This window comes from Bacteroides luti (assembly GCF_900128905.1).
In the GTDB taxonomy this organism is placed as follows: domain Bacteria; phylum Bacteroidota; class Bacteroidia; order Bacteroidales; family Bacteroidaceae; genus Bacteroides; species Bacteroides luti.
In genome coordinates this window covers 1-57,671 of the sequence record NZ_FQTV01000007.1, presented here as the reverse complement: position 1 = coordinate 57,671, position 57,671 = coordinate 1, and the positions used below count along the sequence as shown (strand labels likewise).

The 57,671-nt window shown below is 37.5% G+C and carries 28 protein-coding genes (1 of these 28 running past the window's edge); 10 read left to right on the top strand and 18 right to left on the bottom strand.

The window, feature by feature from the left end; translation table 11 throughout:
* The 6 genes from BUC21_RS07895 to BUC21_RS07870 form a co-directional block, all read left to right on the top strand.
* On the top strand, window positions 1-346 hold the end of the coding sequence (locus BUC21_RS07895) for a type III pantothenate kinase (protein WP_073401003.1). It extends 386 nt beyond the left edge of the window; 346 of the gene's 732 nt are visible here — the last part of the coding sequence; its start codon lies off the left edge, out of view; it ends in the stop codon at window positions 344-346.
* Window positions 347-428: 82 nt separating this feature from the next.
* A complete protein-coding gene (gene lptC, locus BUC21_RS07890) occupies window positions 429-1,052 on the top strand; it encodes an LPS export ABC transporter periplasmic protein LptC (protein ID WP_394332752.1) in 624 nt (207 codons plus the stop codon).
* Between the two features lie 4 nt (window positions 1,053-1,056).
* Complete coding sequence (locus tag BUC21_RS07885) at window positions 1,057-2,316, top strand: hemolysin family protein (protein ID WP_073400999.1); 1,260 nt, start codon at window positions 1,057-1,059, stop codon at window positions 2,314-2,316.
* A 115-nt stretch (window positions 2,317-2,431) separates the two neighbouring features.
* Window positions 2,432-4,570, top strand: coding sequence for a peptidylprolyl isomerase (locus tag BUC21_RS07880; protein WP_073400997.1), 2,139 nt, complete (start codon window positions 2,432-2,434; stop codon window positions 4,568-4,570).
* A gap of 186 nt (window positions 4,571-4,756) precedes the next feature.
* Window positions 4,757-5,851 (top strand): DUF6340 family protein, encoded by a 1,095-nt coding sequence (locus BUC21_RS07875; RefSeq protein WP_073400995.1) that lies wholly within the window; start codon window positions 4,757-4,759, stop codon window positions 5,849-5,851.
* 72 nt (window positions 5,852-5,923) lie between these two features.
* Complete coding sequence (locus BUC21_RS07870; RefSeq protein WP_073400993.1) at window positions 5,924-6,370, top strand: hypothetical protein; 447 nt, start codon at window positions 5,924-5,926, stop codon at window positions 6,368-6,370.
* 631 nt (window positions 6,371-7,001) lie between these two features.
* Here the strand turns inward: BUC21_RS07870 and BUC21_RS07865 are convergent.
* Window positions 7,002-9,632: a valine--tRNA ligase gene (locus tag BUC21_RS07865; protein WP_073400992.1), complete on the bottom strand. Its 2,631-nt coding sequence runs from the start codon at window positions 9,630-9,632 to the stop codon at window positions 7,002-7,004.
* Between the two features lie 115 nt (window positions 9,633-9,747).
* On the opposite strand from BUC21_RS07865, the gene mazG reads away from it, so the two are divergent.
* Entirely contained in the window at window positions 9,748-10,533 is a 786-nt protein-coding gene (mazG, locus tag BUC21_RS07860; RefSeq protein WP_073400990.1) for a nucleoside triphosphate pyrophosphohydrolase, read from the top strand.
* A 77-nt stretch (window positions 10,534-10,610) separates the two neighbouring features.
* Here mazG and BUC21_RS07855 read toward each other — a convergent pair whose 3' ends face one another.
* The 10 genes from BUC21_RS07855 to BUC21_RS07810 form a co-directional block, all read right to left on the bottom strand.
* Window positions 10,611-10,871 carry a hypothetical protein gene (locus BUC21_RS07855; protein WP_073400988.1) on the bottom strand — a complete coding sequence of 87 codons (261 nt, stop codon included), beginning with the start codon at window positions 10,869-10,871 and terminating at the stop codon, window positions 10,611-10,613.
* A gap of 78 nt (window positions 10,872-10,949) precedes the next feature.
* Window positions 10,950-11,528 (bottom strand): RNA polymerase sigma factor, encoded by a 579-nt coding sequence (locus BUC21_RS07850; protein ID WP_073401199.1) that lies wholly within the window; start codon window positions 11,526-11,528, stop codon window positions 10,950-10,952.
* Window positions 11,529-11,685: 157 nt separating this feature from the next.
* Window positions 11,686-14,790, bottom strand: a complete 3,105-nt coding sequence (locus tag BUC21_RS07845) for a DUF6298 domain-containing protein (protein ID WP_073400986.1) — start codon at window positions 14,788-14,790, stop codon at window positions 11,686-11,688.
* Between the two features lie 72 nt (window positions 14,791-14,862).
* Window positions 14,863-19,266 carry a hybrid sensor histidine kinase/response regulator transcription factor gene (locus BUC21_RS07840; RefSeq protein ID WP_073400984.1) on the bottom strand — a complete coding sequence of 1,468 codons (4,404 nt, stop codon included), beginning with the start codon at window positions 19,264-19,266 and terminating at the stop codon, window positions 14,863-14,865.
* 95 nt (window positions 19,267-19,361) lie between these two features.
* Window positions 19,362-21,968 carry a glycoside hydrolase family 2 protein gene (locus tag BUC21_RS07835; RefSeq protein WP_073400982.1) on the bottom strand — a complete coding sequence of 869 codons (2,607 nt, stop codon included), beginning with the start codon at window positions 21,966-21,968 and terminating at the stop codon, window positions 19,362-19,364.
* Between the two features lie 20 nt (window positions 21,969-21,988).
* Window positions 21,989-24,283: a DUF5703 domain-containing protein gene (locus tag BUC21_RS07830; RefSeq protein WP_073400980.1), complete on the bottom strand. Its 2,295-nt coding sequence runs from the start codon at window positions 24,281-24,283 to the stop codon at window positions 21,989-21,991.
* Window positions 24,284-24,287: 4 nt separating this feature from the next.
* Window positions 24,288-25,718 carry a sialate O-acetylesterase gene (locus BUC21_RS07825; RefSeq protein ID WP_073400978.1) on the bottom strand — a complete coding sequence of 477 codons (1,431 nt, stop codon included), beginning with the start codon at window positions 25,716-25,718 and terminating at the stop codon, window positions 24,288-24,290.
* Between the two features lie 197 nt (window positions 25,719-25,915).
* Window positions 25,916-29,275: a glycosyl hydrolase gene (locus BUC21_RS07820; RefSeq protein ID WP_073400976.1), complete on the bottom strand. Its 3,360-nt coding sequence runs from the start codon at window positions 29,273-29,275 to the stop codon at window positions 25,916-25,918.
* 27 nt (window positions 29,276-29,302) lie between these two features.
* Complete coding sequence (locus BUC21_RS07815) at window positions 29,303-32,149, bottom strand: glycoside hydrolase family 2 TIM barrel-domain containing protein (RefSeq protein ID WP_073401197.1); 2,847 nt, start codon at window positions 32,147-32,149, stop codon at window positions 29,303-29,305.
* A 184-nt stretch (window positions 32,150-32,333) separates the two neighbouring features.
* Window positions 32,334-32,759, bottom strand: a complete 426-nt coding sequence (locus BUC21_RS07810) for a hypothetical protein (RefSeq protein ID WP_073400973.1) — start codon at window positions 32,757-32,759, stop codon at window positions 32,334-32,336.
* A gap of 644 nt (window positions 32,760-33,403) precedes the next feature.
* Between BUC21_RS07810 and BUC21_RS07805 the strand changes: the two genes are divergently transcribed.
* From BUC21_RS07805 to BUC21_RS07795, 3 genes are all read left to right on the top strand, one after another.
* A complete protein-coding gene (locus BUC21_RS07805; protein ID WP_073400971.1) occupies window positions 33,404-34,018 on the top strand; it encodes an HD domain-containing protein in 615 nt (204 codons plus the stop codon).
* Between the two features lie 50 nt (window positions 34,019-34,068).
* Window positions 34,069-34,251, top strand: a complete 183-nt coding sequence (locus BUC21_RS07800; RefSeq protein ID WP_073400968.1) for a hypothetical protein — start codon at window positions 34,069-34,071, stop codon at window positions 34,249-34,251.
* A 1,095-nt stretch (window positions 34,252-35,346) separates the two neighbouring features.
* Window positions 35,347-38,907, top strand: a complete 3,561-nt coding sequence (locus BUC21_RS07795; RefSeq protein WP_073400966.1) for a family 43 glycosylhydrolase — start codon at window positions 35,347-35,349, stop codon at window positions 38,905-38,907.
* A 46-nt stretch (window positions 38,908-38,953) separates the two neighbouring features.
* Here BUC21_RS07795 and BUC21_RS07790 read toward each other — a convergent pair whose 3' ends face one another.
* The 7 genes from BUC21_RS07790 to BUC21_RS07760 all read right to left on the bottom strand — a co-directional run bounded on the left by BUC21_RS07790 (window position 38,954) and on the right by BUC21_RS07760 (window position 57,580).
* Window positions 38,954-42,235: a glycoside hydrolase family 2 TIM barrel-domain containing protein gene (locus tag BUC21_RS07790; RefSeq protein ID WP_073400964.1), complete on the bottom strand. Its 3,282-nt coding sequence runs from the start codon at window positions 42,233-42,235 to the stop codon at window positions 38,954-38,956.
* A gap of 16 nt (window positions 42,236-42,251) precedes the next feature.
* On the bottom strand, window positions 42,252-46,451 hold the full coding sequence (locus BUC21_RS07785; RefSeq protein WP_073401195.1) for a beta-d-glucuronidase/beta-L-arabinofuranosidase: 4,200 nt from the start codon (window positions 46,449-46,451) through the stop codon (window positions 42,252-42,254).
* Window positions 46,452-46,479: 28 nt separating this feature from the next.
* Window positions 46,480-49,218 carry an alpha-d-galacturonidase gene (locus BUC21_RS07780; RefSeq protein WP_073400962.1) on the bottom strand — a complete coding sequence of 913 codons (2,739 nt, stop codon included), beginning with the start codon at window positions 49,216-49,218 and terminating at the stop codon, window positions 46,480-46,482.
* Between the two features lie 276 nt (window positions 49,219-49,494).
* Window positions 49,495-51,660 (bottom strand): alpha-L-rhamnosidase-related protein, encoded by a 2,166-nt coding sequence (locus tag BUC21_RS07775; protein WP_073400960.1) that lies wholly within the window; start codon window positions 51,658-51,660, stop codon window positions 49,495-49,497.
* 16 nt (window positions 51,661-51,676) lie between these two features.
* Window positions 51,677-53,548, bottom strand: a complete 1,872-nt coding sequence (locus BUC21_RS07770) for a right-handed parallel beta-helix repeat-containing protein (protein WP_073400958.1) — start codon at window positions 53,546-53,548, stop codon at window positions 51,677-51,679.
* 32 nt (window positions 53,549-53,580) lie between these two features.
* Complete coding sequence (locus tag BUC21_RS07765; protein ID WP_073400956.1) at window positions 53,581-55,665, bottom strand: aceric acid hydrolase; 2,085 nt, start codon at window positions 55,663-55,665, stop codon at window positions 53,581-53,583.
* A 292-nt stretch (window positions 55,666-55,957) separates the two neighbouring features.
* Entirely contained in the window at window positions 55,958-57,580 is a 1,623-nt protein-coding gene (locus BUC21_RS07760; RefSeq protein WP_073400954.1) for an HNH endonuclease family protein, read from the bottom strand.
* Window positions 57,581-57,671: the final 91 nt, after the last annotated feature.

Sequence of the window (57,671 nt, the reverse complement as noted above, 5' to 3'; positions counted from 1 at the left end):
GGAAAGATACTTAGGAGGAAACATTTCTCCGGGTAAAAAGATGAGATTTAAAGCTCTTCACGAATTCACAGGAAAATTACCTCTTATAGATGAAGAAGGAATAAGAACGCCTCTGGGCGTGAATACTGAATCGGCTATCAGAGAAGGTGTTATAAAAGGTATAGAGTTTGAAATGGAAGGATATATTAATTCCTTAAAGATAAGCTATCCCGAACTTTTGGTCTTTTTAACAGGTGGAGATGCGAATCTTTTTGAAACCAACTTAAATAAAAGCATCTTTGTAGATACTTTTTTAGTATTAAAAGGTTTGAATAGAATTTTAAATTACAATAACAGTAATATCTAGAGCAAACAATATACTAGATATAAAAAGCAAAGAATATATTGCTTAGATAAGAAAGATAGAAACAATGAACCTACAGGATTTTATGTTAAAAATATATAGAAAGAATTATTTTATTATTAGAACAAGCATAACAATAGTTTGCTGTACTATTGCCACAATCCTTTTATTTTCTTCTTGTACAGAGAAGAAGCGTCCTTTAGCAGCTGCAATTACAAATAGAGATTCCTTACCTCTTATGAAAAGTCTAGATGTAACTACTTTAATTTCCGACTCAGGAATTACACGTTATCGTATCAAGACTAAAGAGTGGTTGATATATGACAAAAAGAATCCGCCATACTGGTCGTTTGAGAAAGGATTACTTCTTGAAAAATTTGATTCAACATACCATGTTGATGCCAGTATAAAGGCAGACACTGCATATTATTATTCTGATAAGAAGCTTTGGGAACTAAAGGGACATGTAGTTATTAAGAATGTACAAGGTGATAAGTTTAACACAGAGCAATTGTTCTGGGACCAAAACCTGGAAAAAGTTTATTCAAGTAAATTTATCCGAATTCAGAAATCAGACCGGATTATTACTGGTCATGGATTTGAATCTAATCAGCAGATGACAATTTACACCATTCATAAGACTAGCGGTTCAATACCGATTGAAGATAAGAAAGTAACCCGACCTGATACCATTATTGTGAAACACTAAAACTATGAACCTTATAATCTATATACTGATTGCAATATTCTTTTCTGTTTTTTTTTCAGGAATGGAAATTGCTTATACTTCAGCAGACAGGTTACGTTTAAAAACAGATAAGAGTGATAAAAATATAAATTTTAAAATTCTCTCTTTCTTTTTTACGAATTCAAAGAACCTTATTTCCATTATATTAGCTGGGAATTACATATCATTAGTAGTTTTCGGCATTTTGGTGGCTCTGTTAGTCAAAACGCATCTACTTATTAAACTTACCAATAGCGGCTTTTTACTCATTTTACTGCAAACTGTTATTGCTGTAATACTAATCCTGATAGCTAGTGAAATAATACCTAAGAGATTATTTAAAAGGTATGCAAACTCTGTTCTTTCATTTTTTGCAATTCCTTTGTTTATCTTCTATATCATACTTTATCCTGTATCAAAAATTTGTTCCGGATTTTCATACGTATTATTAAAGCTATTTGGAATAACAACAGGCAAAGAACCTGATAATAAGATTTTCGGAAAAACAGATCTTGATAACTTTATACAATCAAGCATTGATAAATCAGAAAACAGGAAAGAAATAGAAACTGAGGTGAAGATTTTTCAGAATGCACTAGACTTCTCTTCCATTAAAATACGAGATTGCATAGTGCCCAGACCGGAAGTTATCGCAATTGATCTGGATACAGATTTAGACACTTTGAAATCGAAATTCATCGAGTCTGGAATTTCTAAAATCATTGTTTATAAGGACAATATAGACAACATAATAGGATATATACATTCTTCCGAAATGTTTAGAAATGCAGAAAACTGGAAAAACTGCATTCAGCAGATACCTATTGTTCCGGAAACAATGGGAGCAAACAAGCTGATGAAACTTTTTATGCAACAAAAAAAAACATTAGCTGTTGTGGTAGATGAATTTGGAGGAACAACAGGAATTGTTTCGCTGGAAGACCTGGTTGAAGAAATATTCGGTGAAATTGAAGATGAACATGATACAACATCTTACATTGCCAAGCAAACAGACGACAACGAATATATACTTTCAGCCAGATTGGAAATAGAGAAAGCTAACGAAATGTTTAACCTCGGATTGCCTGAATCAGATGATTATATTACTATCGGCGGATTGATACTTAACCACTATCAAAACTTTCCAAAACTTCACGAAATAGTCAAAATCGGACGCTTTCAATTCAAGATTATAAAGCTTACTACTACTAAAATAGAGCTAGTTAAGTTGAAAGTGATAGAATAATTTATTTTTTTTCAAGAATAAATGAATGCGTATTAGCATTTTTTGTATCTTCGTGCACTTAACGTCTCAAATTAAGAATAAATAAATAAATAACAAATAAAAAGTATTAATTAAAATGGCAACGTTACAAAAAATCAGATCTAAGGGACCACTTTTGGTTATAGTGATTGGTCTCGCTCTGTTTGCATTTATTGCAGGTGATGCCTGGAAGATATTTCAGCCTCATCAAACAAAAGATGTAGGCGAAATAGACGGAGAGACTCTTTCAGCTCAGGATTACCAAAAATTAGTAGAAGAATACACAGAAGTCGTTAAGTTTTCAAGTGGCATGACTTCTTTAAATGATGAGCAAACAACACAAATCAAAGACGAAGTCTGGAGATCTTACGTTAACAATAAACTTATTGAAAATGAAGCTAAGAAATTAGGCTTAACAGTTTCTAAAGCTGAAATTCAGGCAATGATTGATGAAGGCTCAAACCCAATACTTCAACAAACTCCATTCAAAAACCAGAAAACAGGTCAATTTGACAAAGATATGCTGAAAAAGTTCCTGGTAGACTACTCAAAGATGGATAAATCTAAAATGCCAGCACAATATGCAGAATATTACGAATCAATGTTCAAATTCTGGACATTTGTTGAAAAGAACCTGGCTCAAAGTCGTTTAGCAGAAAAATATCAGAACTTAATTTCTCGTTCCTTAATCTCTAACCCAGTTGAAGCTAAAGCTGCATTCGAAGCAAGAGTTAATACTGCGGACTATTTAGTAGCAGCAGTTCCTTACACTTCTATTCAAGACGCATCTATTAAAGTTTCAGATTCTGAACTTAAGGATCTTTATAACAAGAAAAAAGAGCAGTTCAAACAATATGTTGAATCACGCAACATTAAATACATTGATGTTCAAGTTCTTCCAAGCAAAACAGATAAGGCTGCAATTGAAAAAGAAGTAAAAGATTACACAACACAACTTGCAAGTGTAGCAGGAGATTATACAACCTTTATCCGTACTACAGAATCTCAAGTTCCTTTTGCTGATTTATTTTATTCAAAAACAGCATTCCCAACAGACATTGCAGCTCGCGTTGATTCTTCTGCAATAGGACAGATTTACGGACCATATTACAATCAGGCAGATAACACATTCAATTCTTTTAAAGTGTTAGCTAAACAGTCTGCTGCCGATTCAATTCAGTTCCGTCAAATTCAGATTGCTGCAGCAACTCCTGAAAAAACAAAAGCTTTGGCAGATAGTGTATACAATGCTATTAAGTCAGGTAGCGATTTTGCAACTATCGCAAAGAAATACAATGGTACCCCAGAAGCACAATGGATTACTTCACAAGCTTACGAAGGTGCTTCATTAACAGCTGACAATGTTAAATTGTTCTCTACATTATTCAACTTAGGAGTTAACGAAACTGCTAATGTTGCTCTTCCACAAGCAAACATTATTATGCAGGTTGTTGATAAGAAAGCTGTAAAAGACAAATATAAAGTTGCTGTAATCAAAAAGACAGTAAACTTCAGCAAAGAAACATATAACAAGGTTTACAACGACTTTAGTCAGTTTATTGCTGCCAACCCAACTTTAGAAAAAATCAATGCAAATGCTGAAGCTAAAGGATACAAATTATTGGAAAGAAATGACCTTTACAGTGCAGAGCATACAATTGGCGGCATTAAAGGTACTCGTGACGCAATGAAATGGGTATTTGAAGCCAGCAAAGGTGATGTTTCTCAAATGTATGAATGCGGTGAAAGTGATCACTTGTTAGTTGTTGCTGTAACAGGCATCGTTGAAGAAGGTTACCGCCCTCTTGATGTTGTTAAAGATCAGTTGAAAGCTGAAATTATCAGAGATAAGAAAGCTGAAAAGATTATGGCTGATATCAAAGCTAAGAATCTGACAAGCTTTGAACAATGCAAGACTATTCCTAACGTAGTTACTGACTCAGTTAAACACGTTTCATTTGCAGCACCTGCATACGTTTCTGCTGTAAGAAGCAGCGAACCTGTATTAAGTGCTTACGCTTCAATTGCTCAACTTAACAAATTAAGCGGACCAGTTAAAGGTAATGCTGCAGTATTTGTATTCCAACCTTTCAACAAAGAAAGACTGAAAGAAGTATACAATGAAAAAGATGAAGAACAAAAAGTTAAGAATATGGCAGCAAGAACTGTCAGCAGATTTGTGAACGATCTTTATATCAAAGCAAATGTAAAAGACAAACGTTACTTGTTCTTCTAAGAACTGACAAGAAATTATTATAATATAATTTAAGGAGGGGGTGTCCAAGTATTTAGGACACCCCCTTTTTTCATAGATAATCAATCAGACAATTCTACCATAAGAGAACAAAATAAAATATAACATTTAACTTTAATTTATAGATAAATATTGTACTTTTGTTGAATAACTTAAGTAGAAAAGGCTATGAGAAAATTCCTTTATATAACACCTATTCTTCTTTCATTATTAGTTTGCTCATGTGTATCAATCAGTCAGATATCTATTGATAATCTTGAGCCGGCAAAAGTCAGTTTTCCGAAGGATATAAAAACTGTTGCAATCGTTAATAACACAATTACTGATAAGGAAACTAAAGTAACTGAAGAAAGAGGAGAATTAAACCAGCTTATAAGTACAAAATCCACTTTTCAAGGAAATGCTAAATTAACAACCGAAGCATTTGCAGAAAATGTAGCAAAAGCTAACTTTTTCGACGAAGTGATAATCTGTGATTCAGTCTTAAGAGAGAGAGATCTATTGCCACGAGAGTCTGAATTATCACAAAATGAAGTTAAGAAACTAACAACAGATCTTGGAGTAGACATGCTTTTTTCTGTAGAAAACGTTACTATAAAAACAGACCAGAGAACCTACTTTCTTGATAATATATTCCGAAGCACCATTGATGCCACAGTTGCACCAATGATAAAGGTATATCTTCCATCTCGTACAAAACCACTTTTTACTGTTTATCCTGAAGATAAGATATATTGGGATGGATACGGTCTATCTCCAACTATAGCAGAAAGAAATCTAATAACGAAAGACTCACTGATAAAAGAAGCTTCTGCATTTGCCGGAGAACTACCAACAAAAGTTATTTTACCAAGATGGGAAAAAGTTAACAGATTTTACTACACTTCCGGATGTCTTGAGTTAAGAGATGGCGGTGCACTTGTTCGTGAAGGTTCATGGGACGAAGCACTAAAATTATGGCAAACTGCACACGAAAAGAAAAGCAAAAAAATAAAGATGCGAACAGCTTTTAATATTGCTTTATATTACGAATTACAGGATAAAATTGAGCAAGCAATAGAATGGGCAAAAAAAGCCGATCAGCTAATTCGGGAGAAAGAAAACAAAAAAGAAAATATTGGTGAAGAGAAATCAACCCGACTCAACAGTAACGATTCACTAGATTACATTATTATTACAAGGTATTTACTGACACTGAAAGAAAGAATGAATGCTATACAAACATTAAACCTGCAAATGGAACGTTTTAATGGCAATTTTTAATAGATTTTATAGCATGATTAATTTTTTTTTGTACTTTTGGGTAAAATACTGAAAAGATAAATTTATCTATATATGAAATTAAGTGCACAATCGCAATCCCTTATAGAGTCGGCAATAAAAGAGGCTATCTGCCAATTTGCCGGAAATGATGAACAAACTATTGTTACAGATATTCATATACTTCCTAAACAAGATTCAGGTGAATTATGCATATTCAATGATGATGAGGAAGAACTATCTAAAGTTATAGTTGAAGAATGGGTAGAAAATGATACTGAAGATTTTTCTCAGAACGTAGAACGCATTCTCCGCGCTACTCTAAACAAATTAAAGGAAGCAGGAGTATTTGATAATCTAACTCTGCTAAAACCTTATTCAGTTGTTCTTGTTGACGAAGAAAAGGAAACCATTACAGACCTTTTGCTGATGGATGACGACACAGTATTAGTCAACGATGAACTACTAAAAGGACTAGATGAAGAATTGGATGAATTCTTAAAAAAACTACTGGAGGATTAATTCTCTTTTTAAGAATAGAATTGAAAAGGGCACCCATAAAGGTGCCTTTTTTGTTTCATCCCTCACTCCCTCACCTTTTCTCCTAACAAACTATACAACAACCAATTACAAGGTGATGGATTGATTTCTACCATCACCAAACCATCACCAAAAGGCATGAACCCTCACCTTTTTGAACACAATTGGTAGATTTCGGGCTTAATTTGTCTTGAGCAACAATACTGTTGAGTTTGATACTATTTGGTAAAAAACGACTCGAAAAGGTGAGGGACGACGCAAAAAGTGAGGGTTTGGTGAGAGTTAAAAAATCTACCATCACCAGGTAATATACTACATTTTAATGCATCATAAAAAAAGATGAGGGAGTGAGGGATGATTTTCGTTTTTCTATAAGATCGTACAAAAATACAACGAAAAAACATCCTGCCTGCTTTCAAAAATAACAGGCGGGAAGTTTGAAATATTATTCGCCAATAATTTTCAGTTATTCGCCAATGGATTTTATTTATTGACGAATAAATTGAAATCATACACCAATAATTTAATAATAGTTTTGCCTATAAGTAAAAAAAACGTGAATACACCCTACTAAGGCATATCCACGTTTATAATCGGTATATAATATTATTCGTTACTTATTCTCGAATCCTTCAATACTTTCCTTGAGAGATTTAATAATACTTTCGGCATCCGCTTGTTTCTTACGCTCCATTTCAATTACAGCAGCAGGAGCATTATTCACAAACTTCTCGTTGCTTAGCTTCTTAAGTACAGAGTTCAAGAATCCTTCCTGATACTTCAGGTCGGCTTTCAGCTTTTCAATTTCTGCAGCTACATCGATCATATCACCTAATGGCACAGCATATTCTGTTGTACCTACAATGAATGAAGCAGCACCGGCAGATTTATCTTCAACTGATTTTAAAGAAGAGAGATTACACATCTTGGAAATAGCCGGAGTCCAGTATGCAACAGGGTTCTCTCCAATTATTTCAAGTTCAAGTTGATTCTTCTGAGCAATGTTCTTTTGCATACGTATGGTACGAACACCCGCAATAACTTCTTTTGTAGCCTCAAATGAGCTTAATGTAGCTTCATTAGCTGCAGCATAAGAAGGAAGAGTTTGATTCATCAAGCTTTCTCCATCCTTACGATCAGTCAGACATTGCCACAACTCTTCTGTGATAAATGGCATGAATGGGTGAAGCAATCTGAGCAGATCATCGAAGAATTTCAAAGTAATCGCATAAGTTTTTCCATCAATTGGAGCACCATAAGCAGGTTTTATCAATTCCAGATACCAGGAAGAGAATTCATCCCAGAATAGTTTATAAACAACCATCAAGGCTTCCGACAAGCGGTATTTAGAGAACAAGTCTTCTACTTCTGCAATAGCCTTGGTCATTACATTCTGGAACCAATCAGCAGCCAATGTAGCCGCTTCAGAAGGAGCTATTGTTTCGTCTACTTCCCATCCTTTAATCAAACGGAAAGCATTCCATATCTTATTATTGAAGTTACGTCCCTGTTCGCACAACTGATCATCAAACAAAATATCGTTTCCAGCCGGAGCAGCAAGCATCATTCCCATACGAACGCCATCGGCACCGAACTTCTCGATCAAATCAAGCGGATCAGGTGAGTTACCCAATGACTTAGACATCTTACGACCTATCTTATCACGAACAATACCAGTGAAATAAACATTCTTAAACGGCAATTCTTTCTTGTATTCGTAACCGGCAATAATCATACGGGCTACCCAGAAGAAAATAATATCCGGACCAGTTACAAGATCACTTGTTGGATAGTAGTAGTTTATTTCTTCGTTATCCGGGTTATTAATACCATCGAACAAAGAGATTGGCCACAACCATGAAGAGAACCATGTATCAAGGCAATCTTCATCCTGACGAAGATCAGAAAGTTGCAAGTTGGCATCACCTGTCTTTACGCGTGCTAATTCAAGCGCTTCAGCTTCGGTTGCAGCAACTACGAAGCCACCTTTTGGAAGGAAGTAAGCAGGAATACGATGTCCCCACCACAACTGACGGGAAATACACCAGTCTTTCACATTCTCCATCCAGTGACGGTATGTATTTTTGAATTTAGCAGGATGGAACTTAATATCATCGTTCATAACTGCGTCTAAAGCAGGTTTTGACAAATCAGTCATCTTCAGGAACCACTGCATAGACAGCTTAGGTTCAATTACCACATTTGTACGTTCAGAGTAACCAACTTTATTATCATAAGCTTCTTCCTTTTCAAGCAATCCGGCAGCAGCAAGATCTTTAGAAATCTGCTCGCGAACATCGAAACGATCCATTCCAATGTACATGCCACCAGCTTCGCTGATTGTTCCATCCGGATTGAAAATATCTATTGTCTGAAGATTATATTTTTCTCCCAACATATAGTCGTTTACATCATGAGCCGGAGTAACTTTCAAACATCCTGTACCAAACTCGATGTCTACATAATCGTCCATAATGATTGGAACAGCACGGTTCACCAAAGGAACAATTACTTTCTTATCTTTCAGGTAGCTGTAACGTGGATCGTTAGGATTTACACAAACGGCGCTATCACCAAGGATAGTTTCCGGACGGGTTGTAGCTACTACGATATACTTGTTATCTTCGCCTTCAATCATGTAGCGGAGATAGAATAATTTGCTATGTTCTTCCTTGTAGATAACTTCCTCATCAGACAAAGCTGTCAATGCTTTCGGATCCCAGTTTACCATACGAACGCCACGGTAAATCAAGCCTTTATTATAAAGATCTACAAAGACTTTAAGTACGCTTTCTGAGCGTGATTCGTCCATTGTAAACGCTGTACGATCCCAGTCACAGGAAGCACCCAGCTTTTTCAACTGTTCAAGAATGATGCCACCATGTTTATCTGTCCATGCCCATGCATGTTTAAGAAACTCGTCACGGGTAAGATCTGTCTTTTTTATTCCTTCAGAAGCCAGTTTATTAACAACCTTTGCCTCTGTAGCAATAGAAGCATGGTCGGTACCAGGCACCCAGCAAGCATTTTTTCCTTCCATACGTGCACGACGAACAAGAATATCCTGAATAGTATTGTTCAGCATGTGCCCCATATGCAGTACACCTGTCACGTTAGGAGGAGGAATCACGACTGTATATGGTTCACGACCATCAGGTTTTGAACTAAATAATTTGTGATCCAGCCAATACTGGTACCACTTATCCTCAACATCAGCGGGGTTGTACTTACTTGCTAATTCCATATTATATTTTGATAATTTATTAATTCATTGAATATTGCCCGCAAAATTAATAAAAAAAGACGATTAACTGCGAAAGAAATAGCTACTTTTGCTCTTGATTTAAAGAATTACAGACATGCATACTAGAAAAGAACAAATGGAAGCCTTTGGCCGCTTTCTGGATATCCTTGATGAACTTCGTGTAAAATGCCCCTGGGACAGGAAACAAACAAACGAAAGCTTAAGGGCAAATACAATTGAAGAAGTTTATGAATTGAGTGATGCTTTGATGAAAGGCGACAAAAAAGAGACTTGCAAAGAACTGGGAGATGTATTGCTTCATGTTGCATTTTATTCAAAAATAGCATCCGAAACGGATGATTTTGACATAAAAGACGTTTGCGACAGATTGTGTGAAAAACTTATCTTTCGTCATCCGCACGTGTTTGGAAATGAGGTTGCAGAAACATCCGGACAGGTCTCACAAAACTGGGAACAGCTAAAATTAAAAGAAAAAGGTGGCAATAAATCAGTTCTAAGTGGAGTGCCAGCCTCTCTCCCATCGCTAATCAAAGCATATAGAATTCAAGATAAAGCACGAAATGTAGGATTCGATTGGGAAAAGAAAGAGCAGGTATGGGATAAGGTAAAAGAAGAATTTGATGAACTGCAAACCGAAATTTCATCCATGGATAAAGATAAAATAGAAGCAGAATTGGGTGATTTACTCTTCAGCATTATCAATGCAGCCCGTCTTTACGGAATAAATCCCGATAATGCACTTGAGCGTACTAACCATAAATTTATCCGTCGCTTTACTTATTTGGAAGAAAATACCATAAAACAAGGTCATAATCTGAAAGATATGTCTCTTGAAGAGATGGATAAATACTGGAACGAGGCAAAGAAAAAAGGATTATAACATTATATATAAAACAAAATGACCCGATGCATGATTTTTAAATCAAACATCAGGTCATTCCCCCCTTAAACTAAATCCTATTTATAACTATTAACCTTCATTATTGTAGAAAGAATCCTTTGTTTCAATTCCTCCTTTTCTGTGGAACTAATGCCCGGCTTATCATCCTCATTTAAGAGTATCTGTCTCGCATTCCGTGCCAAAGATTCCTTTTCGGGATTACATTTAAAATAATCATCCCAATGCTTCTTCAATGAAGAAGTCTGCTCGAAAACATAACAAATAAAACTATCATTTGTTAAGAAGTCTTCTATATTGTTAAGTTTATCTTTTCCCACTTTATCATATAATTTATTGATATAATAAAAAAACGAATAAAGAGAGAAGTTGTACTCATTATATTCTATAAAAATATATTAAACAGCAATACTTCTGAGTTTTAATATTCCACGATGAATTAAATTTCGCACTGACTGATAATTCATATCCATCAACACGCAAATATCCTCATACTTTTTTTCTTCGATATAATACAGTGTCAGAGCCTCTTTTTGTCTTGGCGGAAGCTGATTTAAAAGGTATTTCACCTTTTCATTTGAGACACAATCCATCTCAAAGTTAATATAGTCGTCTTCCACATTTTCTGAAGCCACAGGATTTAATTCCTCAACAGCCTGATCTGAGTAATTAATTCTTTTGCGGCTTTCATCGCACAATTTATTTTTCAATGAAATGAATAGATATGATTTAAAATTTGCTATTTCACTAAGATCTTCGCGTTTACTAAAGATCTTAATAAAGACATCGTGAATGCAGTCTTTTAAAAGCTCTTTATCTGTGGTTAGGCGACAACCATAATTAAAAAGCATATTCACGTGCAAATCGTATAATCTGGAGAATGCTTTAACATCTCCTGATACTAAAAGGGAGAGTAACTGCGACACTTCAGTATCGACACTTATACAATCCATTCTATTCTCATCTTGTTCCTTCATGATATTCTTTAAAAAATTAAGCATTGCCCCCTTGAAGAGACAATGCAAAACTAAAGCTATGAAGGGTTTTATTTAGGGAATATTTGATTATAGAATAGAAATAATTGATAATCTGCTTTACAACATATTTATGGCAAATATTCCCATTTTTTCAATTCTATAAAGCCTTAAACCAATATACAGAAGGAGCATTAGAATTTCCTTTAAACTGGTAAGAATCACCACCTTTCAACTTCTTAACAAGAGTTGTAACTTTACCACTCTTTATATCAATTTGTTTAAGTGAATATGTACCGGCAGCCAGTGGTAAAGCAAAATTTTCTTTCGATTGGGAATAAACAATCACTCCCAAACCGGTTTTTTCCAATTTATAATATCCATCTGTACCTGTTTTTTCTACATGCATTTTTGCTGCATCATTTAAAAAAGAAGGATCATTTATACCTGGTAACACTGGTAAAGATCCTCCGGCCATAAATACAGCCCATGCCATATCAGGATAATTCTGAGCATAAAAAGTCACAGCTTTTTCCGGATACTTTTCTCTGTATTCGCTAACAGCTTTATAAGCTTCATTGAAGGTTACCTTGCCAACTTTCATCTGACGTGCATGTTGTCTTGGAGCTAAATTCTTTCCACCTTCGGGAGCATAAGTTGTTCCATCACTTTTATAATGCCAGTATCTTATATCTATAATATCAACCAAAGCAGAACGCTTTTTGTCTTTAAGGATAGCATCCTGAACATCTTTTGTTGTACTAAGAGCAACTGTTGCATGCTTACCTGTTTCCTTTTCCCATGCACCAATTTCATCCAACCAGAATTCAACAAAGTGAAGAGGACCAGTAAATTCTGCACTAATTAGCTGAACCACGTTCTTATTATCTGCAAAATTATTCAGACACTGACGAATGTATTTTTTATGAAGTTCTCTTCTTACAGGATGAGATATGTCATAAAAACGGTCGGCCATAAATATTCTCTTATCACCTGTAAAAGGAACTGGTTCCGGAAAATCAGTGTCATTAATATTATTAGCTGAACGCCATGGACAATCTACCCAGTGTGCACCAGCTTCAAGAATATTGTGCTGGAAATAATTTTCATGGAAAAGAAGTAATCCTTCCTTGTCCGATTGATTAGCAAATTCTTTCAGTCGTCCCCAATACCATGCATTAGGTTTGGTTAAATCGTATTTTGACAATCCTTCCCAAGCAGAACTTTCACCACTTCGTCCAAATGGCTGTTCATAGAATGGTCCCCATACATCTCCTGTTCTACGGCGGGTACGTTCATGGTCGTCTCTTCTTCTGTCGTACCACAATCCATAATTATGATCTAATACAGTTATCTTTTCATTCTTCATGAAGTTCACAACAGAATCAATACGATCGGTAAGACCTAATCCTTCTCTTCCCGGAACAAATCTGGTAATATGTGGTTTTGCCTTATCCAGATAGTTAGTTCTCAGTTTACCACTCCACCAAGGTACTTCAAAACGATTACCTGTAAGAAGCTCATTGTTTACTACTATTCTACCGTCTTCAACTGACATTGTTTTCATTGAAGGAGCTTTTTCCTTTTCTACCTTTAGTGATGAAGCCAGTTTTAGTTTATTTTGATCTGCAGATACCAAAAGTGTATCTTGTTCAATCCAATGACGCAGTGTCAGTTTTGGAGTATAAGCTTGTTTTGCCATTTCTGCTGCAACAGCAAGAGTAGGACTACTGGAAGCTTCAGTACTAACTGGCAAAATACGAGCTCTTTGAGAACAATCTTTGCCTAGTCGTTCTGCCAATTGAGAATAGAAAATGCTTCTTGGCTGAATATGGTTATTTGACTCATTCCATTCACCATCTCCTGAGAATTGAGCCCAGCATCCGTATGCTCTGTTCATTGCATCTTTTGCAGGAGAATAACATTCTATTTCAGCCGCAGAACATTGCCAAAAAAGACTGTTTGATGTTCCCCAGCCTGCACCATTGAAATCTTGTCCCATATTCTTGAACGAAAGATTATTGCCATCAACATTAACTATATCAAACAATAATCCGCAAGCCCAGCTATCGATAGCTCCACTAAAACCGAAAGATTCTTTTGATTCACATTGCACAAAGGCATTTGGTCCGGGAGCACAGTAACCAGCTCCGAAATCGTGAATACCATGTTCTGAATAGCAGCGTTGGAAAAGAGTTTGTTGTCCCATTGTGAGGAAAGTATTTCGGCGTAATCCTCCAATTTCAGAAACCGGGTCAGTTGAGATACAATCTTCTACTGTTACTTTTGATGCTGTTCTTTGAACAAATACAGCGCTTCCGGCAAAATATCTGAATGAAGCATGACGAACCCAGCAATTCTCAGCATTTTCAATGGATACACCAGTCCAGCAATGATCTTCATCTTTCGGATATTTTTTATTATACTCAGATTCAAAAGAGATATTTTCTACACCAGAATCAGAGATACGACCATTCCAATGATATAACAACACCTGAGCTTTACCCTGTTGAGCATCAACAGCCATTGTTAACGGAACATCCAATTCTACATTTCCATTATTCAAACTGGAAATTGTTCTGTCCCAATACATTTCAATATCACCAGCTTTCCAGCCTAAAGCAGTAATGCCTCCACCAAAATGCTCGCAGCCTAAACTTTCAATCCATTTGGTTGTTGAAGGACGATAGATCATCACTCTATCTCCTTTTTTCAGTTTAGAAGTTGAAGCTACAGCAATTGTACGTGAATTAACAGGAATATAAGAAGATGTAACTGAAAGTGTATCAGTCACAGAAAAATCATTTTTTCCTTCGACATAAACCACAGCACCTCTATCTGAGCCTCTTTTAACTAAAACAGTCTGGTTTTTGTCAGCTCCGCGTAACACAACACCCGATTTAGAAATGAGCAGAGATTTATCTAAATGGAAAACACCTTTACCTAGTAAAACTGCTCCTCTGAATCCATTTTTGTCAGGAGCCAAAGAAGAAACATAATTTATAGCTCTTTGAATTATTGAAGAGCAATCGCCTTCCTGACTAGAGACAACTATTTTATTAGGCACCTCTGGTATATCTTTCTCTGAACTACGATATCCACAATAGGAGAAATCAAGAACTCTATTGTTTTTATCATCTACATTATAGGAAATTTTACCATCTTTCAATGTCATTGAAGTCTTTTGAGCAAAAAGACTTTGCACTGCAAATGTGCAAAAAAGGCCTACAAGTATATTTCTTAAAGCTATTCGAACTATCCTCATTATAGTAAACTTTTATTTGGGTTAATGAATATAATTCTAAAACGAACAGAAAAGCCTTTTGTAATCAGTATTTCACGATTTTCTATAAGTATTCATGTATTCGCGTGGAGACTGATCATATTTCTTTCTGAAACATTTACCGAAATATCCCACATCTTTAAAACCAACAGCGAAAGCTATTTCCGAAATACTTAAATCGGTGTTCTTAATCATCTCAATTGATTTATTCAGTCGAATTTCTTTAACTAAGTCTACAGGAGCAAGTCCGGTGAGACTTTTTAACTTCTTAAAGAAAGATGAGCGACTTAAACCAATAGTAGAAGCAATAGTATCGATATTAAAATCACTGTTATCAAGATTATCTTCAATAACCTGATGGATTTTCTCTAATAGCTGAACATCTTTCTGAACAAGGAATTGCTCATAATCAACCGATGGTTCCTCATTATCTTTTTTCCAAAGCCTTTCCTGGAATAGTTTTCTTTCTCTTAATAGCTGTTCTATGCGAGCTACCAGATAATCCTTACTGAAAGGTTTTGTTATATAAGCATTTGCTCCAAGACTAATAGCTGTAGTCTTAGCTTCATCGCCACTCTTGGCAGTAAGTATAACTACCGGAATGTGACTGATCTTAAAATCTTTCCTGATACGCTGCAACATTTCCGTTCCATCCATCTCCGGCATCATCTGATCGGTTACAACAATATCCGGATGATACAGATGAACCTTCTTCAAACCTTCAACTCCATTATTCGCGATGTAAATACGGAACTGATCTTCCAATTGCATCTTTATCAGATTACATAAATCCTTATTGTCTTCTACAAGCAATAAGCTTGGCAATGTAGAATTGTCTTTGCTCAAATCGTCTTCCAGCTCATCCTCTTCTTCATTTCTGTTTGTATCCAGAATTGCAGTTTCCTGAGGAAGATTATCAACCTGATCACTGAAATAGAAATCGACCTCGTCAGGTTTGAAATGTTCTTTGCCCAACAATAGTTCTACTGTAAATGCCGACCCTTTAGATTGCTCACTTTCAACTGTAATCTGTCCGTGATGCAAATTCATCAGTTCTTTAGAAAGAGCCAATCCGATTCCGGTACCTTTATAGGTAGTATCTTTTGCATTATCACCTTGTGAGAAACGCTCAAATATTTCAGTAAGTTTATTCTGAGGAATACCAGTACCGGTATCTTCTACTCTAACAAAGCAAGCTTTTCCGTCAGGAAGAAGGCCAACTGTAAGAATTATACTTCCACCAGAATGGGTAAACTTAAATGCATTCGAAAGAAGATTACGGATCACGATTTCCAACTTTTCTTGATCTGCCCACACAAAGATGTCACTGTCATTGTACTGACAGGTATAACTAATTTCATTTTCTTCAGAAAGAACTTCAAACTCTTCGCTCAGATGTTCAATCATCGAATTCAGATTTATCAGAGAAACATGCAAACGCATTTTTCCATTTTCTATCTTTCTAAAGTCGAGAATCTGATTCACCAGATTAAGCATCTGATCAGTACTTTTTTCCATTAAATCAATGTATCGGGCTCCTTTGTCGGATAACTTTTCTTTCTCCCGTAACTCCTGAATAGGCCCCTTAATCAATGTCAAAGGCGTACGCAGCTCATGTGATATATTGGTAAAGAATTTAATTTTCAATTCTGCAAGTTTCTGTTCAATATAGATGTCATTCTTTATCTTTATCATAAAAAAGACAAACTTCATAACTCCATATAATAAAGCCAGGAACAATATAACATAAATTACATAGGCAATATCAGACCTCCACCAAGGTGGAAGAATTATAATTTCTAATGTTCTTTCAGAAACAAAAGAAGGATTTGCTTCGTCGATTGTTCTTACCTTAAACAGATACTTTCCCGGAGGTACATTTGTATATGAAGCAATCCGGTTCTTTCCATTAAAGTGCCATTCCTCTTCGTATCCCTGAAGTATATACTTATAGCTGATGCGATTCTGATTATAATAGTTTAGTGCAGCAAACTCAATTGTAAACATAGACTGATTGTGCTTCAGAGTTATAGTTTTAAGCTCTTTCACTGATAATCCATGTTCGCCTGTATTCAATGAATTGTAGTCCTGATTAGAAACTTTAAAATCAACAATAAAAGTTTTATTTGCAAAATTATATGTTTCAAGTCTGGATGGGTCAAACTTTATTATACCATCTTTACACCCAAACCATAGCTGTCCGGATGCACAACGTAATGCACACTCCTCTTCCATTTTTACCGGAATAAAGCCGTCATACTTATCAAAGTTACGGAAAGATTGTGTTTTCATATTAAAACGGGAAATACCCATTTCGGTAGCCAACCAGAGATTACCTTTTTTATCCTCCACTATAGACAGGATAACATCACTTTTCAATCCTTCCTTCAGGCCATACGATTGGAAAACAGGCATTCTGGTTTCATGATCATAGCTAATAAGCTTATTTAATCCTCCTCCGAAAACACTTACCCATATTTGTGATTTCTTGTCTTTGTATAATGCATATATATCATTATCTGAAATATCTGATCTATTCTGATAAACCTCAAATTTTATTTTATCAGCTCTTTTGAAGTTTCCATCAAAAGACATCAACCCATCACTGGTACCAACCCATATACGTCCTTCGGAGTCTTCGATCATATTCCGAATCTCCATATACATGCCATTGGATGGATAATAGCTAAAGCAATTATACTTATGTCTGAAGATGACTCTACCATTTTCTTCCTCCAGTAAATTCAGACCACCACCGAACAAACCAGCCCAGATGCGCCCTTTACTATCTTGATAAGAACAATAAACCTCATTACTGCTAATTGAGTTCGGGTTATCTTCTTCATTCATAAAACGGGTAAAACGGAATCCCAATTTTGATGAATTATCAGGTTCTGCCTTTACAAGTCCTTTTCCTTTGGTTGAGAACCAGAGATTACCCTGGTTATCTTCCATTATATGGTATACATTTCCAATATTGTAATTACCCTCAAAGAACTTTTGCTTTAAAGCACCATTTCTAGCAGTTCTATAGACTTCCGAATTACGGGTTCCTACCCATATATCACCATTCTTTGCTTCAAACAAAGATTTAACTCCCACTTTACAGACTTCGGCATCTGTAGTTTTGTTTTCAAAGCTACACGGAGAAAAAAGAGAAAATTGTTTTTTAGGAAAAGTAATTTTATAAATACCATTGTCTAAAGAAGTAACCCACAATACACCGTCTTTGTCCATTAATAAGTTACAAAGTCTGTTCCCTTTTTCGAATTTAAGGAACTCTTCAGAATGATTTAAGTAATCCTCTGTAAGTTTATTACGATCTATCCGGACTAAATCACCTGATGAAGTAATAAAGAACATCCCATGTTCTTTTCCGTCTTGTTCCTGAATTTCTTCATTTACAAGACCATCCTGAAAAATGAACTGCTTAATCTGATTATTTACCGGGTTATAATATACAACTCCTTTCTTTCCAAGAACAAACCATATTTTTCCGTAACTATCACTAAATAGCTTCACAACAGGTTCTTTAACCTGAGGAGTGAATAACTGTTTGAAAGTCTTTTTCTTCAGGTCATACAAATAGACACCTTTATTAGCAACAGAAATATATATCTTTGTTCTGTTTTCAATAAAGATATTCTCAATAGCTCCTTTACCGGATAATATTTTTATTGGGATGATACGTCCGTTATAGAGGGTTATCAGATAAATATTACCTTGTTTGTCACCTACCCATAAAACACCTTTATTCTCGTATGCACATGATAATTCTGTTTCGGGAGTAACACCAAGTCCTTTCAATATAAAATCTGATGGCTTAGATTTTAAGGAATTTCCTTTAGGGCTGGACAGAATTTTGTAATCTGTACCAATCCAGCTGATATAATCCTTACTTTCGCACAATAGATTTTTCTTCAGCTTTGTATTGCCAGCCTTGACTTTTGAGTTGTGAAGGAGAATAATATTAAGTTTGCCATCCTTGTTGGAGGAAGCTTTTAATAAGTCTTTGTTTTTTGTTAATAATAAAATTTCTCCGTCGGCTGTTTTCTGAATCTTAATAATCTGAGAATTTACTGAGTAATTTTTTCTCAGTTCATTAAACACGGAGTAAAAGCACTCTTTGTGCTTATCAAAAAGATAAAGCTTGTGGTCAACGGTTTTGACCCATAAGTTACAGCTTTTATCTTCTATTATTTTTTGGATTTTTCTGGGAGGTATATCTGTGTAGTAGAGATTCCGACTATTGTATGTTTTAAACTTCTGTCCATCGAAACTGCATAATCCATACCAGGTGCCAAACCATACAAAGCCTTCTGAATCTTTGATCGCACAATTTACAATTTCATGAGGAACTCCATTCTCAACTGAATAATGCTCAATAATTATGTTATTGCTTGCTGTCGCAAAACGACAGCAAAATAACATAATTATAAGCACCAAATATTTATTCATGTCTTCTGTCTGTTTTATTTAAGTATTGAGGTCAAAGTTAAACAAAGGCAGACAAATGTACAACAATGGGTTAACACTTTGAAACTTATTAATCACTATTTTAAGTGCTTTTCACCAAACTCTGTCTGTTGAAGTTCAACTTCATTCAGAACTTTTTGCTTTTCTTCTTCTGTAAGAGTTGGTTTTGTTTCATTGGTCGTTTTATTGTTACGGTTAACTTTGCTTTGTACCTGATCTATATAACAAAATGGTTTCTCAGAAGGAATACTCTCAAATTCTAGTTCGGCAGATGTTGGTGCATGCACCCCTTCAAACTGAACATGAGCTTTAACCTTAATTTTTCCCGCCTTATTTGTTGCACGAATCAATACAGGAGCAGAGCCAAATTCAACAGCTCGCGGATTGGCACCAATACTTGCATCGCCGATAATTGTTCCTTCACCTTCAACGGTGAAAACTACATTATCTTTTGCCAACCTTCGCACATTTCCGCTATCATCAGTAACCTCTGCAATTACAACCGCAAAATCTGAGCCATCAGCAACTAATGCTTGTCCTTCATGATCGAGTGTCAGTCTTAGTTTTGTAGAACGGCGTGATGGCATTCTTTTATAACTGCATACCACCTTGCCATCAATAATTCCTTCTGCAACAAAACTTACTTTCTGCCAGTTCTTCTGAACATAAGTATATTGTCTCATATCCCAGAAATTATACACATTCTTAAATATTACCGGAGCGTTAGGTATTCCATTCTTTTCGTGAATAACTGGTTGTACTATCGTATCTTTTTCATAAGTAATCAATCTTACAGAATCGCAATTACTGAAAACAACCACATCACTATCTGAAAAAGGAGATATTTCATTCGCTACATAGACCATTGGTCCTGTTTCACAAACAGGATGAGTAGCTTTGGGAGATATCTGACTCTTAAACATGTAATATGCATATTTCGACTGACGGAAACAATCAAAGATTCCTCCCCAATATGGATCTGGGTGGTAACCGCGTTGATGATCAAAAGGATGCCATTGTGCACCACCGATAAACTGTCCGGTTGTTTTAAACATCGCACCATAAGATTCTGCTAATGAAAGAGCCTGAACTAACTGAGGACGTTCACCCCAACTTCTTGATGCACGGTTGTTATTGTTATGAGCATACCAGTCGTCTACATTTTCACCAAACTCACGTGTAAAGACACATTGTTTAGCTTTTCCTTCGTCAGTAGGCCATCCATATACCAAGCCGTAATTATCAGCAACTCCGTCTGAATGCAAATCTCCTGCAGCAACCGGAGCACCCGGATACGGGAATTCATCTTTGGTAACCTTCAAAGCTGATAAAGAGAAATCCAACGGATAACGTGTTTCATTCAATATTGGTTCCCAGATAAGAACTGATGTATGATTACGATCTCTACGAATCATTTGATGTGTATTCTCATTTACTAATTCAGCAAAATGAGGATCTTTATTCCAGAATTGCCATCCCGGAGTAGCTACAATAATAAACAAACCAAGTTCATCGCAAGCATCCATAAATGCAGGATCCTGAGGATAATGTGCCGAACGGATTATTTTGCAGCCGGCATCACGTAATTTCTTAGCATCGCGCCATTGCTGAGAGTTTGGAAGAGCATTTCCTACATAGCCAAAATCCTGATGTCTGTTAGCACCTATTAATTGTCCGTAAGGCTTTCCATTCAAATAGAATCCATCTTTTCCACGGAATTCAGCTTTACGAATACCGATACGAGTAGTTCCGCCATCCAGAGAAACTTTACCATCGAGTACTCGTGAATTGATCCTGTACAAATACGGATCATCCGGAGACCAAAGATTTGGTTTGCGAACTGTAATCTTTTGCTTTGCTGTTTTACTTTCACCATTAGCCAGAACAAGCTTTGTTTTTTCACGAGCTATAACTTTCCCTGCTTTATCACAAAGTTCTGTTTCCAGATATACAGTCTTGCTTTGTTTGCTTTCATTCTTTACGTCCGTATCTACAAAAACATCGGCACTTTTTTCGCTGATATTATCATAATGAACAAAGACTCCACCACCGGCAACTTTGTTAGCTTCAATTGCATCTGTAATAGCCACAGGTGATTTTGCAATCATCCAAACATCACGATAGATACCTCCATGATAAGCAAAGTCAAGCGTATATTGTTTCTTTCCCGGAGGGAAGTTCTTATCATCACTATTATCGGTAAAGACTGCAATCAGACAAGATTCACCGGCATGAATGCCTAGATCGGTTAGCGAAACACTGAAAGGAAGGTATCCACCAAGATGTTGTTTTACCAGTTTACCATTTACATAAACATCCGATTTACCCATCACAGCTTCGAAGTATACCGAGACATTCTTTCCTTTTAGTGATTTATCAACCACAAAATGCTTTCTGTACCAAGCCGGTCCCTGATAATTGCGGCATCCACTTGCTTCCGCTGCTTCCAATGCTACTGTATGTGGTGTTGCAACAACTTCCCACGATGAATCATCCAGTCCCATAGCACCGCCATTTTTAACATCTCCTTTAAAGAAACGCCATCCCGGATTGAAATTATAAACAATTCTCCCACTGCCTTTTAAATCAATAAAGCCTGCAACTGAAGTTTCAGGACTATATGAACCAGCGGAACAAAGCGCCGGCATTAAAAAGAGCAAAAGTGCTGCAATAACATTCTTCATTCTATTCTGTATTTATTTTATTATTTCTTAATCATAATAACAACATCTTTCATCCTTTCAGCAGGATATACTTGTAGTGATGTAACCTTTCCATCTTTAAGCTCAGCCTCAACAGTCGTATTTTTAGGAGCATGCATCTTAAAGTGAACGTTCCATTCAGCAGGCCATGCCGGGAAAAGAAGAATCTGTTCTCCGTTTGTTTGCATCAGCATTTCCTGAAGACCAATCATTCCACTGCCTCCCCAATTATGATCGGGAGTCCAGTCATAACCTGGTCCCCAGAATGTAGGGAATCTAAGTTCGCTATCTTTCATTTTTAAGGAAGTCAGCCTCTGTGCTTCTTTGGTGAGTCCCAGACAAGCAGCAAAGATATTATCTTGCTTCCATCCTATATGACTTCTAAATTTCAACGCATCAGAATCACTAAAATAGGTATTAACCGCTACATCTAAATCTTTTTTCCCAACTCCATATACTCTCCATGGGAAAACAGGATACAATTGCGGAGATTCAATATTATTGATTCTTTCCCACAATTTGGCAGGAGCAATCATCTTCTTTCCATTCTCTTCTCTTATAGTAATGGGCGGAATAGTTGAAAGCATCTGTTTCCAGCGAGCAGATTTAGTACTATCCGCAGCAGAATATTCAATCATCTTTTCTAAAACAACTGTCAGAGCCGAAATGGTAGATGTGGAATTATAAGCCATCTTATAAGTTTCGCAAGCCGAACCCGGATAAAGTACTAAATGTCCGTCGCCATCCAGCACTTTTCTACCACGCTGAGTAGCCAGCATTCTATAGTGTTCATCAAAGAAAGTCAGAACGCTTTCTATCAAAGGAACATACTTATCTATTTTCTCGTTATTATATTCTTTTGTTTCAAGAATCATATTACAGAACTCCAGAACAGTATCCCACTGATATTCCAACCAGGCATTATATTCTAATCCCTTATCAAAGTTTGCCGGACGTTTCCATCCATACTCACTCGGATTAGGTAGACCAAAGTTCTCTATTTGTTCAGTAAAGCATCCTCCTTCGTGATTCCAATAAACCTTACTTCTTAGTTCTGCATTCTTTAGGATACGCAGATAAAAGTCGAACTGAGACGTCATCATATCAAAGTCTCCGCTCTTAAGCATCGGGAAATATACCAATCGCTGATTCTGGGCAGTCATTGTTCCCCCACCCCATTTACGAAAATCGGGAGTGAAGTTTAGTGTAGAATCAACGCGAGCCGGATCAAAAGTAAATAAGCCACCATTAAATTTAGTTGGATAACTACCGTAAGCATTACATCCCAACATATAACGGAAAAGCTGATAGTTTCTTCCAATCTTCCAGGCTTCGGAATCTTTATTTTTTTCGTTTATGCGGATAGCACTCTTATTCCAGAATGAGTTCCACCAAGCTTGAGTTCTTTTCTTATCATCATTACTTTTTATACCTTTCACAATATCAGCTAATCCTTGTTTCCACTGATTAAGTGATTCTGTCTGTTGGGTATGCAAAGCTATCAGAACGTGATGCGAAGATGACGGTTTTACGCTCTTCATGCACCATGATTTATAATCAGTTCCGGCGTATTCTCCTGAGGAGGTTCCTGCAAACTTCAGATTATCTCCGAATAGCATTCCACCGGATGTAAGGTTTCCAATCGGATTATACATCTTGCTTTTAACAGAATCCATTCCTTGCTGAGCAACTGTTACGTCGAATACTGTCTGAGCATCGTTTTTATGATAGAAAATTACTTTATCAGTACTATTCTCTATTACATCTGCCTTTGTTACAAGTCCTTTAGGAATTGCCCATTTATAGGAATTGGCATTCCCCTCTCCCTTTCTAACCGGACGATCTTTATAGCGCCAGTTTTCATAATAAACCTCTGCTGAAAGCTTTTCTTTGCTATTTATATCAACATGAATAACCGGACTAAACACGTTTACCCATAAACGGATATTCGTATTGCCGGCATTAACATCGACAAAACCTTTTCGAAGATTTAATTGCTGACTAAAGCCTGAATTTATAAATGGATTTGGAGTAAGCTTTACACGGATACGTCCTGATTTAAGAAGACAATTGTTTTCGTCCAGTGAGCCACTGCGTGATATATAAAACAGAAGTTCATTGTTTTCCACCCACACATTCAGGCCAATGTCTCCACCTCCGCAAGGCATGGAGTCGTAAGAGCCCTTGCTTTGAGAAGTCCACAAAACATTATATGAATCCAGCCAGTCGGTCACTTTAGCGGCACGACTGGTAGATATAAAAATCAATAATATAAATGCAACAAAAGCTTTTTTCATCTATTTACCAATTATCAGTTCTGAATGAAGAAACAGGAAGACCTTCAGTGCCATATAAATCACCATCCACATAGTTTTCGAAAGCATAGCGAACAGCAACAGGCTTCTTTACTTCATCAGATTTTACATATACCTTACTTCTTACAATCCATGCTTTAGCAGGATAGAATTTCTTATCTGCACCGGCTACTTTAAAGTTTTGCAAGTCACCTTTTGGGGCGGCAACCCACATTTGTGTTCTGTCAAAGCTTAAAACAACAGTATCATTCTGAACAGCCATCTCTTTATAAACCGGTCCGTCGGCAGTTACACCGTTAACTTTATAAGTCTTCACCAAAGCCTGAAGAGCAAGACGCTCACCAGCAATTTGTTTTTTTCTTGGGTGAATACCTTCCTTTAATCCAGCATCAAGCAATACTGCCATACCTGTATTTTCTACTTTCCATTCTACTTTGCTTTGAGCTTCACGTAAATAAGCTGAATTAATAACTTCTTTTCCGGCAGGAGTAATGATTGAATAATCATAAGGAGCAATCTGACAGAAATAGAATGGGAAATTACCCTGATTCCATCTTGCTCTCCATAAATTAATCATTGTTGAGAAAAGATCTGTGTATGATTGATAACGATCATAATTAGATTCTCCCTGATACCATATTGCACCTTTAATTGTATAACCAACCAACGGAGCAATCATGCCTTGGTATAAAGTTGTAGGAGTGCGGTTCTTCTCTACTATATCTTCGGGTGATTTTGGGATCTTAATTTCAGGAAAACCTTTCAGCATTTCTTTATCCATCCAGGCCTCAACACAAGAACCTCCCCAGCTGCTGCAAATCAGTCCAACCGGAACATTCAGCAACTGCTGAAGCAGACGACCATAGTAATAAGCTGTTGCACTGAATTCTCTTACAGACTCGGGAGTAGCAGCTTTCCAGTCGCCTTTTACATCACTCTGCACATCGATAACAGAATTATGACCTACAGTGAATAGACGAATCTGAGAATTTGCAGATTTAAGGATATCCATATTCGAGTTATCAACCGGTTGGTTCTTATAACCCTTCATTGGCATTTCCATGTTCGACTGACCAGAGCAAAGCCATACCTCGCCAACCAACACATCTTGCAAAGTTGTTTGTTTGCCGTCATTGAATGTGATAGAATATGGACCACCAGCTGTAGGAGTTGCAAGAGCAATTTTCCATTTTCCTGTTCCGTCAACATCAACAGTATATTTCTTTTTATTCCATGATGTAACAATTGTCAGTTTCTTATCAGGTGTTGAAGTTCCCCAAAAAGAAGCATTAGTTTGTTGTTGTATAACCATTCCATTTGAGAAAAAAGCTGGAAGTTTAACTTCGGCCTTTATTGTGGTCGAACAAAAGAGCGAGATCGCCAACGCGAGTGCTCCGAATCTGAACTTGTTATTCATTTAACTATGTATTTAATAATCAGTATCTAAGTAAAACCCGATAATAAACTAAGTATTTATTGAGGTTATCTTAAACCAATCATGTACATGTTTAGTCCTCGATCTTGTACATGATTACTTTCAATCTTGTACATGATTGGATCCGAACATGTACATGTTTCTACTAACCAAACTAATTTAAATTATTAATGTCTCTATTACTTTCTCTTACTTTCCTTTATAAGAAGATTTAAAGGTCCTAAAAGTCCTGACTCTTGCAAAGGTAACTTTTCTGACCAATAGGTAGCATTTGTCCAAACATTATCTGCTTTAATCTTTTGATCATGCACACCTTTCATCTTATTCAACCAGGTATTTACAACCTGAATCTCTAAGTTGTTATTTCCTTTCTTTATTGCTTTGGTAATATTAACTTGGTAAGGAGCAGTCCATGCAATTCCGCAATTTATTCCATTAACAATAACCTCGGCCATTACATTTACTTTACCCAAATCAAGATATACTTCATTCTTGCCTACTTTGTTCTTCCATTGGAATGTAGTCTGATAATTGGCAGTACCAGAGTAATACTTGATATCAGCATCACTTTCTTTACTCCAGTCAAACAAAGAATCTTTCTTCAGGCTTTTGGATACTTGAGGGAAATTCACCGTCCAATCTTTAGTCTGCAACGGAGCAGTGGTAACAATTGACTGCTTGTTTCCTGAAACAACTTTAGTTTCACGTTGGAAAACAACAAAAACCGATTCGTTAGCATCCAGGTCTAAAGCAACTTCTGTTCTGTCATCAAATTCGCTCCACACTTCCGCATCCTTAATTTCACCGGTTACAGGATTCCATAATTCCGGCTGTCTGCTACTGCAGCGTAAAGAAACGGTCACTTTACGACGTTCATTCTTCTGATTAGCGATAAAATAGATATCAACATTCTCGTCAGCACGATGAGTCCACGCAAAATCTTTTGCATTATTTTTAAAGATAACATCCTTCTTTAAACCGAACTGAGAAAAATCAGCTTCGTTATAAGGAAGCTTATATTGTGGTGATGCCGACCAGATAAGGTCAACTATCTTATTTACCTCTTTGGTGTTATAATCCTTATCAGCCAATCCTGGAACTCTTGATGGTTTATCACCCAGTAAAACTACAACGCCGGATTTTTGAAGTAATCTGATTTTGCGTGCCACTTCCAGACTCATATAATCTCCGTCAGGAGACATAGGATGTGGTTTAGGCAATACTAATATTCTATATTCAGCTCCACCGGAAACAATTAGTTTTCCATATTCCGATCTTGAAAGACGTACTAATGCATCCTTATTAAAAGAATCATAAGCATAGCCTGATAATGGATCAATCCAATCGCCCAAATCAGTCATGTTTGCAGAGTTGGAAACACCCACAGGCATTTCTCTTACAGGTTGTCCCTCATTCGCTAAACGTTTTGCTTCAGATTCCACACGCTCTTTTCCAAATATTCCCGGAAGAGAAGGAACAAGTCTGTCGGGCAGAATAGCTCTTGTTGGCAATTCTTCTCCGGTAAACACAGCAACATCAACTACCGGATGACCAAACTGAAGCAATGTCTGACAACGGCGAGCGTAATCAACCCATGCTTTTCCTTGCTTCCACCAAGTCTGATCTCGCTGGAAGTAAAGTCCAATACCATCCAATGTTATGCCCGGTGCTTTATCCACATAAGGATTATGCACATAAACATGATAAAACAGTTTGTTAATACCTAAAGCATAGTTTCTATCGAGTAAAGGTTTAAGCATTGAAGGATTCTCATTCCACATAGTGCGTAGCTGGGTAAACCCTTCAGCCTGAATAATATTCTTTCCATAGACATGAGCGCCAGATATAGCGTCAAGCATATCGTTTGGTTTATCGTGAGTAGGGCTGTTTAACCAGAATTCTCCCATTGGTCTGTCCACAGCCTGATAGTGAAGCATACCATCACTAACCATAGTAGGTGCAACACTTTCAGCAGAGAATTCACAATTGTATTCTTTCGCTTTATCAGCTAAAGTTTTATAGAACACATCTACAATAAGTTCTGAAATTGTCTGACGAATATCATTTAAAATGCTCTCCGTTTTTTCTGCACTTTCAAGAGGAGTACCCGTATATACCAATAAGTATGGAGTAAGATCATACCCTCTGCGTTTCTTAAATTCGGCCATAAAATTGTCCGACCAATTCTGACTTCCGCATTCCCAGCTATCTACATGCATAAACTTCAATACACGTTTCGCTAATTCAGGGTCAGTCTTTCTGAAAGCTTCGCCAAACCAATGGTCAAACTGTATCTTCACAGCCTCTTCACTGAACTTATCACATTCCAGTCCTTTACCTGCACCACCGGTAGCATTGGTATGTCCGGTAGAAGTATGTCCCATTCTTACAATTCTCCATCTTCCTGCAGGAAGAGTTGCATTCAACAAATCACCATTTAAAGAAGCAGAGAGATCAATCACCTGATTCAGCTTTACACAATCCTTATCCGGTAATTCATCAGATTGAGTTCTTTTACTTACACGCCAAACCAATCCGGCTTTACCTTCAAACTGACCTATTAAAGCTCTGCTGGATAAATATAGTTTCTTTATTTTCAGAGTTGGTTTCCACTTTGCAGCATCCATATCTTCCGCACCAGGTTCAGAACCTTTCGGATCCCAGTAAAAGCGGAAATAACGAGCAGTTGTTGCAGGAATAATATGAGTAGAGTTCTCATCCGTATTCTGCCAACCCTGACGTGCAGGAGTTAATTGTTTAACCGTACGGAAGTTTACGCCATCATCACTAACACAAACTTTTAAACGATGAGCCTGATAGTTGTTTCCGTTCAGTACAAGTTCAAGAGAGCGGCAAGTAAAAGGCTGTTTAAATGAGTATTGAATCCAGCAGGCAGAAGAAGCTTTGAAAGCCCCTTCAGCGTTTCGTGTAACTAAGTAAGAAGGAGTTTTATCCTGGGCATTCGAAGAAGAAACTTCCGGAACATTTATTTCAGTTGAGTATTCCTCCTGAACAGGTATGGCATAAAGTCCTATTTCCTTATAAAAGCCTTCATAAGATTCAGGACGATGCAAACGCATATTTTTTATTTTCCCGCCCGAAATAATTGTATCACTCCACACAACTTTCTGCATAGATTTCTCGGGAGTAATCCACGGTCCGCCAGCAAGAGCAAAGCCATCACAAATATGCATACCAAGTTTCAGTCCTACCCTGTCAGCTTCCTGCATGGAGAAGCGAACCATCTCCCACCATTCGGGAGTAAGCTGCCTGTATGCAGGAAGAAAAGATTTATTATTTATAGTATCTTTTATAGGCATAAGGTAAGCACCGCCTAAACCGGCAGCCTTCATTGCTTCCATATCTGCAGTAATACCTGCTTTAGAAACAGCACCGTGCATCCAATACCAGAACACCCATGGAGATGCCTCTTCCGGTGGATTATTAAATCTATTGGACAACAACGTTTTTTGTGCAGTAACAGCCGTACAACACAAAATCAACAGAAACAATAGAAATGATTTATATTTGCTCATTATTCAGATTCTCCCTCAGAATTTATGAATTTACTTAAAGTTGAAAATCAATTTACCAGTTTTTTGTCCGCTCACCCATTTAGGTTGTGAAGAAGGACCAATCAAATCTGTAGCATTCACTTTGTTTCTTACTGCAGGGATTACATCCAATACAGAAATTCCGCTTTGAGGCAAAGTATATAACAATGCATCGCGTCCGTCTCTTGGCTGGTAAACTCCTAAATACACATTAGGTGTTTCATTGGTAATAGAAATAACACCTTCGGTAGTAGTCAGGTTCATCCATGAACAGTTTGCGAAATAACCTTTAAATTCAGGATAAGTAAATGACTCTCCCGGAATAGGATCGTTGTATTTGTTTTCCCAAACATCATAAGTTGTTCCATGCAAACGGTTTTGCCATACACGGTAAGGGCCATTACCCAACCAGCGCTTGCTTTGCATCTGATCTTCAGGATAATCAAATCTTACTCCCATTAAATCTACAACACCATTGAAGTTATAAGTATAGTTCAATACAAGAGAACCATCAGGTCTTACTGTCCACTGAGCAGTCTCCATATTTCCCAGTTTATAGGAAGCAGTGATTACTAAATCATTACCTTGTTCTTTCACTGTAAGTTTTTCGAATACAGCCGCATCATTAAATTCTTTGTAAGTTCTGTCCAGACTCTTGGCATTTGGATCATCATGATTATAGAACTGGTCTAATGAACGGTCGGCACGACGAGCACCAATAAATCTTGGACCATTAGCAAAAGATATTTTCTTTCCGTTGCTAATCACCTCTTTCAACTGACCATCCTTTTTGCTGAAAGTATAGCTTTTATCTGCAACTGTAGCAGTTACAGCATTATCTGTTTCCTTGTAAGAAGCAATCTTGCCAGATTTTGCCTCTTCTTTCTGAGTCTTACCTTCAACCTTCCAGCTCCAGCGCCATAGTTCTTTTCCATTCTTATCAATAGCAGTAAGGAATACAGCATCCACTTTATCAGTTAATGAAGGCATATTTGTTTTAAGTACACCAGCTGCATGCGGAGCAATATCAGTACCTTTTACTTCACCTTGTTTCAAAACAACAGTAGTTCCTTTATCATCCAAAGCAGAAGGGAACGCAACTTGCTTCCAAACAAACTTACATTCATTTATATTAGTAAAATCATATCTATTTTCAAGTTGGAATACTCCGTCGAAGTTCTTATCCAGACTCGTATTCATAACCTGAACCGGACACCAGATCTGTTTGATAGTAAAGAAGCTTCCTTCTTTTTCGTGATGAGGACCAACAATTCCGTCGGCACCAAAGTTTCCCTGATTATCAATACGGCCATCTTCGTCCACACGTTTCACACCTTCATCTGCCAATACCCATAAGAAACCACCGATACAACGAGGATGCTTACGCATCATCTCCCAGTAATCATACAATCCGGCACCATGTCCGCCATCATACAATCCGTGAAGAAACTCTGTTGGCATAAAAATCTGAGGTAAGCGCATATATTCCTGACTTTCGCCGTAAGAGCGATAGTGCATTGTTTCAAATCCGCTAAAGTTTCCTTGTGGGTGAATAACCGGACGAAGCTGAGGATCCCATTTATGGAACTCACCATCCAATTCAGTATTCCAGCCTTTTTCATTACCATTGCTCCACCAGATAACAGATGGGTGATTTACATCTCTGGTAACCATTTCTTCCGCTAGTTTAACACCTTCTGGAGTTTCATAATGTCCGTGCCATCCGCCAAGTTCACTCATTACATATAATCCCAGTTCATCACAAGCTTCATAGAAATCAGGATCAGCAGGATAGTGAGACAAACGAACAGCATTCATATTCATTTCTTTGATCAAGCGAACATCTTCATAGTTCTTAGCGCGATCGAGAGTACGACCTGTTTCCGGACGGAAACTGTGACGGTTTACACCACGAATATTCACACGTACACCATTGATATAAAGACCATCGCTTTCACGAACTTCAATTGTTCTAAATCCGAATTTTTCTTCTGTTTGATGAAGAATCACTCCATCTTTATCAACCAAAGAGAATTGAGCTTTGTATAGATTTGGAGTTTCGGCCGACCATAATTTAGGAGATGCAACGTTTAAAGAAACAGTTGTCCAGTCTCCCCCATCCTTTACAGGAGAAACGGTTTCTTTCACCTTTTTACCAGCTGCATCAAGAATAACTGTTTTAAGACTTAATTTATCTGAAGTAGCATTTCCAAGGTAACAAGAAGCTTTGAAAGAGCCATCAGCTTTTGCATCCAAAGCAATTCGTTTAATATTCATTGCAGGTTTTGCTTCCAGAAATACGGGACGGAAAATTCCACCAAAATTCCAGTAGTCAGCTCTTCTTTCTGCCAGGTTTACACCTGCATTCTCTGATTCTTTCTTAACTGTTACTTCCAGCAAGTTCTTTTTTCCATATTTCAGCATATCAGTAACATCGTAAGAAAAGCGATAGAATGCACCTTGATGCTTTTCGCCAGCTTTACGACCATTTACTTTTACTTCAGTATCGGTCATTGAAGCTTCAAAAACAAGACGTACACTTTTTCCTCTCCATGAAGCTGGAACTTCAAATTCATGTTTATACTGTCCTTGTTCCTTTGCTATTCCATCAGGAAAAGGTTTACCGTAGAATGTTATACCGTATTGAAATTGTCCAAATCCTTGTGTTTCCCAACAAGAAGGGACCATGATTTTAGACCACTTACCGGAATTTCTTCCATCAGTGCAATAAAAATCCCACGCTACTGCATCATCAGCTCCTTTACCAGATAAATACTGGATAAGAGTTTCCTTGTCAGTCTTCTGAGCGTATAAGAAGGAAGTTAAAAACAATGATAAAAAAACGACTGCTTTTCGCAGATTCAGAATTGTATGCTTCATAATCTCTTTATTTCTTATATACAGAAAGACGAGCAGATAACATTTTTGTACCCAATAAAACAAAAAAAGAACACCGCTCAAATGCTATATAAAAAGCATTTGAACGGCGTATATGTAAAAGCTAAACCTATTGGAATAAATGGATAGACCTCTTTGAAACTACTCAATTACTCTGATTCTTACAATAATCTATCAATAAAGGAACAACATTATTACATATCTCTTTTTCATCTTTTGATTTGTCTCTGTTTTCCAATACAAATTTTGTAGCATAAGCAAAGTATATGCTTAGTAATGCAAAATTGGATTTAATAATTTTACAAATAGTCTTATTTAGCTTAAATGTAAAATCAGAAGTACCATTAATCCAAAGTAACAAGAAGTGCTCGGCCGACTCCCATTTCCAGTTATTTCTGTCAAATGGAGTTGAAGTCAAATAATTTGCACATTCCAAAGCTTGCTGTTCTGCACGAATATAATCAGCTTTGCTGTTTAATTGAATTCTGCTTAACTGGGAGAAATCTTTCGAACAGCTATTTTCAATAAAGCTATCGGCTAGAATTGACGAATTAAACATTTTAGAATTCATAATCTTATTTATTATTAGGTGATATAAAAGATATCAAAGTAATAACTCTCAAATATCAATCATTGTAATTAAACTCATTTTTCAATCTCTATTTTCTCTCATCTCAGAAAGAAAATCTAATGCTTTTTCAAGCAACCTATAAAGAAGCAAATTAGCCTTTATCGGATGATACAAAAATAGAGAGTAATAATGGAACTATCAAAAAATACGTTGGACAACTTCTTGATCTTACTATTTAAATATAATATTGATAATCTGATAATTAAAATCATTTTTTATAATAATTTGAGACTCAAGCATTGGACATTTTATCAGAAGGGTGACTTTATACAAAGAAAAATTCAATAAAAAAGTAAATTGCTATAAAAGCCTCTATTCATTTTAGTCAAATATACTACAGGCTAATTTCTTTATAAAAACATAGTTAATATTTAGCAAAATCGCACATACACTTTATATTTAATTTATGCAGATAAAGAAACCGGAATTAGAGTCTAATTTAATAGAAGGATTATTGCTAAATTCATATATAAATCATACATTCGCCATTGTTTCGTGCGGAAAATGTGTAATATCTCACACTTTCCGCACATAAAATGTGAATCGCATAAAATCCGTAGAGATATTATTGACAGTTTAAAACAATGTTACAACGAGCAATAGAAATAGCAAATAAAGCCCATGAAGGGCAAGTTGACAAGGCCGGGCAACCATATATTGAACATCCGTTACGCGTGATGAATATGGGAGATACAGATGAAGAGAAGATTCTCGGTGCATTGCATGATGTAATAGAAGATAGCGATTGGACTTTCGAAAAACTGCTGGAAGAAGGTTTTTCTATAGAGATAGTCGAAGCTCTTCGCTGCTTAACAAAGTTATCAAAAGATGAACCTTACGAAAGGTTTATAAAGCGCATAAAGAAAAACCCATTGGCTGTAAAGGTTAAAATCAATGACCTGACTGATAATATGGATATAAGGCGATTAGCGTACATTTCCGAAAAAGACGTCAAACGTCTGCGTAAATACCTTAAAGCTTACAAACAACTATTAGGAGAATCAACATACTCTATTGATGCATGTAGAGTAGATCATCCAAACGCTTACAAACCCTGGACTCAGGAAGAAGATGATAGATTGGAACAACTGTTTTGTGAAGGCAAAACGGCAAATCAGCTATCTGAGATATTTGGTCGTAAAAGAGGAGCCATTAATTCTAGAATAAAAAAATTGGAGTTAGAAGAAAAGTACAGATAATATGAGGTGAGCTTATTTCATTCTTTTATAAAGGACTAAAATTAAATACTATGGAATCAAATTGTATCAAATGCTCCTTAAGAGCTAAATTTGAAAAGAACCCTAAATCATTTATCGGTAAGTTTTGGCGTTGGCATATCAACTTCTGTCCGGGATGGAAGGCTTATTTCACTTCTCTTTCTTCGGAAGAGCAAGAAGAATTGAGAAAGAAGTATAACTTCAAGAAATATTAATCAGCGCTCTTAATCATAATTTCTCAAATTTATCTCCACCATCTTCCACAAAATGCACAAAAAGCCTTTCTGTAAGGCCTTTCAACTAGTGGAAGATAAAAAAGTTTAACCGTTTATCTGCTACAAAATCGTGCTAATCTGCTACCAAAATAGCTTCCGAAAGCAACATAGAAGTATTGCTTACCCTCATTCAGAGTTGGTTCTTTATCATTAAAACTGAGACTTCTGATAAACCACTCCAGAGTTATGCAAAACTCCGGTCTGCTTTTTATAAAACTACTAGACTAGTTTGTACATCCTTGTACAAAAGAATGCATTTTTCTGTACAAAACAATTAATTCTTTTGTACAGAAGAAAGATTTGTTTTGTACAAGATTACATCAACTTCTCGCCTGAGATATAAAAAGTCACTCGGGAGATTGAGCAACCTCACGCCGCATCTTTCCAAAGAACCGAAGTGACATTTGATAACCTGCAAAAACACTACATAAATTTTAATTTTTAGAAATTGATCTAGCGATCTAGCAGTAGACCTTAAGTTATTTTATATAAGTGTTGTATAGGTGCTAGATCAAATTAATTTGATCTAGCGTTGATCTAGCAATCTAGCACCTTGTCTCCGAAAGTGCTAATATTAATAACAACCAAAACTTAAATCACTAATTTTAAGCAATATATACAACTAAGCAAAGAAAAAAGATGCATTCATATTGATCAAAAGCGCTAGACTGCTAGACTACCGCTAGACTTTATCAGACAAGTCTAGCGGCTATATAACACTAAATATCAACCAATTAAAAGCATACCGCTAGACTGCAAGATACTTTTGTAAAAAACAAATTCAATGCTGCACCCTATATTTCATTTGGTGAAACACCAACACGTTTCTTAAACAGACTGCTGAAGTGCTGAGAATACTTAAAACTTGCAAGTTAAACTTGCGAAACTTGAATTGATAATTTTTGCTATTGTAACGCACCTGCAGATTTTTGTAACAGATGATTAAGAGATGTAAGATAGAAAAAGGCACATGTAACATAAAAATGTAAGCTGCAAGTAATTACAATCTATATTTGTGCTAAATCAAATACTAACATGAAAAACATTATTAAAAAATTAGCCGTTACTTTTTTTATCTTAATTATCGCTTCAAATGCAAAAGCTTGGATAGGTGGAGCAATGCCTCGATTGCATGTTGATGGACGTTATTTAAAAGACACCCATGGTAATATTGTAAATTTACATGGTTTTGCTCAAACATATTCGCCGTGGTTTAATGAGCAGGGAAAATACTGGACCAATTATGATGTCAACGGATGTCTGAATTATAACAAGGGACTTATTGATGGCATTATGGCTGCCGGTTGGAAAGCAAATTTTATTCGTATGCATATGGATCCATACTGGTCAAATACTCCTGGTGTATCTGTTACAGGTGAAAATGATATCTCGGCTTTCAACTTTGACCGGTTTAAAACAGCACTCGACAATGTATTCATCCCTATGGCTGAATATGCCATATCGAAAGGACTCTATGTCATTATGCGTCCTCCCGGCGTTTGTCCTGAAAAAATAGCCGTGGGCGATGCATATAATCAGTATCTTATAAAAGTATGGGGATATGTGTCGCAACATCCCAAATTGAAAAACAACCCCAATGTTATGTTTGAACTGGCAAATGAGCCTGTAAACATACTCGGCCCCGACGGTACTTATGGTGCAGGTTCGCAAGGGCATTTTGATAATCTGAAAACATATTTTCAAACTGTTGTTGACGCTATACGGGCCAATGCAGACAATATTCTTTGGGTACCGGGTTTAGGATATCAGTCATTGTATCAGGGATTCGCAGTCAATCCTATTAAAGGAGAGGATATTGGGTATGCAGTACATGTTTATCCGGGTTGGTTTAACAGTGGACAAGGATATGCAAACTTTCAGAAAGGATGGGATACCCAAGTGAAACCTGTGGCCGATTTTGCTCCGATAGTTGTTACTGAAATGGACTGGGCACCTGAAAAATATAATTCCTCATGGGGTAAAGATATTACCGGCACAGCAGGTGGAGACGGTTTCGGTGCCAATTTCAAAAAGATTACGGACGATGCCGGTAACGTGAGCTGGCTTATTTTTACATGGCCACACCTGATGGCTAAATTTGATTCCACAAATGTGGCCACAGCCAATAATCTGGTTTTTCTGAACGATCCGGAAGCATGCCCTTGGCCAACATTTCATTGGTATCAGGAATATGCAAAAAAAGATTATCCAAGGCAGGATTTTGTGAATAATTCAAATAGCGATAATAACGACGGGACATTTACTAATCCTGTTATTTTCGGCGATTTTCCTGATCCTGATGTTATAAGAGTGGGCGATGTTTATTATATGTCGACTACTACCATGCATAACTTCCCCGGTGCTACGATATTAAAATCGTATGATTTAGTAAACTGGGAATATTGCAGTAATCCATTGGAGAAAATTGAATCGAATGCCTGTTATAACCTGGATGGTTGTAACCGTTACAGTCACGGACAGTGGGCAAGCAGCCTCAAATACCATAAAGGAACTTATTATCTTCATTTTAATACGCTGGACGAAGGAAGCTTTTTGCTGACGGCTACTAACCCGGAAGGCCCCTGGACTATGAAGAAATTGTCGACTTCATTCTATGATGCCGGTCTTTTCTTTGATGACGATGACAGAATTTATATTGTATATGGTATCAACAAATTGCACATAGCCGAACTTGATTCAGACTTTAAAGTAATCCGTGATCAGGCTATAACATTTGGCAATATACAGTCGGGCATAGATAATTCCGCTACGGAAGGAAGTCATCTGTATAAAATCAATGGCTATTATTATATTTATGCTACAACCGGAGGATATTATGCTACTCAGGTTGCTTTTCGGTCATCTTCTATTTTTGGACCGTATGATGAAAAAGAAGTTTTTAATAGCAACCGCATTCATCAGGGAGCTTTGATACAAACACAAACCGGAGAATGGTGGACTATGCTTTTTGCCGATAAAGGAGCTTATGGAAGATTACCAAGTTTGCAACCGGTAAGTTGGATTGATAACTGGCCTATTGTAGGTGTAAACGGTAGCGGCGTTACAACTTATAAGAAACCTAATGTAGGAAAAGATTATATTAAAAAGGCATTGCCCACTAACGACAATTTCCGTGATTATAAATTAGGTATGCAATGGGAATGGAACCACAATCCTGATGATTCTAAATGGTCATTGATGGAAAAGGCAGGCTCTCTTCGTTTGCAAACGGTTAATGTGGTTGATTCATTGCAAAGAGCCCGCAATACATTGACACAACGAATCCTGGGATACTATTCCAACACTACAGATTCTTATGGAACTATCCGCATGGATGTACAAAATATGAAAGATGGTGATGTGGCTGGTTTAGCTGTATTCCAGAATCCTTATGCATATATTGGAATTACCGTTTCTGGAGGAACAAAGAAACTTGTAATGATGAATACCGGAAACAAAACTAATTTTTCTCAACCTATAACATGTGATTCGATCATCTATTTAAGAGCAATAACCAATTATAGTACGAGTAAGGCCAGCTTTTATTACAGTACAGATAATGTTACCTATAATAAGTTTGGCGATGAATTGGATATGAAATACAATCTTTCAGTTTTTGTAGGCAATAGATTTGCCATCTTTAATTATGCAACGTCTCAAACAGGTGGTTATGTTGATGTCGACTGGTTCAGTACCGAGAGACAATTTACAGAAGATACTTTTTATGATAATTCTTTTGTAGGGTTTACCAAGAATCAAATGACAATAAGCAGTGTATCAGTGGAGCAAAATACTTATAATATGTTGATTGGTACCTCTAAGGATTTTAAAGTTACAGCTCATTATTTAGACGGACATACACAAGATGTAACGAATGAAGCAACTTATAGTAACCCTTCATCCAATAATATCACGATAGTAAACGGACAAATAATAGCTAAAGCTGATGGCGTTGCAACGGTTGATTTCAGCTATCAGGATTTATTAGGAAATATACAAAGTGGCCAATTTCAGGTAAATGTGAAAACGTTCCCATTAACAAGTGAGCTTTTTAATTCTACAATTTATGGAACCGGCACATTTGATGAAGCAACTAAAGCACTTACTACATCACAATATGGATTTGGTGGTTGGAAATATGCAAATGGACTAAATCTTTCAAGTTACAAATATCTAGTAGTGGAATTGGCTGAGAAACAAACGTGTGGAGCTTCTTTCCGGTTGTTCGATACGTCTAATTATTGGACAGATTGTTATATGTACGATATGGGTGACAAGTTAAAGGTGGCTGTTGATCTTTCTAATTTATCGAAAAGTAAAACTCCGGCTGTTAAATGTGATCCTTCACATCTTTATATTATCGGCTTCTGGTCGTTAGGTAGTTCACCAATAAAAATCAAGGATATTTATTTGAGTAATGATGGCGAATCGTCTGTAGGCATCCCTGTTGTTGATAATGATAACAGTAACGAACTTGTAGATGTATATTCAATGGTAGGAGTTAAACTTCGTTCGCAAGTGCAAAGAAAAAATGCTTTGGATGGACTTGATCGCGGAGTTTATATTGTTGGTCGCAAATGCGTTATGGTAAAATAATCGAATTAGATTCAGAATCAAGAGATTGATTCTGAATCTAATTTATTTATCTATCTAGTTTTTCAGGAATCAGCTGACGGTTTGCAGAAGAAATACGGAAATACAATGTATGTTCCTTTTTATCTATTGCAAAACGCTTCAATACAGCCGGACCGCAACTGCTGTTTCCTAATCCTAGTTGTTGGGCATCAATAGAAAGAATTATATCCTTTCTGGGAACAAGGTCACAGCTGTGTGCTGTGCGTGCCAAATCCTGCGCTGAATAATGTAATGCAGAAGCAGAGAATGGTTTCTTCATGGCAGTAACCGAAATTCCCTTTCCTTTTGCATTAGTCAGGGTTAGTAACTGTACCTCCTCTTTATTACCACTTTCCTGAGGAATCGGATAATCAAAAAGTTGTTCGGATACAGTTGAATGCCACAAGCCTACCTGAGCTGAGCTTTTCCTGTCAGGATAACTCTCCTGAGGACCGTAACCATACCAGGCAAACTGTTCCAGTTCTTTATTAAAAATCATGGCAACGCCTAAACAAGCTAATTCGGGAAGCTCTCCCTGAGGCAAGAAATGATATTCCACATCCATGCTTCCATCTTTATTTATGGTAAACTGAGCACGTGAGAGTACACTTCCTTTTATATATGAACTCCGGATAGTAGTGTTTACAATAATACTACCATCAGCACTGTTCTTCCAATCGGCAGATTCCACAGTATATTTCGGAGCATCCATCCCTGCATTTTTCCAGTCCTTTGCCAACCAGTTGCCGAAACTCTTGTCGTTATCAACCGGAGCACGGAAAGCCTGGAAGATTGGTTGGGCAGGCATATCTTTCGGATTAGAAAGCATTTCCTGTTTGCCATATATCAAAGAGTTCAAGCTACCCTCTTTCAGATTCCATTGCATTGAAAAGTTCTTTCCATTCACTAACAATACATCTCCATTCACTGTTGCCTGAAGGTTACCCGACTTATTTGCAGTTGTTGCAGACAAAGCTGTATTATCTACAAAACCATTACGAATGCAAAGTTGTTCCCATGCCACTTCGTATCCGGCTTTAGCCCATGAGCAATCGTTCTTCAGCACAAAGCTTACTTTAAGACGAACATCTCCTTTGGCAGGCAATGCTTTTTTTGTTTTCAGCTGAACAGTTGCAAATTCTCCGGGTTCAATAACCGGAACTGCTACTTCTGAGTGTTCAACTTCCTTGCCATTGGCTGTGATTGTGAATAACATCCTGTAAGCCGACAAGTCGGAATGATGTTGTCTGTTGGTTATTTTAAGTTTCAAAGCAGAACTATCCTGCCATTCTATGTGAATAGGCTGATACACCTTCTTTACTTCTAGATATTTTGGAGTAATGCCTCTGTCGGAAGAAACGATTCCTTTCAGACAGAAAGTCTTCAGATTGGGAACATCACCAAAGTCGCCACCAAAGGCAACCATTGTTTTACCATCAGCACGTTTCTTAAAGATTCCCTGATCGGACCATTCCCAGATGAAACCTCCCAGAAGTCGTGGATTACTATACATTTCATCCCAGTATTCCTTGAAATTTCCAAGTGCATTACCCATAGCATGAGCATATTCACTGGTCATCACCGGACGGTTATCATTTGTTTTCTGAGCAATAGTCAGCAAACGTTCCCAACGAGCATTCTCCGGTCTTTCTTTATCTCCGCCTTCCGGAATATTCGGATTAAGATATTCTTCCTGAAGTCGTGGATAGAAACGGCTGATTACATCAACAGTTTCAGGATCTTTATCAACTCCCTGAGCTCCTTCGTAATGAATAAAACGAGTTGGATCATAATCTTTGAGCCATGCAGAGATTGCTGCAAAGTTAAATCCGTAACCGGCTTCATTACCCATTGACCAGAATATTACCGATGGATGGTTCTTGTCACGAATAGCCATACGACTTGCCCTGTCAAGGAAAGCAGCAGTCCATTCCGGATCGCTAGCCAATGCTCCGCGAAGTCCGTGTTCTTCAATATCGGCTTCGTCCATTACATAAATGCCATACTGATCGCATAATTCATACCAGCGAGGATTGTTTGGATAATGGCATGTACGCACCGCATTGATATTGCCTTTCTTCATCAGAAGTATATCCTGCAACATGCGTTCTTCACTCATCACTTTTCCAGTGTACGGATCGTGTTCATGACGGTTTACCCCTCTCAAACGTATAGGTTTTCCATTCACAAGAAATAGTCCGTTCTTTATCTCCAGACTTCTGAATCCTATTTGGGTAGTAATTTGTTCTACCACCTCATTATTGGCATTGTTCAGTGTAAGTTGCAGAGTATACAGATTCGGAGTTTCCGCTGTCCACTTCTTTGGGTTAACAACTTTTGTTTCCAGCCAAGCAAACTTCCTTGCTCCTCGCTGAGGATTGCGGTCGTTCATTATTTCAGCTTTATTGTCGAGGTTCAAAACCGGAACAGCATCTTGTTTAAGAACAGAAGGCAATACAGGATTTCCTGCTTCATCATATAATTGCACCTGAATAGTATACCCCTCTCCTCTCTGACCATTGTAAACAGCCAATTTAGGTTCTATCTGCAAAGAAGCATTCTTGTAATTGGCATCCAGAATTGTACGTACAGCAAAGTCGCGAATACGGATATTCTCTGTAGAATACAGATATACAGAACGCTGTATTCCGGCGAAACGCCACATATCCTGATCTTCAAGATAGCTTCCGTCACTATAACGATACACCTCAACAGCCAGCTTATTCTCGCCTTGTTTCAGATAAGGAGTAATATTAAACTCGGAAGGTTCCATGCTACCTTGACTATATCCAACTTTCTTTCCGTTTACCCATACATAAAACGCACTTTGCACTCCTTCAAAGTGAAGAAATACCTCTTTGCCATTCCATCCGGCAGGCAAAGTAAACGAGCGACGATAAGAGCCAACAGGGTTACGTTCTTTATATGTGGTATAAGTGGCTTTGGGTTCCCCCATTACAAACGGAGGATTTATCTTAAACGGATATCCAGCACTCACATAGATTGGAGTTCCGTATCCATGCATTTCCCAATTGGCAGGTACCGGAAAGTCCACCCATTTTGAATCGTCAAAAGTAGTTTCGAAGAAATTCATTGGGCGTTGTTCAGGAGTTGATACCCAATTGAACTTCCATAAACCATCCAGTGAAAGCATCCGGTCATTCTTCTCCTTACCGAAAGGAACATAAGAAGCATGCGCCGGTTCACGGTTAATCTGCAATACATGTTGGTTTTCCCAGTCATTGTTTTGTGCAGATAACGGTGAAAAGCTGCTTAAACCAAATAATAAAACGAATAATTGTTGTTTCATTTACACAAAAGTTTAATTATTGCACATCCAGTGCATTAAACCATAAACCATTCATATTCTCGGCTGAGATACGGACTTTATAATGACCGGCATTAATATAACTACCGGTTGTAGTACTTAACGTTTTCCATTTCTCAGCAGCAACCGGAAAGGTTATTTCATCATTCTTCAGGATTCTTCCATCGGCAGCAATCAGTTGAACACGAACTTTGATTGGAGCCGAAGTTATATTCATATAACTAAATCGAAGAGCATACACGTTGGCTATACCTGTATTAATGTTCCATTCAATGCTGTTTGAATTACCTTTCAAGAAACAAACACCTGTTTGATTCTTGTGAAGTTTCTTTTCAGATTTTCCTTTTATCAAAGCATCTTCTGCCTGATAAGTAACAGTGGCGCGTGAATCTTGTCCTTCAGGTAATGAAGCCGGCGGAGTAGCAACTACACATTCGGTTTTATCCCATGACCAACCGTTTGACGGAGCGGCCTCAACCGGACGAATATCTTTATTACGTGAAGCTATTGCTATAGCAGATATTACAGCCTGACCAGCTTTTACTTCAGGGAACGAAATCTTCAGTTCACCACCTTCAATAGTTGCATTCAATACTTTCTTATAAGCAACATCGTGGCCTGATTCAGCCCAAAGATCCATATCATTAATGTAAGTAGAATCATTAACGGCAACATCAAAGATACGAAGTCCTTCGCAATCCTTACTGCCACCAGTCCCGTGCCATGGTTCTGTGAAATAGAGTTCCACACGATACTCGCCATCCGGAAGCGGGAAGTGATAAGCCAGTTTATGACGTCCGTAGCGGAAATGTCCGAAAAGACTCCAGTCCTTCGTTCCATCAATAGGATCTGAAGTAAATCTTTGACTGCCCAGATAAGGATTTAACCCTTTATAATCATCAGCCCAGGAAGTAGATCCCCAGCCTTTGCTTGTTCCTTTTGCCACATCGGCACTCCAAACCTGTCCGTATTCATCTGTATATTTATCACCGCCACAGTTTACACGGTAAATATAGTTATAATCATTTGCACCTTTCAGTATAGGAGCAACATTAGTATACAGCTTATCAAAATGAGGTGCTTTTTCCAGTCCATCCAAAACAATTACATCCTGAGTAGCTGGTTTCCCACCATAATAACCAACCGCACGCAATACATTGTAACGAACAGCTCTGTGCTCCCACATAAAGTGAGTTCCTACGCCATGATTAACCTTCTTACCCATTAAAAGAGTATCGGTTGCATCATTGTAAAGTTTCACTGAATCACAATTACTGAATACATCAATATTAATACGACCTTTGTTCTTCACAAAACGATCAGCCCAGGTATGAGATACAATATAAACCATTGGATCTTTCTTTGCAGGAACATAGTTTGCACGATACATATAGTAAGCATCTACCGGTTCTTCCCATGGAGTAACCAAACCTTTATAATTAAATGGTCCTACTTTATCAATCATTCGATAACCCTCATCAGGTTGTTTACGTCCTGGATTATCGTGTGAGCTAAATACCCATTGGAACTGACCGCAACAACTATCCTTTACAGACTCAGCCAGGCGAATTTTCTTTTCGAGCAACTGACACATTCTATTTTCACTCCACACACCATTCTGATCAAAATCACCTTCGGTATGCAAATCAATAGAACGCCATGCACCATATTCACCATTCAACAATTGATTGCTGATTTCTTTATTATAGTTATCTGGAAATCCTCCATACGTACCCGACCAGTTCTGAACCACATCCCAATCTGTTCCTTCACCGCCGTTACAGGTTGTTATTATTCTCTGATTTCGGGCAGTTGGATCCATTTCACGAATGATATTTGCACACTCCTCTGCAAAATCTTTTGGTAAGGTACTTTCATTCTGTAATCCCCACATCACTACAGAAGGAGAATTACGACGTTCCTTTATCCACTGACGGAGTAATGCTTTAAAGTTATTACGGAATTCAGGAGAATCATACCATATATGTGCCGAGAACTGAGGCCAGAAAATAATACCACTCTCATCCCAATAATTCTGATAAGACAAATTATGAGGTTGGTGAGCATCACGGAAAGCATTAAAACCTGCTGCTTTTATTTGTTTTACACGAGAAGAGATCTGTTCATTGGAGAAAGCATGAGATTGTCCAAACTGATGTTCGTATTCACAAACTCCGTTAATGAAAACCGATTTACCATTCAGACGGAAAGTCTTGTCACCATCTTTACGAAGTACAGGCCAGCTTACCGTACGGATACCGTAAGAAGTAGTCATCTCGTCAGTACTCTTACCTCCACGTTTTACCACTGAAGCTAATGAGTAAAGATACGGATCTTCAACCGACCACAAATGAACATCTTTAATTTCAGGGCTCACCTGTTTTATCAACTTTGTTTCTCCCGGTTGAAGAGTTACAGTTTCTGATAAACGGAATGCCTGAGTCCAATTTTCATCGGTAAGTTTGCTTACAAGCTCTACTGTTTCAACAGTGTTACCATAATTCTTTATTTCAGTTTCGATGTTTACAGTCTTAGCTTTTTCATCATTCCATATATGTACACCGAATGGTTCAATACGAACCTTATCTGTAACTTCGAGAGTTACCGGACGATAGATTCCCATTGGCTGAGAACCTTCCGAGAATCCATATTCAGAAGAACAGCCACCACAAACCCAAGGCATATCCGAAATCATTGAAGGATGCTCTGCCTTAACGGCAATTGTATTTTTTGCACCCGGTTTCAAAGCATCAGTTACATCAAGAGTAAAAGTTGTGCGACCACTTGGGCGGCGTCCCATATTTTTGCCATTTACATACACTGTGGCATAAGAGCCTACTCCATCAAAACGGATAAACAATCTCTTATCAGCATCATAAGCCGGCAAGTCGAATTCTTTCTTGTACCATGCATTACCGTGACGATTGCCATGTACAAGCTGACGGTATCCCGCATAATCATCCCAGTTATGAGGAAGATTAACTTTCTTCCAGTCGGCAGTCACATTAAATGCATCATAAGTATTGCTGTTTTCTCCTGCAGCAATAGTAAACCAATCATTATTAAGTGAAGTAGTGATTCTCTTTCCAGTCGGTTCAGGAGCAGGGAAATGAACTTCCGATTTCCCCATTGGTTTTGAAACAGCCACGGCAATACCACGCTGATCATTGTTATTTACTCCACAATAGTAATGGTAAACAACTCCTTTATATTCAATCACACATGATTTATGAGCAAAAAGATTATCATAATCCTTAGAAGGAATAACCAAATCGTCACCATTCCAATCGGTCCAGTGAACAAGGTCATACGAACAGGCAAAAGTATTGAATGCTTTATATTTCCTTGAGCTACGGAAAGCACTGAAATAGAACATAACATACACATCACCTATTTTCTGAATATGTGCATCGGCAGTAAGTCCCTCTTCATGAGTAAAGATTGGATTACCTTCATATCTCTTCCAGTGAATCATATCATCAGACAGAGCAATACCAATTCTTTCCGCTTTGATATTTGTCTTTGGGTTACGTCCACCGGCATTGTAATACATTACAAATTGCTTACCGAGTTTTTTATCCTTATCCCAATAAACACAACTCTTATACTGAGTAATGTTTTCAAACCACTGAGCGTCTTTATCTTCCGGGCTCAAAATTGGTTTATCCAGACTTTCCCATTCGTGAGCCTTCGTAATATTTTTCTTAGTAAAAGCCACACCAATTTTCAAAGGCCCGGACTCATATCCGGCAGAAGCGCCACCAATATAAGTCATCCAATATTTATGTTTGAACTTATTTAGCTTATAACTTCCACCCCATGTATTATCTAGTAAAGAGAGAAAACCACCGCGCTGATTAGTATCCCAGGTACCATCACGGAAAGAAAGAACATTACCCAAAGTTTTCCACTTAAGCAAATCGTCACTTTCCGCAAGCATTGTCTGGTATCCACGACCATCTTTACCATTCTGCCCGTTATACATCAGGTAAGTCATGTACCACTTATTACCTTCTCTGAACACACTCGGACAGTCTACCTTATATTTATTGGTGGTTGGCGCAATAACCAAACCATACTTATAAGGAGTTTTTATCTTCTCATAAATTTCTTCCATTTTATTCTGAGGGACTTGCTGTTGAGCAAATCCTCCCAATGAAATAAGAAGAGTAAGAAAAGCCGTTAAATGGCGTTTTATTATCATCATTTTATCTCTATAATTTATATTAATAGAATAACCAGTCAACTGTTTCTTCGGCTCCAGCCAAACCTGCATTTCTAGTTACCATATCTTTCTTATTCGTAAATCCAAGAACAATCAGATATCCTTTTGGCAATAAGAGCTTATGTTTACCTGCCCCAAAACTATAAGGATGAACATTTGCAAGAGGCATGTTGTTTATGCGAATAGCATTTATCAACTTAGGCTCAGCCTGACCATATTCATTCGCTGCAGCATCAATTTCCAGTTTCGGAGCTTTGGCAAATTTTCTTTGATCATCACGGAAATAACCAACCAGCAATGTAACCGGTTCCTGAGTTTCAAATTCAATCGTTGTACCCTCTTCACGTTGTTTGTCACCATTGAAACAGAAAGCAGAAAGTCCTTCCAATTCAGGAGCAATAGCCTCAACTTTATCATTCAGGTTAGTAAACAACTGTGCTCCCTTTGTTAGTTTTACTACAGAAGGTTTACCAAGTAACGTAACCTTAGCAGGAGCAAATGCAGCAATCTTTGAATCTGTAGAAGATAACTTACCGTTTGCTTTATCTTTCAACATTGCCAGATTTGCCTTAAAGTTATCTAATTCTTTCTGATAATGAACAAGCATTTCTGCCCAGGTTTTGTTTTTACCATCATCACCACCAATAGGAATACGGCGTTGTGAGGTCTGCATACTGTTAGCATACAAATAAGTATCCTTTGTAAGATCAACTAACTTTTTATAATGTTGCAAGCTCTGTTCCAACAAAGGAATAGCAGCATCTAAATTCTTCAGATCTTTTCCCCACTGATAGTCGAGAACCAGCTTGGCAGCTTTCACTTTCAGATTGAAAGCATAAGCAAACTCGCGGTAGCAATGCATATCATTACGAAGACGTTCGAACTCTTCCTTATTCTTTGTTACTTTACCTTCAACACTATCTATAGCATTAATAGCCTTATCTCCGTGTGCTATTACCTGAGCAACAATATCAAGAGGCAACTCCCCAACATGTGGTTGTTTCTTCCATTCCTTTTCAACGTATTCAATCAGCTTTTCACCTTCCGGTCCACAGCTTTCATAGAATCCCGGATAGATAGTATACTTATATGGATTAACCAGTTGACTCACAAACATACCCAAAAGAAGAGTCTGTCTGTTACCTTCGGTTATACCAAAGCGACGCAATAACTTAGGTGCTATTTCGCCTGTCTGTTCGTAAGCTTCAAGAATATTACCCGCATCTTTTGCATCAATACCATAATAATCGCCCAGTTGTTGTTCCCAATATACTATTTCATCTTTACGGTCGCGGTGGCAATTCCATGCATAACGAGCCCATCCTTTATACCACATCCAGTCACGATCGAGTTGTTCCTGACGCTTACCATCTGGTAATTTATCGGCAGTATAAGGCCAATCCCAGTAAGAAGCCTGCGGATAAAGATGAAGTGCATTCGCTCCATGAACATTATGCATCGCATTTACTGCCTTCTGAATAAAATCAGGAGAACTCCAGCGGAAAGGTTCCAGATTGGCCAGAATATGTACGTTACTAATATGAATACTTCCTAAAGAACTAAGATCTTTATGAATCTTTGCCCATGGTCCGCGAGGTTCGTAAGTAGTAAGCGATTCTCCATTATATTTGTGCATGGTATACAGATTCTTGTAAAGAGGGAGTGCTTTATCCATTACCATCTTACAATCAGTATCGTGAGCACGAAGTAGAACTGGAGGTTCATCGGTACGTCCCAAAGCCTTAAGTCCGTCTTTTACACCCGGAATAATAGTTTTGGTAAACCATTCCACATCATCTTCATAAGTATCCATTGCTTCACCAAGGCAAACCAATAATCCTACATTAGGATACTTTTCAATAAAAGCAGCAATCGATTTACGTGTATAGTCAGCAATTAATGGAGTAATAGGACGGTTTCTGTCCTGAGTTTTAATACCATAATGCTCGGCAAAAGGTTTTGAAACAAGGATATTATAAAACATCTGAATAACAAAGATACCGCGTTTATCGGCCTCTTTTGTTATGAATGAAAACATCTCTTCGTTTTTCTTGAATGTAGCATCATCTACTTCAACAGCAAACGGATAATCTTTTAGTTTAACTAAAGAAGCAAAAGGGTGACCATTCCACAAATAAACAGAGTTCATTTTGTTGGCCACAAGCATATCCAGATATTTAATCCACATAGCTTTATCATAAAACCATGGAAAGTTTTCTTCAGTATAAGGATATTCGTATACAGTTCTTCCAGGCAAGTAATATGGTTTCTGTACTCCAATACATGTGCCTCTCAACACCATTTCAGGAGCATCGGTCATATTTTTTGAGAATTCAAGACTGTTCTTCTTAACCTGATCTTTCAGTTGAAGGCAACCATACAAAGCTCCGGTTGGATCATTGCCATACATTAAAGTTATATTTTTCTTTGTCCCGATATAGAAGCCCTCTTTCTTGTTAAAATCAGGAAGCATAAAGCCATATTTCTTAGCAAGGTTAAGCGAAATAGGATCTCCTTTTTCCAAAGCAAGAATTGTTTTTCCACTTAAATGTTTTGCATCATTCAGATTACGTACTTTAACCGTATATCCGTCGTTCTCAAGAGTTGTCTTCAGCTGTTCTGTTCCAAACTGTAAACGTTTGGATGCTGTAGGCGAAGTAATTATCGACACTGCATTCTTTTGGCATGAAGCAAAAAGACAAGCCAATCCACACAAGGTCAATACTTTCAGTTTCGTCATCGTTCAAATAAGTTTATAATGTTATAAAAATGAGACGAAAACAAAGGAGGAATGTACTCAAAAGCGTGCAATTTCCTCAATAAAGAAAGGAGCTTCCATTATGTACACCCGGATGGACAATATTCTTACACCCGGATGGACTCTGACGGTACACCCACATGTAGAAAGTGCGTACACCCCGGTGTACGGAAGAATGAATAAGTTATAAATAAAAAGAGCGAAGAAGCTGGTTGTTATCCTTGCTTCTTCGCTCTTTTTATTTCAAAGCTATTATGATTAATTACGGTAGTTTACTGTAACTTCTGCATTATTGCCTTCAATTAAGATACGATATTCATCGTTAGAAAGTTTCTCAACAACTCCGGTAGATGCTTTAGGTTTGCTTTTACTCTTGAATGTTAGATATCCTCTACCTTCGCCAGCTTTAACCTTGATTGTTTTTTTATCCATATATACGTGAACACCTCCCTTAGGAGTTGGAACAGTTCCTTCAATCCATTTCAATCCACCCAAAGAAGGATTGATGGCAAACTCACTGTATCCTGGTTTAAGAGGTTTCACTCCCAGATAATATTTACCTAACAAGTAAATTGGACTTGATCCCCAAGCATGACAAAGACTCTTTCCGAACGGACGACCATACATTTCATAATGTTTGCTGCCCTTATCTTCCGGATTATATTTCTCCCAGAAAGAGGTAGCCCCAAGTTTAAGCATACCACCCCAGTAATCTTTTATTTCTTTGGTTACATTCGTTTGCTCGCCAAGTGCACAAAGAGATTCCAATTCATAAAAACGCATATAAGGAGTTGATATCTTCATGATAGAATTATTCAGTATAACCGACTTCTTAACGGCCTGCTTCTTTTGATTATTCAGATAATCAAACAAGATTCCAAACATATTTGCATAACGAGTTACCTGCTCGCTTTGCTTTCCATTCAAACGATTATGAACGAAACCTTGTTTCTCGTTATTCCAGAAAGCTGGTTCCAATTTCGATTTAAGAGAAGTCGCCAACTTATCATATTTTGCTTTATCCTCTTTATTTCCGGTAAGATCTGCGCACACAGCCATTGTTTCCAGACTCTTGCAGAACAAAATCTGTTCAAAACTCAGTTCGCCGTGCTTATCCATATAACCATCTGCCCAGTCAACGAAAACCCAGTCGCCGGTCATACCTTCAACCATACCATCCTTATTGGTTCTTCCCAGCACATAATCCATCATGGTAGCCATCTTCGGATAAAGTTGTTCAATTAAATGGCGGTCACCTGTATACAGATAATAATCATATACACTAAGGAACCAATAGAACGTATAATCCATGATAGTATTAATATGCGAAGTAACAGGATCTTTTCCGCGAAGCAGATTTATTGTGCGACCTACAGTGTGAGAATCGAAGAACAAATAATAATTCATCAGATAACTTTGAATAGCATCTCCACTCCACACCCAGCGGTCGCGCTTAATACCATCAATAAAGAATTCACGGGTAGTAAGATGCATTGTGTAAGCAGCCACATCCCATATTTTATTAATCTCAGGATCACTGCAACGGAAAGAACCACGATAAGTTTCAGGAAGAGATTCGTAAAGCATAGATGCCTTCGCAAAGCTCACTCCCGGATCGGTTACAATATATACATATCTGAAGGCCTTTGAACCCTGAACGGTATAATCTTTAGCCTCAGCATTATTTACCTCAAAACGATCGAGTGTTTCACAAGAACCCGTACTCATTGCTTCTTCTTTGGATTCTCCGTAGAATATATTCACTTTACCATTCCCCTTCAGTTGTTCAAGTTTGATGTAACCAAAGGTTTCCTTGCCAAAGTCTACCAACACGCCTTGCGTTTGTGGAGTACTGGAAACTGCATTGGCAGGTTCAGTATGCAACTTAAACTGAGAAGGTAGCTGAGAAGGATCATTAAAGTTCCAGCTGGCAGCATCCATATAAGTAGTAGCCGAAGTATCTGATGCCTTGCCCGATTCGTCAATCCATTCCTTGTCTTCGTAAGTCACTTTCCATGACTGATCAGAGAAAATTGTTTTACCAGATACATAGATAGCAGGAACCGTTGCCTGATTATGAACTTTGATATTCAGACTATGTTTTCCTTCCGGAATAATCAGCGTTTTAGGAGCACCAAACAACAATTTACCATCAAGTTTTACATTGTAACGTCCCTCAACAGCAATTGTAATCTCCTCCGGTTTAAACAGATTCAGTTTCTTTGAGAACTCAACCAGCACGTAATGGCTATCCATTTTCCAGAAAGGAGGAAAGAAAGCTCCCCTCTCCGTACGGTTATTATTCATGTTATTACCGAGCCATATTTCATAATCGCCCGGATACCATATCCATGTAGCTTTTTGTGCTTTCATTGAAGAAACAGAAAGAACTATTAAAAGGATTAATATAAAATTACGTTTCATCTTTATATTATTAAGATTATTTTTTCAACAAATATAGATAATCCGGTTGCAATCCTGCACGGTTACGAATACTATCTGCCACCATCGGACCATTGTTTGTCCATACATTACCCGGACCATTGGCATTTTTCAGGAACTTTTCGGAATCACACCAGTTGTCTTTCACTTCAATGAACGAAGAGCCTTCATCAGTATACAAATAGAACCAGTGATTAGGATCGTGTGCATAAGGAGAAAGAACAATATCATGCACGTAATTCTCAGCAACCACCGTTTTTGGCTGAGCAGAAAGCGTGTAAATACCGGCCACATCATGCATGTGAATAGCATAATGATGGATATTATTTGCAATCACTTTATTGTTTCGCATGCAATTCACAGTCTGAGTCCATCCCCATCCCAGGTTAATTCCGGTGTAGGATACATAACTGATTTCGTTATGCTGAATAGTTACATCTCTTACAAAACCTGCACAGATTGCCACACATCCCCAGTCCTCGTTTGTTACATCCGTAAAGTAATTGTTGGCAATAAGCTGATTGGCGCAAAGCACTCTGCTATCTGCCGGATCGTAAGGTAAATGAGATTCAAACGAAGGATCATTAAACTTACCAGTCTGCAAACCATTGCCGGCAATATCCCTAAAGATAGAACCTTCCACACTTACATGCTGAGCAGCTTCAACAAAGTCGAGCCCGCAAGAACCCAAATGTTCAAAATTACAATTAGCAAAAGCGATATTGTTTGCACCCTGCACCTGAACGGCAGCAGGCGGACGACCAATCCATCCCTGATTATCCAGCGGATGATTATGATCATCTCGCAGTTGTTTCGGATTCAATGTATAAGCATCCAGCATATACATTCCGGCCTGCAAAGGCACATGTCCTTTTTCCGACGGACGCATCCAGGTGGTATAATTAAAGTTAATACCTTCAAAACGAATATTTGAAACCGGACGGTCGACCGTTCCTTCTACCTGAACCAAAGTTTCCAAAGCAGGAACCACAGCCGATGCCGTTTTCATGTTTTCCCCTTCACGTGGATAATAATAAAGTCGAGCAGTTCTGTTATCATAATACCATTCACCCGGTTGATCGAGTAGCTCAATGGCATTAGTCAGATAAAAAGCTGAGTTTACTCCTTTGCCCAACATAGGTCGTGGCCAGGGATGTTCAAACTGAATACGACTTTCAGGATTACAGAATTTAATTCCGGCAGAATCACCCTGAACCTTTATAGACTTAATACGAAGATTGGCAATTGCCCACATCTCGTGGAGCACCAGTTCTGCACGACGAGCATTCATTATAGCCTTCACCGATTTAGCAGGCACCCAAAGAATTTCATTCTCCACATCATTGTTCACAATCCTTGCCATCTGTTTAAAATCGGCAACATTACGGGCACGAACGGCTTTCTTTCCGTTTATCCACAACTGACGGAAATCCGCCGTTCTCCCGTTAAAATCGGGAACTTCCGTTACCCATACTTTACCTTTTGCTGAAGCAGGCAGGCCATTTACATTTCCGGCTTTTTGCCATCCGGAAAGTGATACCCCACCACTCATAATTACCTTTTCATCCTTTACCGGTTGAATAACCGTAGGCGATTCTTTCGTGCCCGAATCTTCGGGACGGATAAAGACTGGTTCATACAGAGAGTAAGTACCTCCCTGCATGTAAATATGAATACCGCCCTTAACCGACTCATCTTTTAATCTTCTGAGTTCACGCGCCTGTCTCAATGCTCCTGCCAAAGTAGCTTTCGGAGAAGTCTGAGTTCCGTTGTTACGGTCATTGCCATGCACGGAAACCCATATATCCGCCGAGAAAGCCTTTGTAACTCCTAAAAAGAGAATAAGCAGGAGAAATGGAATACGTTTCATTGTTTTTATATTATCTGTTTATCAACATTCATTTATCGTGCCAAAGGCATCCATACAGTCATATCCGCTTTCCCACGGTTACCCCATGCATAATAAGGAATCAAGCGAATTTTCACTTTCTTTGAAGAATCAGATACCTGTTTGTAAAGAGTACCCTTCCATGAACCTTCGTTCATCAATTGAGCTTCGCCATCCAAAGCCACAATCGGACTACCATCAATAGTAATCTTATTTGGAGTAAGCTGAATATTTGCAGGAATCAATACATTATCAATAGATTGTCCGCCTTCCACATCCATAGATTCAAGACAATAAACCAGCGGTCCACGTTTCACTACAGTCTGGTTACGAGTTTCTTCCACCAACGGATTAGATTCCATCAGCTTCACAGTCATGGCAAGATTCAATTCCACAACATCACCCTTCTTCCATACTCTGTTCACCTCTGCATATTTTCCGGCAGAAAGATCTGCATCTACAGATTTGCCATTAACAGTCAAGGTTGCTTTTTCGCACCATTCAGGAATACGGAAATTCATTGAGAACGCTTTCTTTGAAGCAACTTTATCAACAGTTGTAACCACTTTACCATCCCATGGATAGTCAGAAACCTGAGTCAGTGTCAAGGCAGAGCCATCAGTCAGTTTAGTGTCAAGTTGATTGCCACCATATAAGTTAAACCAAACACCTTTTTGTGAGATACTATATGCATAGTTCTGCGCTTCGCACAAAGTACGGACAGTATTAGGAGGACAGCAGAAACAGCTAATGTATGACTGACGTTCTCTAGGCCATCTCAATGTATAAGGAAAATCCTTAGAAAGACGCAAAGGATTAGTATAGAAGAATTTCTTTCCATCCAAGCTAACGCCTGCAAGCACACTGTTATAAAGAGAAGTTTCCATTACATCAGCATACTTCTCTTCACCGGTAGTCTGCAACATGCGCCAGTTGAAAAGCATATTTCCGATATTTGCACATGATTCATTGTGAGCCGTACTGTTAGGTAATTGGTAAGCACGACCATAAGACTGGTGCACTTTCTGAATAGAATCCGGTTCGTAGCAAGTACCATCAGGAGAAGTTCCGTCATACAAAGCACCACAAGCGCCCGTTACATACATCTTCCGATTAACAATATCGTTCCATATAGATTCCAGATTATCCTTTAAAATCTTCTCTCCGGTTTCAGCATATACATCTGCCACACCTGCATATAGATAATTAGCACGAACAGCATGTCCCATTGCCTTCTTCTGGTCGCGGAAAGGAATACGATCCTGATTATCGTCAGTACCATTCTTCACCATACCGCGAATATTAATCAGGTTCTTTGCCAATTCCAGGTAACGAGGATTACCGGTAGCACGATACATCTCTACCACACCCATATAGTGCGAAGGACATATAGCGTTGCGGGCAAGTTCAGCCGAAGCAGTTTCGTAGAAGTGACAAAGGAAATCAGTTGCCTTTATTGCAGCGTTGAACAAAGTCTTCTTTCCGGTAGCTCTGTAATGTACACAGCCCGCCATCATCAAGTGACCAAGATTATACGTTTCAAAGTTCAGGCGGTTAGCAAAAGCACCTACTTCATTGGCGCCACCTACTTTTGTTCCAATTACAGTTTCTTTTTGAGCCTTATGAGAGTCGACACCTTTATTTTTTTCATCGATAATAACCGGAGTATGAATATATCCGTCTTCACGTTGTGCCTTCACGATAACAGCAACCGCCTTATCCATCAGTGCATCCAACTTCGGATCTTTATTTACCGCATAAACAGCAGCCACACCTTCCAGCCATTTATAAAAATCGCCATCGTGGAAAGGAGGTCCCCAATGTTCGCCCGGACACACACCGGCAGCCACTTCAAAGTTGCGGAAGCCATGTGAAATCTCAGGAGCATTCCATGTATTCCACATGCTGATAAGCATAGTGTCTTTGCAAACGCGGAATCTATCACCCCAAAAGCCATTAGTCCACTTCACAGCCGACAGATCAACGTTAGTAAGTTGTGCATACTTACTTTTCGAGGTATTCATTAAGGCTTTTTCCTGTGCCGGCAAAGCCATAAAAGCCGATAATAAACCAAGTGTAAGAAGTCCTTTCTTTATCATTTCTTTTTTCGTTAATATAATGTGTTAATTATAAGGACGAAGAAATGATGGTTTTGTAATGGGGGAAAGGCTATTTTAGCAAAAAGTTTACTACACCACAAATTTATTCAACTCATCTTTTAGCATTCGCCAACAAGATATATATACATCCAGTATGGGATAAATCTGAGGTTGTGTAACCTTTCAATCAAGAAGGTCATTTCGTGGGCAGAAATATATTCAATGCAACACGTTATTTCTTATTAGTTCCAGATCTAAAATACCACGATGAGTTTTGTCGATATCATTATACTTATTGTAATTTATTTATAATACTTTCAATGGCTTTTTCTGTTTTACAGATATTATCTTCTACATCTTCGCTAAGTTTTATAAGGTATTGTTTTGAAATGTGATATAATCGATTACTGTTATTATAATCCCAACCATTCGCTTTTAAACTTTTTATAATTCTGGAATTACCATGAAGATTACGAGTGTTTAGTGCGTAACACAAGTGACCTTGATTATCGTTCCATACTTCAAGAAAAGCAGTAGAGTTCCAATCTAAGCTTATTAATCTCAAGCCATTTTCTTCTTCAGATATAGATAGTTTTAATATGTCATTTCCACAATAAGAATCAATATCATACTTATGCTTTAAATATATTTTTGCACAATAAGAATATAAATCACAAGAACGATAAATACTTGCTTTGGAGTACTCAACTAAAACAATATTTTTACCATTATTCGACCACCCATAATTACCTTCTTTACAATATCGCAATATATAAGGTCTTGAAACAAATGCATAACGGTATGAATCTTCTCTTAATTTTTTATTTTCTCTTAGGTTGTACTCTATTATTTCTTCTAATGAACCTGGATTATATTCTGAAACAAAAGAAATATAATTTTTGTATGCATCGCTATTTTCAATCTTATCCCATTGGTATAAATTATATTTGTCCATACCTGCTGCCCAACCTGTATTAAAATCAACCTCTCCGAAACACATTAGTGTTCTGATTAAAAGTATTTTATCTTGTTGCTTGTATAGCTTAAACCATTTTCGAGCTTTTGTTATCCCACCAACCTCCCAATTAAAGGTTGAGCTTGCATTCTGCTTCAATAACGTTATAATATCTTTTTCGTGTTTTTCAATCTGACTAATATGCCACTCAGTTTCTTTCATCATCAGGTATTGTTTGATACTATCAATTGAATCTGATTGTGAATATTGATTTTTTTTTGCCTCAGGCAAGTAATTATTCATTCTTGAATTCTTTTCGTGGCTTATCAAACACAAATTACCAATTGAATGCAAATAAACCGGATCTATTTTTGTTGCATCTTTATTTATAGGGTTTTGAGGATAATAATGTTCTACAGAACTTCTGAAAGAGAATTCATATTGTTTAATTTTTGTATCTGAATCTCGTTTTTTTATCCATAACAGATAATCAATAAAATTAAAAATCAGATTATTCCGAAGATTATCATACTGCAGTTTTTTCATATCCAACAGTTCAGATGTTCGGTCGATTGGTTGAAGATTTATGTTTATCATTTTATAATAATCTAGTTCTTTCCTAGCCAGATAGTTATCAAAAACAAATGACTTAGCAATATGTTCCAGATAGGAGATGTATTTATCAGATTCTACTTCTGCCTGATTATATACATAACGCAAAGCAGCATACAGCCAATATTTGTAGGACATTGAAGGAATAGAAACATGAAACATGGTTAAAAGCATCAATATCCTTCTATTATCATTATCAAAAGATTCATTTTGTTCCTCTCCAAATGTATTAACGTACTTTACTGCATTCCTTACATTTCCTGAACTGTACCATTTTAAACTTTTTAATGTCCAACGATCCGTATTGGCAATGAACTCACGCTTGATAATATATTTGTCAAATAACAATACTCCGTTAAATAATTAATCAAACCCTTGTAAAACAATGAATTATATTTGAATTATGTCATAAAATAATTGGTTAAGTCGCTGATTTTTA

Bases quoted from the DNA above. Each gene is read 5' to 3' on its own strand.
- BUC21_RS07835 (WP_073400982.1), bottom strand. From the start codon at position 21,968: ATGAAGAATGTTATTGCAGCACTTTTGCTCTTTTTAATGCCGGCGCTT.
- mazG (WP_073400990.1), top strand. From the start codon at position 9,748: ATGCATACTAGAAAAGAACAAATGGAAGCCTTTGGCCGCTTTCTGGAT.
- BUC21_RS07790 (WP_073400964.1), bottom strand. From the start codon at position 42,235: ATGAAACAACAATTATTCGTTTTATTATTTGGTTTAAGCAGCTTTTCA.
- BUC21_RS07865 (WP_073400992.1), bottom strand. From the start codon at position 9,632: ATGGAATTAGCAAGTAAGTACAACCCCGCTGATGTTGAGGATAAGTGG.
- BUC21_RS07885 (WP_073400999.1), top strand. From the start codon at position 1,057: ATGAACCTTATAATCTATATACTGATTGCAATATTCTTTTCTGTTTTT.
- BUC21_RS07805 (WP_073400971.1), top strand. From the start codon at position 33,404: ATGTTACAACGAGCAATAGAAATAGCAAATAAAGCCCATGAAGGGCAA.
- BUC21_RS07830 (WP_073400980.1), bottom strand. From the start codon at position 24,283: ATGAAAAAAGCTTTTGTTGCATTTATATTATTGATTTTTATATCTACC.
- BUC21_RS07840 (WP_073400984.1), bottom strand. From the start codon at position 19,266: ATGAATAAATATTTGGTGCTTATAATTATGTTATTTTGCTGTCGTTTT.
- BUC21_RS07875 (WP_073400995.1), top strand. From the start codon at position 4,757: ATGAGAAAATTCCTTTATATAACACCTATTCTTCTTTCATTATTAGTT.
- BUC21_RS07795 (WP_073400966.1), top strand. From the start codon at position 35,347: ATGAAAAACATTATTAAAAAATTAGCCGTTACTTTTTTTATCTTAATT.
- BUC21_RS07780 (WP_073400962.1), bottom strand. From the start codon at position 49,218: ATGACGAAACTGAAAGTATTGACCTTGTGTGGATTGGCTTGTCTTTTT.
- BUC21_RS07825 (WP_073400978.1), bottom strand. From the start codon at position 25,718: ATGAATAACAAGTTCAGATTCGGAGCACTCGCGTTGGCGATCTCGCTC.
- BUC21_RS07850 (WP_073401199.1), bottom strand. From the start codon at position 11,528: ATGAAGGAACAAGATGAGAATAGAATGGATTGTATAAGTGTCGATACT.
- BUC21_RS07775 (WP_073400960.1), bottom strand. From the start codon at position 51,660: ATGAAACGTAATTTTATATTAATCCTTTTAATAGTTCTTTCTGTTTCT.
- lptC (WP_394332752.1), top strand. From the start codon at position 429: ATGTTAAAAATATATAGAAAGAATTATTTTATTATTAGAACAAGCATA.
- BUC21_RS07800 (WP_073400968.1), top strand. From the start codon at position 34,069: ATGGAATCAAATTGTATCAAATGCTCCTTAAGAGCTAAATTTGAAAAG.
- BUC21_RS07880 (WP_073400997.1), top strand. From the start codon at position 2,432: ATGGCAACGTTACAAAAAATCAGATCTAAGGGACCACTTTTGGTTATA.
- BUC21_RS07870 (WP_073400993.1), top strand. From the start codon at position 5,924: ATGAAATTAAGTGCACAATCGCAATCCCTTATAGAGTCGGCAATAAAA.
- BUC21_RS07810 (WP_073400973.1), bottom strand. From the start codon at position 32,759: ATGAATTCTAAAATGTTTAATTCGTCAATTCTAGCCGATAGCTTTATT.
- BUC21_RS07845 (WP_073400986.1), bottom strand. From the start codon at position 14,790: ATGAGGATAGTTCGAATAGCTTTAAGAAATATACTTGTAGGCCTTTTT.
- BUC21_RS07770 (WP_073400958.1), bottom strand. From the start codon at position 53,548: ATGAAACGTATTCCATTTCTCCTGCTTATTCTCTTTTTAGGAGTTACA.
- BUC21_RS07765 (WP_073400956.1), bottom strand. From the start codon at position 55,665: ATGATAAAGAAAGGACTTCTTACACTTGGTTTATTATCGGCTTTTATG.